Origin of the sequence: Acidimangrovimonas sediminis, assembly GCF_002871005.1 — a bacterium.
Classification (GTDB): domain Bacteria; phylum Pseudomonadota; class Alphaproteobacteria; order Rhodobacterales; family Rhodobacteraceae; genus Acidimangrovimonas; species Acidimangrovimonas sediminis.
Window position 1 is genome coordinate 167409 of sequence record NZ_PHSN01000014.1, and the last position, 57350, is coordinate 224758.

The 57350-nt window shown below is 68.0% G+C and carries 50 protein-coding genes (2 of these 50 cut by a window edge); 34 read left to right on the forward strand and 16 right to left on the reverse strand.

Annotation, left to right across the window (positions count from 1 at the left end; genetic code table 11):
* From CVV76_RS14375 to CVV76_RS14390, 4 genes are all read left to right on the forward strand, one after another.
* Positions 1-997, forward strand: partial view of an AMP-binding protein gene (locus tag CVV76_RS14375; protein ID WP_158243157.1) — the final stretch only. The gene continues 1691 nt to the left of window position 1, outside the view; the window shows 997 of its 2688 coding nt (coding positions 1692-2688); its start codon lies off the left edge, out of view; it ends in the stop codon at positions 995-997.
* A 26-nt stretch (positions 998-1023) separates the two neighbouring features.
* Positions 1024-2163 carry a C4-dicarboxylate TRAP transporter substrate-binding protein gene (locus CVV76_RS14380; RefSeq protein WP_158243158.1) on the forward strand — a complete coding sequence of 380 codons (1140 nt, stop codon included), beginning with the start codon at positions 1024-1026 and terminating at the stop codon, positions 2161-2163.
* Positions 2164-2259: 96 nt separating this feature from the next.
* On the forward strand, positions 2260-2799 hold the full coding sequence (locus CVV76_RS14385) for a TRAP transporter small permease (RefSeq protein ID WP_102225354.1): 540 nt from the start codon (positions 2260-2262) through the stop codon (positions 2797-2799).
* Complete coding sequence (locus CVV76_RS14390; protein ID WP_102225355.1) at positions 2792-4099, forward strand: TRAP transporter large permease; 1308 nt, start codon at positions 2792-2794, stop codon at positions 4097-4099. The genes CVV76_RS14385 and CVV76_RS14390 overlap by 8 nt, the downstream gene beginning before the upstream one ends.
* Before the next feature lie 39 nt (positions 4100-4138).
* Here the strand turns inward: CVV76_RS14390 and CVV76_RS14395 are convergent, their stop codons facing one another.
* From CVV76_RS14395 to CVV76_RS14405, 3 genes are read right to left on the reverse strand one after another with little or no spacing between them, the layout of a single operon-like run.
* Complete coding sequence (locus CVV76_RS14395; protein ID WP_102225356.1) at positions 4139-5335, reverse strand: acetyl-CoA C-acyltransferase; 1197 nt, start codon at positions 5333-5335, stop codon at positions 4139-4141.
* 10 nt (positions 5336-5345) lie between these two features.
* Positions 5346-6278 (reverse strand): SDR family NAD(P)-dependent oxidoreductase, encoded by a 933-nt coding sequence (locus tag CVV76_RS14400; RefSeq protein ID WP_102225357.1) that lies wholly within the window; start codon positions 6276-6278, stop codon positions 5346-5348.
* Entirely contained in the window at positions 6278-6736 is a 459-nt protein-coding gene (locus tag CVV76_RS14405) for a MaoC family dehydratase (protein ID WP_102225358.1), read from the reverse strand. Before CVV76_RS14405 ends, CVV76_RS14400 begins: the two co-directional genes overlap by 1 nt.
* Before the next feature lie 154 nt (positions 6737-6890).
* On the opposite strand from CVV76_RS14405, the gene CVV76_RS14410 reads away from it, so the two are divergent.
* From CVV76_RS14410 to CVV76_RS14445, 8 genes are all read left to right on the forward strand, one after another.
* On the forward strand, positions 6891-8072 hold the full coding sequence (locus tag CVV76_RS14410) for a TetR/AcrR family transcriptional regulator (RefSeq protein ID WP_102225359.1): 1182 nt from the start codon (positions 6891-6893) through the stop codon (positions 8070-8072).
* Positions 8073-8176: 104 nt separating this feature from the next.
* A complete protein-coding gene (locus tag CVV76_RS14415) occupies positions 8177-9100 on the forward strand; it encodes a LysR family transcriptional regulator (protein WP_102225360.1) in 924 nt (307 codons plus the stop codon).
* Positions 9101-9483: 383 nt separating this feature from the next.
* On the forward strand, positions 9484-10659 hold the full coding sequence (locus tag CVV76_RS14420; RefSeq protein ID WP_158243159.1) for a CaiB/BaiF CoA transferase family protein: 1176 nt from the start codon (positions 9484-9486) through the stop codon (positions 10657-10659).
* Between the two features lie 106 nt (positions 10660-10765).
* Positions 10766-12292, forward strand: coding sequence for an ABC transporter substrate-binding protein (locus tag CVV76_RS14425; protein WP_146010298.1), 1527 nt, complete (start codon positions 10766-10768; stop codon positions 12290-12292).
* 10 nt (positions 12293-12302) lie between these two features.
* Positions 12303-13247, forward strand: coding sequence for an ABC transporter permease (locus CVV76_RS14430; RefSeq protein ID WP_102225363.1), 945 nt, complete (start codon positions 12303-12305; stop codon positions 13245-13247).
* Positions 13244-15187: a dipeptide/oligopeptide/nickel ABC transporter permease/ATP-binding protein gene (locus CVV76_RS14435; RefSeq protein ID WP_102225364.1), complete on the forward strand. Its 1944-nt coding sequence runs from the start codon at positions 13244-13246 to the stop codon at positions 15185-15187. Before CVV76_RS14430 ends, CVV76_RS14435 begins: the two co-directional genes overlap by 4 nt.
* Positions 15184-16215 carry an ABC transporter ATP-binding protein gene (locus CVV76_RS14440; protein WP_102225365.1) on the forward strand — a complete coding sequence of 344 codons (1032 nt, stop codon included), beginning with the start codon at positions 15184-15186 and terminating at the stop codon, positions 16213-16215. The genes CVV76_RS14435 and CVV76_RS14440 overlap by 4 nt, the downstream gene beginning before the upstream one ends.
* Positions 16212-17162 carry an alpha/beta hydrolase family protein gene (locus tag CVV76_RS14445; protein WP_102225366.1) on the forward strand — a complete coding sequence of 317 codons (951 nt, stop codon included), beginning with the start codon at positions 16212-16214 and terminating at the stop codon, positions 17160-17162. The genes CVV76_RS14440 and CVV76_RS14445 overlap by 4 nt, the downstream gene beginning before the upstream one ends.
* Before the next feature lie 175 nt (positions 17163-17337).
* On the opposite strand, the gene CVV76_RS14450 is transcribed toward CVV76_RS14445, so the two are convergent.
* On the reverse strand, positions 17338-18228 hold the full coding sequence (locus CVV76_RS14450; RefSeq protein ID WP_102225367.1) for an SDR family oxidoreductase: 891 nt from the start codon (positions 18226-18228) through the stop codon (positions 17338-17340).
* A gap of 307 nt (positions 18229-18535) precedes the next feature.
* Here CVV76_RS14450 and CVV76_RS14455 point away from each other — a divergent pair, with 307 nt between their 5' ends.
* Positions 18536-19483 carry an AraC family transcriptional regulator gene (locus CVV76_RS14455; protein ID WP_102225368.1) on the forward strand — a complete coding sequence of 316 codons (948 nt, stop codon included), beginning with the start codon at positions 18536-18538 and terminating at the stop codon, positions 19481-19483.
* Between the two features lie 24 nt (positions 19484-19507).
* Positions 19508-20029, forward strand: coding sequence for a DUF2867 domain-containing protein (locus CVV76_RS14460; RefSeq protein ID WP_102225369.1), 522 nt, complete (start codon positions 19508-19510; stop codon positions 20027-20029).
* Between the two features lie 271 nt (positions 20030-20300).
* Here the strand turns inward: CVV76_RS14460 and CVV76_RS14465 are convergent, their stop codons facing one another.
* The 3 genes from CVV76_RS14465 to CVV76_RS14475 are packed head-to-tail and all read right to left on the reverse strand — an operon-like array spanning position 20301 to position 23188.
* Positions 20301-21125 (reverse strand): ATP-binding cassette domain-containing protein, encoded by an 825-nt coding sequence (locus CVV76_RS14465; protein ID WP_102225370.1) that lies wholly within the window; start codon positions 21123-21125, stop codon positions 20301-20303.
* Positions 21126-21131: 6 nt separating this feature from the next.
* Positions 21132-22226, reverse strand: a complete 1095-nt coding sequence (locus tag CVV76_RS14470) for a FecCD family ABC transporter permease (RefSeq protein WP_102225371.1) — start codon at positions 22224-22226, stop codon at positions 21132-21134.
* On the reverse strand, positions 22223-23188 hold the full coding sequence (locus CVV76_RS14475; protein WP_102225372.1) for a heme/hemin ABC transporter substrate-binding protein: 966 nt from the start codon (positions 23186-23188) through the stop codon (positions 22223-22225). Before CVV76_RS14475 ends, CVV76_RS14470 begins: the two co-directional genes overlap by 4 nt.
* A gap of 378 nt (positions 23189-23566) precedes the next feature.
* Between CVV76_RS14475 and CVV76_RS14480 the strand changes: the two genes are divergently transcribed.
* Complete coding sequence (locus CVV76_RS14480; RefSeq protein WP_102225435.1) at positions 23567-24184, forward strand: biliverdin-producing heme oxygenase; 618 nt, start codon at positions 23567-23569, stop codon at positions 24182-24184.
* A 137-nt stretch (positions 24185-24321) separates the two neighbouring features.
* On the opposite strand, the gene CVV76_RS14485 is transcribed toward CVV76_RS14480, so the two are convergent.
* On the reverse strand, positions 24322-26397 hold the full coding sequence (locus tag CVV76_RS14485; RefSeq protein WP_158243160.1) for a TonB-dependent receptor domain-containing protein: 2076 nt from the start codon (positions 26395-26397) through the stop codon (positions 24322-24324).
* A 664-nt stretch (positions 26398-27061) separates the two neighbouring features.
* Here CVV76_RS14485 and efeO point away from each other — a divergent pair.
* The 3 genes from efeO (at position 27062) to CVV76_RS14500 (ending at position 31549) form a co-directional block, all read left to right on the forward strand.
* A complete protein-coding gene (efeO, locus tag CVV76_RS14490; protein WP_199178612.1) occupies positions 27062-28279 on the forward strand; it encodes an iron uptake system protein EfeO in 1218 nt (405 codons plus the stop codon).
* A gap of 328 nt (positions 28280-28607) precedes the next feature.
* The gene (gene efeU / locus CVV76_RS14495; RefSeq protein ID WP_102225375.1) at positions 28608-30209 is read left to right on the forward strand and encodes an iron uptake transporter permease EfeU; all 1602 of its coding nucleotides are present in this window, start codon (positions 28608-28610) and stop codon (positions 30207-30209) included.
* Between the two features lie 53 nt (positions 30210-30262).
* Entirely contained in the window at positions 30263-31549 is a 1287-nt protein-coding gene (locus CVV76_RS14500; protein ID WP_102225376.1) for a Dyp-type peroxidase, read from the forward strand.
* Between the two features lie 259 nt (positions 31550-31808).
* Here the strand turns inward: CVV76_RS14500 and CVV76_RS14505 are convergent, their stop codons facing one another.
* The gene (locus CVV76_RS14505; protein WP_102225377.1) at positions 31809-33446 is read right to left on the reverse strand and encodes a hydantoinase/oxoprolinase family protein; all 1638 of its coding nucleotides are present in this window, start codon (positions 33444-33446) and stop codon (positions 31809-31811) included.
* On the reverse strand, positions 33334-33837 hold the full coding sequence (locus CVV76_RS25680) for a hydantoinase/oxoprolinase N-terminal domain-containing protein (RefSeq protein WP_102225378.1): 504 nt from the start codon (positions 33835-33837) through the stop codon (positions 33334-33336). The genes CVV76_RS14505 and CVV76_RS25680 overlap by 113 nt, the downstream gene beginning before the upstream one ends.
* 43 nt (positions 33838-33880) lie before the next feature.
* On the opposite strand from CVV76_RS25680, the gene CVV76_RS14515 reads away from it, so the two are divergent.
* The 9 genes from CVV76_RS14515 (at position 33881) to CVV76_RS14555 (ending at position 40601) form a co-directional block, all read left to right on the forward strand.
* Complete coding sequence (locus CVV76_RS14515) at positions 33881-34375, forward strand: hypothetical protein (protein WP_102225436.1); 495 nt, start codon at positions 33881-33883, stop codon at positions 34373-34375.
* 311 nt (positions 34376-34686) lie between these two features.
* Complete coding sequence (locus CVV76_RS14520; RefSeq protein WP_102225379.1) at positions 34687-35538, forward strand: transporter substrate-binding domain-containing protein; 852 nt, start codon at positions 34687-34689, stop codon at positions 35536-35538.
* Positions 35539-35633: 95 nt separating this feature from the next.
* Positions 35634-36290, forward strand: coding sequence for a DUF1989 domain-containing protein (locus CVV76_RS14525; protein ID WP_102225380.1), 657 nt, complete (start codon positions 35634-35636; stop codon positions 36288-36290).
* Positions 36281-36910: a DUF1989 domain-containing protein gene (locus tag CVV76_RS14530; RefSeq protein WP_102225381.1), complete on the forward strand. Its 630-nt coding sequence runs from the start codon at positions 36281-36283 to the stop codon at positions 36908-36910. Before CVV76_RS14525 ends, CVV76_RS14530 begins: the two co-directional genes overlap by 10 nt.
* Positions 36911-36912: 2 nt before the next feature.
* On the forward strand, positions 36913-37575 hold the full coding sequence (locus CVV76_RS14535; RefSeq protein ID WP_102225382.1) for an amino acid ABC transporter permease: 663 nt from the start codon (positions 36913-36915) through the stop codon (positions 37573-37575).
* Positions 37572-38264 carry an amino acid ABC transporter permease gene (locus tag CVV76_RS14540; protein WP_102225383.1) on the forward strand — a complete coding sequence of 231 codons (693 nt, stop codon included), beginning with the start codon at positions 37572-37574 and terminating at the stop codon, positions 38262-38264. The genes CVV76_RS14535 and CVV76_RS14540 overlap by 4 nt, the downstream gene beginning before the upstream one ends.
* Entirely contained in the window at positions 38261-39070 is an 810-nt protein-coding gene (locus CVV76_RS14545) for an amino acid ABC transporter ATP-binding protein (protein WP_102225384.1), read from the forward strand. The genes CVV76_RS14540 and CVV76_RS14545 overlap by 4 nt, the downstream gene beginning before the upstream one ends.
* 11 nt (positions 39071-39081) lie before the next feature.
* Positions 39082-39750 carry a DUF1989 domain-containing protein gene (locus CVV76_RS14550; RefSeq protein WP_199178613.1) on the forward strand — a complete coding sequence of 223 codons (669 nt, stop codon included), beginning with the start codon at positions 39082-39084 and terminating at the stop codon, positions 39748-39750.
* On the forward strand, positions 39747-40601 hold the full coding sequence (locus tag CVV76_RS14555) for a MurR/RpiR family transcriptional regulator (RefSeq protein ID WP_158243161.1): 855 nt from the start codon (positions 39747-39749) through the stop codon (positions 40599-40601). Before CVV76_RS14550 ends, CVV76_RS14555 begins: the two co-directional genes overlap by 4 nt.
* A gap of 220 nt (positions 40602-40821) precedes the next feature.
* Here CVV76_RS14555 and CVV76_RS14560 read toward each other — a convergent pair whose 3' ends face one another.
* From CVV76_RS14560 to CVV76_RS14570, 3 genes are read right to left on the reverse strand one after another with little or no spacing between them, the layout of a single operon-like run.
* On the reverse strand, positions 40822-42102 hold the full coding sequence (locus tag CVV76_RS14560; protein ID WP_102225386.1) for an NAD(P)/FAD-dependent oxidoreductase: 1281 nt from the start codon (positions 42100-42102) through the stop codon (positions 40822-40824).
* Positions 42099-42842: an N-formylglutamate amidohydrolase gene (locus CVV76_RS14565; protein WP_102225387.1), complete on the reverse strand. Its 744-nt coding sequence runs from the start codon at positions 42840-42842 to the stop codon at positions 42099-42101. The genes CVV76_RS14560 and CVV76_RS14565 overlap by 4 nt, the downstream gene beginning before the upstream one ends.
* Positions 42839-43696, reverse strand: a complete 858-nt coding sequence (locus tag CVV76_RS14570) for a MurR/RpiR family transcriptional regulator (RefSeq protein WP_233192952.1) — start codon at positions 43694-43696, stop codon at positions 42839-42841. Before CVV76_RS14570 ends, CVV76_RS14565 begins: the two co-directional genes overlap by 4 nt.
* A gap of 169 nt (positions 43697-43865) precedes the next feature.
* Between CVV76_RS14570 and CVV76_RS14575 the strand changes: the two genes are divergently transcribed.
* Positions 43866-45566, forward strand: a complete 1701-nt coding sequence (locus tag CVV76_RS14575; protein ID WP_102225388.1) for a peptide ABC transporter substrate-binding protein — start codon at positions 43866-43868, stop codon at positions 45564-45566.
* Between the two features lie 583 nt (positions 45567-46149).
* Here the strand turns inward: CVV76_RS14575 and CVV76_RS14580 are convergent.
* The 3 genes from CVV76_RS14580 to CVV76_RS14590 are packed head-to-tail and all read right to left on the reverse strand — an operon-like array spanning position 46150 to position 50550.
* A complete protein-coding gene (locus CVV76_RS14580) occupies positions 46150-48444 on the reverse strand; it encodes a molybdopterin-dependent oxidoreductase (RefSeq protein ID WP_102225389.1) in 2295 nt (764 codons plus the stop codon).
* Between the two features lie 51 nt (positions 48445-48495).
* Positions 48496-49827 carry an NAD(P)/FAD-dependent oxidoreductase gene (locus CVV76_RS14585; RefSeq protein ID WP_102225390.1) on the reverse strand — a complete coding sequence of 444 codons (1332 nt, stop codon included), beginning with the start codon at positions 49825-49827 and terminating at the stop codon, positions 48496-48498.
* 33 nt (positions 49828-49860) lie between these two features.
* Positions 49861-50550 carry an FCD domain-containing protein gene (locus CVV76_RS14590; protein ID WP_199178614.1) on the reverse strand — a complete coding sequence of 230 codons (690 nt, stop codon included), beginning with the start codon at positions 50548-50550 and terminating at the stop codon, positions 49861-49863.
* Positions 50551-50725: 175 nt separating this feature from the next.
* Between CVV76_RS14590 and CVV76_RS14595 the strand changes: the two genes are divergently transcribed.
* The 6 genes in view from CVV76_RS14595 to CVV76_RS14620 are tightly spaced (at most 23 nt apart) and all read left to right on the forward strand, a layout consistent with a single transcriptional unit that may run on beyond the window.
* Positions 50726-52219: an ABC transporter substrate-binding protein gene (locus CVV76_RS14595; protein WP_102225392.1), complete on the forward strand. Its 1494-nt coding sequence runs from the start codon at positions 50726-50728 to the stop codon at positions 52217-52219.
* A 23-nt stretch (positions 52220-52242) separates the two neighbouring features.
* Positions 52243-53058 (forward strand): ABC transporter permease, encoded by an 816-nt coding sequence (locus CVV76_RS14600; RefSeq protein WP_199178615.1) that lies wholly within the window; start codon positions 52243-52245, stop codon positions 53056-53058.
* A gap of 3 nt (positions 53059-53061) precedes the next feature.
* Entirely contained in the window at positions 53062-53976 is a 915-nt protein-coding gene (locus tag CVV76_RS14605) for an ABC transporter permease (RefSeq protein ID WP_102225394.1), read from the forward strand.
* On the forward strand, positions 53973-55316 hold the full coding sequence (locus tag CVV76_RS14610) for a M20 family metallopeptidase (RefSeq protein WP_102225395.1): 1344 nt from the start codon (positions 53973-53975) through the stop codon (positions 55314-55316). Before CVV76_RS14605 ends, CVV76_RS14610 begins: the two co-directional genes overlap by 4 nt.
* A 21-nt stretch (positions 55317-55337) precedes the next feature.
* Positions 55338-56333: a 1-aminocyclopropane-1-carboxylate deaminase/D-cysteine desulfhydrase gene (locus CVV76_RS14615; protein ID WP_102225396.1), complete on the forward strand. Its 996-nt coding sequence runs from the start codon at positions 55338-55340 to the stop codon at positions 56331-56333.
* A gap of 3 nt (positions 56334-56336) precedes the next feature.
* A protein-coding gene (locus tag CVV76_RS14620; RefSeq protein ID WP_102225397.1) for a hydantoinase/oxoprolinase family protein crosses the window boundary here: on the forward strand, positions 56337-57350 show its 5' end (the start). Its footprint extends 1017 nt past the window's final position; 1014 of the gene's 2031 nt are visible here — the first part of the coding sequence; its start codon is at positions 56337-56339; its stop codon lies off the right edge, out of view.

Consider the following 57350-nt stretch of genomic DNA (forward strand, 5'->3'; position numbering starts at 1 on the left):
CCTCGAAGTGGCAGAGCATTGCGGGCCGGACGCCACCCTCGATGTCGTCGTCAGCACCGATGCACAGCGGCGCACGGTGGTGGATGCCATCGTCTCGGGTGCCGAACCCGCGTCCCTTGCGGCATTGTCAGAGGTGCTCGCCCCGCTTCCACAGACCTATCGCGTCGATGCGGCCTGCGTCGGGCTGGAGGTTGCGGGGGGCGTGGCGCTGGTCACGCTCGACCGTCCGGAAAGCCTCAATTCCGCGTCGCGGGCGCTGATGCGGTCGCTGGAGATCCGGCTGCGAGAGGTTGCCGCGCTGCCGGACCTCAGGGCGGTGATCATGACCGGGTCGGGGCGTGCGTTCTGCGCCGGGGGTGACCTGATCGAATTCGACGAGGCGCGGGCGGCGGACGGCAGTGCGCTGATCGACACGCTGGCCTACAACCAGCGCGTCATCTCTATGATTGAGGACCTGCCGGTGCCGGTGATCGGCGCGGCGAACGGCGTCGCGGTTGCCGGCGGGCTGGAGATGCTCCTGTGCTGCGACATGGTGCTGGCCGCCGAGGGGGCACGGTTGGGCGACGGCCACGCCAAATACGGCATCGTTCCGGCCGGTGGTGCCACGCTGCGGCTGGCCGAGCGCATCGGGCGTGCGCGGGCGGCCCAGCTCTTCTTCACCGCGGGGATGATCGATGCCCGCACCGCCTGCGACTGGGGGCTGGTGAACGAGGTGCTGCCCCCCGATCGGCTGATGCCCCGCGCGCGCGAGATCGCGGCACAGATCGCCGCCTGCAGCCCCGAGGTCATTGGCCGCATCAAGCGGCTGACCGCCCCCGCCGCCGCGGCAGAACCGCGGGCGCTGCGCCTGCGCGCGGAGATCGATGAATTCACGGCCCATCTCGGCGGCGCCGACCTTGCCGAGGGCCTGACAGCATTCCGTGAAAAGCGGACCCCGCGCTTTGCACCGCGGGAGGAGAACCATCCGGTCCGGCCGCCGAAGGCCGAGGTCGAATGATGGGACAACGGGAGGAGGAACCCCAGATGAAGAAGGCAATCCGGCGCATGCTTTGCGTCACCGCGCTGACCGCGCTCGCCGCAGGCGCAGCGTCCGCCGATACCCTCAGCTATGCCAGCGGCTGGCCGTCAAGCTCGGCCGCGACGGGCGCGTTCGAGAGCTATGCCAAGGTGATCGACGCGGCCACGGATGGCAAGCTGAAGATGAAGGTGTACTCGCTCAGCCTGCTCAACTTCGCCGAGGCGAATTCCGGGCTGAAGGAGGGCATGGCCGACGCCGCGACCATCCTGACCCCCTATTTCGCGGCCGAGTTTCCCCGCCTCAACATGATGGCCGAGGCCACCCCGATGATGGAGCTCGACGGCTTCGCCTCGCCGAAGTCGTTCATGGCCTTCGCAGGGGCGATGTCGGAATTCGTCATGTTGCACTGCCCGGCTTGCCAGAAGGAAGTGGCCGGCCAGAACCAGGTTTTCATGGGGGCGGCCGTCACCACCTCGTACATCCTGCAATGCATGAAGCCCGCGGCGACGATGGACGATCTGAAGGGCCTGAGGATCCGCACCGCCGGGCCGTACTGGTCGCGCTGGGTCAAGGCGATGGCCGCGGTGCCGGTGACGATCTCGGTCAACGAGACCTTCGAGGCGCTGACTCAGGGCGTTCTCGACTGCACCGCCAGCAACCCGACCGACATGAAGAACTTCCGCTTCATCGAGGCCGTGAAGTACGTCGTGCCGGGGGTGCCGGGCGGACAGTTCCCGCTGCCGACGATGTTCAATCGCGACCGCTGGACCGGGCTGAGCGAGACCGAGCGCGCGGCGGTGATGAAGGCCGGCGCCACCCTCTTCGCCGACATGAACTTCGTCTACTACAACGACGGCATCGCCGCGATGAAGGAGGCGAAGAGCCGTGGCATCAAGGCCGAGACGCCCTCGGCCGATCTGGCCGCCAAGAACCAGGCCTTCATCGACAAGGACCTGAAGGCAGTGGCCGGAAGCTACAAGGAAAAGTACGGCCTGGATGACAGCGACGAGATGCTGACCTCGCTGCGCGGCCTCGTGAAGAAGTGGAGCGGCCTTGTCGACGGGGTGCAGAGCCCCGATGCGCTGGCCAAGGTCTACTGGGACGAGATCTATTCCAAGGTCGACGTGAAGACCTACGGAAGCTGAGACGGCCCCGGGGCCTGCCGCCGTCCTGCCGGGCGGCGCGGGCCCCCTTTGCCCGCCTTTGCCCTCGTACCCCTCGTACCCCGGACAGGGATCCCCATGTCGTTCATAAGCAAAACCGTCGACGCGGTGCTGCGGCTCCTGTCGCTGATAGGGACGCTTTGCGTCGTGCTGATGATGCTGCACGTCACCGCCGACGTCGTGATGCGCTATGCGTTCAACCGCCCGCTGCCCGGGACGCTGAACATCGTCTCGCGCTATTACATGGTCATCATCGTCTTCCTCTCGCTGGCCGTGGCCGAGCGGCAGGACGCGCATATCAGCGTCGAGATCGTCTATGACCTGCTGCCCTCCGGTCTCCGGCGTCTGCTGGCCCCGCTGTCTTGGCTGCTCACGGCCGCCGTCTTTGCCGCGGTGGCGATCCGCACCGGCCAGGTCGCCTGGACCAAGACGCTGATCCGCGCCTCGGTGGACGAGGGCACCTCCGCCATCCCGATCTGGCAAAGCTACTGGCCCGTGGCCATCGGCTCGGCCGTCTTCGCGCTGTTCTGCGCCTACCGCCTTGTGCTGGCGCTGATCGGCCGGGCCGATCCCGGCGCGGTGAAACACGACGATCCCCTGGAGCAAATGAATGAGTGATGTCGCCATCGGCCTTTCGGGGCTTGGAGTGCTCTTCGTGCTGATCATGCTGCGTTTCCCGATCGCGGTCGCGCTGATCGGCGTGTCCTTTGTCGGGCTCTGGCTGATGCGCGGCTGGGGCGTCGCCTGGGGATCGCTCGGCGTCATTCCCTATGAATTCACGGCAAGCTGGGTGCTCAGCTCGATCCCGATGTTCCTTTTCCTCGGCTTCGTCAGCTTTCACACCGAGCTGACCAAGGGCCTGTTTCACGCCGCCCGGGTCTGGACCGCATCCCTGCCCGGGGGGCTGGCGATTGCCTCGGTCTTCGGCTCGGCGGGCTTTGCCGCGGTCTCGGGCTCGTCGCTTGCCTGCTCGGCGGCGATGGGGCGGATCGCGATCCCCGAGATGATCAAGCACAAGTACCACCCGGAGCTGGCAACTGGCACCGTCGCCGTGGCCGGAACCATCGGCGCGATGATACCGCCCTCGATCATCCTGATCCTTTACGGCGTGATCGCCCAGCAATCGGTCGCCAAGCTGTTCCTGGGTGGCATCTCGGCCGGGATCATCACCGCGATCGGCTATGTCCTGGTCGTGCTGATCCGAACCCGGCTGAACCCGTCGCTCGCGCCCGTGCGCGACGAGCGGCTGTCCTTCTCCGACCGGCTGCGCGCGCTGAAGGACACCTGGCCGATCCTGCTGGTGATGATCGGCATCTTCGGCGGGCTTTTCGGCGGCATCTTCACACCGACCGAGGCCGGGGCCGTGGGCGCCTTCCTTGCCTGTCTCATCGCGCTGGTCCGGGGCGACCTGACGCTGGCGCGCCTCACACTTGCCGCGCGCGAGACGCTGACTGCGACCGCCACGCTGATCGTGATCGCCGTGGGGGCAAGCCTGCTGACCCGCTTCCTCGTGCTTTCGGGCGCGGGCGACTACCTGTCCGAGACGATCCTTGCGCTCAGGGCAAGCCCGGCGGTCCTGATGCTGGGCATCGTCATCGTCTACCTGATCCTCGGGATGTTCCTCGAACCGATCGGCTGCATGCTTCTGACGCTGCCGATCATCCTGCCGGTGGTCGATCAGGCGGGGTGGAGCCTTCTGTGGTTCGGCGTCGTGCTGTGCAAGCTTCTGGAGATCGGGATGATCACACCACCGATCGGGATGAACGTCTTCGTCATCAAGGGCGTCGTCGGCGACCTGGTGAAGACCGGCGCGATCTTTCGCGGGGTGCTGTGGTTCCTGGTGATGGACCTGTTCGTCGTCCTGGCACTGTCGATCTGGCCGCAGATCATCCTTGCCCTTCCCGCGTGGTTCGGCTGAGGCGCCCCCGGGCGGGGCATCCCCCGCCCGGTGTGCAGCTCAGAGCACCTCGAACAGCCCGGCGGCGCCCATGCCGCCACCCACGCACATGGTGCAGACAACGTATTTGACGCCGCGCCGCCGCCCCTCGATCAGCGCATGGCCAACCATGCGCGCGCCCGACATGCCATAGGGATGCCCGATGGAAATCGCCCCGCCGTTCACGTTCAGGCGCTCCTCCGGGATCCCCAGCGCGCGCTGGGACGCCAGCACCTGCGAGGCGAAGGCCTCGTTGAGCTCCCACAGACCGATATCATCGACGTTCAGCCCGTGCGCCTTCAGCAGCTTCGGCACGGCAGGCACCGGGCCGATCCCCATCTCGTCGGGCTCGCATCCCGCGACGGCGATGCCGAGGTAACGCCCCAGCGGCGCAAGCCCCCGGCGCGCGGCCTCCGCCTCTTCCATCACGACCGAAGCCGAGGCCCCGTCCGACAGCTGACTGGCATTGCCTGCGGTGATGAACCGCCCCTCGGCCAGCACCTGCCCGTTGGCGAAAACCGGCTTCAGCGCGGCAAGATCCGCAGCGGTGGTGCCGGGCCTGTTGCCCTCATCCCGCATCAGCGTCACCGTCTCGTCGCTGACCGCCCCCGTGGCACGGTCAACGAGTTTCTTCACCGTCTCAAGCCGCACGATCTCATCATCGAAGCGCCCGGCCTCCTGCGCCGCGGCGGTCAGCCGTTGCGATCGCGCGGCGTAGGCATCCTGATCCTCGCGCGAGACATTATAACGCTCGGCCACGTTCTCGGCCGTCTCCAGCATCGACATGTAGAGCGCGGGCTTGTGCGCGACGATCCAAGGGTCGCGGTCGCGGCGGTGTTCGGGTGTCTGGACAAAGCTGATGCTTTCCACCCCGCCGCCGACCACCACATCCATGCCGTCGGCGATCACCTGCTTCGCGGCGATGGCAATCGCCATCATCCCCGAGGCGCATTGCCGGTCGACCGACATCCCGGCGACGCTGACCGGCAGCCCGGCGCGGATCGCCGCCTGCCGGCCGATGTTGTAATCGGTGAACCCCTGCTGCATCGCCGCGCCGACGATGCAATCTTCGACCTCCGCGCCCTCCAGACCGGCGCGGGCGACCGCCTGGCACACGGCGTGACCGATGAGCTCCTGCGGCGGGGTGGCGTTGAAGGCCCCGCGATAAGCCTTGGCAATCGGGGTCCGGGCGGTCGAGACGATGACGGCACTGCGCATGTCGGGCTCCTCACTCTTTCCAGGTAACGGCCAGGTTGCGCGCCGCAGCCGCCATGGCAACATAGCGCCGCGTCTGCGAGAAGGCATCGGCGATGACGTGCTGCCCCCGCGGGTCGCGGATCCGGTCCATCGCGGCAAAAACCGCTTCGGGGGTCAGCTCGGCATCGTCAAGGGCGACGCCCTCCGTCTCGTACACCTTGATCTCGGCAAAGCAGCCGGCGCCGGCGCCCAGCACCATGCCGGTGGGGGCATCCTCAGCCACCAGCGCCAGGAGGCCCGGCGTGATCGTCTCGGGCCCCAGCAGCGACGTGACCTCCTCGGCCAGCAGGCCTTCGGTCATCCGCGTGGCGGCGGTGGGGGCAAGCGTGTTCACCCGGATGTCGGCCCGCGCCCCCTCCTTCGCCAGGACGTTCATCAGACCGAAGACCCCGGCCTTGGCGGCGCCATAGTTCGACTGCCCGAAATTGCCGTACATCCCCGAGGCGGAGGTCGTCATCGCGATCCGCCCGTAGCCTGCGGCCACCATGTAGGGCCAGACCGCGCGGGTGCAGTTGACGCTGCCGAACAGATGCACCTCGACCACGGCGCGGAAATCCTCGGGCGTCATCTTGGCGAAGGTCTTGTCGCGCAGGATGCCCGCGTTGTTCACGAGGACATCGACCGAGCCGAAGGTGTCCATCGCCTCGGCCACCATCGCCTCGACCTCGGCCGCGTCGGCAACATTGGCGCCATTCGCGATGGCCCGCCCGCCCGCGGCCTCGATCTCGGCCACCACTGCCCGGGCCGCGTCCGAGGTTTCACGCCCCCCCTGGGTCGAGACGCCGAGGTCATTGACCACGACGTTCGCACCGCGGGCGGCCAGCCCCAGCGCGTGGCTCCGCCCCAGCCCGGCGCCGGCGCCGGTCACGATGGCCGTGCGTCCGTCGAAACGTATCGTGTTCATCAGTTCTCTCCGAAATAGCCGCGCGTGATCCATTCGGCGACCAGCGCGGGTTTCTCCGATCCCTCGATCTCCACCGTCACCTCGTGGACGGTATCGACGGCGCCCGGCCCCTGCGGGATCACCCCGGCCAGCGCAAAGATGGCCCGGACCCGCGCGCCGGACGGCACCGGCGCGACGAAGCGGACCCGGTTGAAGCCATAGTTCACGACCCGCGTCTCGCCGTCGAAGACGAGCCGGCAATCCGCCAGCATCGCCGACAGCAGCGAAAGCGTCAGGAAGCCGTGCGCGATGGTACCCCCGAACGGCGTCTGCCGCGCCCGGTCGGAATCGACATGAATGAATTGTCGGTCCTCGGTGAGATCGGCGAAGGCGTCGATCCGCCCCTGATCGACCGGAAACCACCGCGACGGGCCTGCCACGCTGCCGATCGGCGTGGCAATCCTGCTCTGTATATCCATTCCGGATCCCTCGTCCGATTACGATCTTGAATCGGTACAAAACACAAAATTGACGCGAAGACGAGGAAAAGTTTCCAATTGGCCGCCCGCAAGATAAGAGAACAGGCACCGGGATTGGCGCACCGCATGCGCCGAAGCAACGAGGCAAGGGCCAATGCAGGAGCGCGCGAAGAGGACACGCCTGAAGATCCTGGACGGCGCGCTCGCGGTGATTGCGCACGAAGGGCTTGCCGGGGTGACGCACAGGGCGGTGGCCGAGGCGGGCGGCGTCAGCCTTGCGGCCACGACCCGGCACTTCGCCACCAAGGAAGACCTTGTCGCCGCACTTTCCGAACGCCTCCGCGAAGATTACCTCGGCAATTTCCATGCGCTGGAGGCGCGCTTGCAGTCGGGTGCGGCGCCGGGGGTTCGCTCGCTTGAAGATCTGGCGCTGAAGGTGGCGCGCAACGCCCTGACCACCGGGCGGGACCGCGCGCTGGTCTGGTGCGAACTGATGTTGCAGGGCGGGCGCAGCGCCGAGGGCCGTCACGAGGCCCGGACCTGGTACACGAGGATCGACGAGGTCTGGGAGACCATCGGCCGCGCGCTGCCCCTCTCACCGAACGGGATGAGCGCGGCCATGGCCGTGGATCTGACTGTCGGGCTTCAGGTCCTGCTGCATCCTCTACGCGCGAGCAGGGATGATTTATCTCGCCTTTTCAAGGGTGAATGTGATGCGCTGTCGCTTGCGGCGCAGCCATCGGCCCGGGTGTCAGGCGATGCGCCCGGCCCGGATGCCACCCCTGGCCAGATCGTCGAGGCGACCATTTCCCTGCTGGTGCGCGAGGGGCCGCAAGGCGTCAGCTACCGGGCGGTCGCCGAGGCCGCGCACCTCTCGCGCAGCGCGCCCGCCTATCACTTCGCGTCGCGGGACGCGCTGCTCGAGACGGCGCAGGCCGCGCTGTTCCGGCGCGCGAAGGCGCGTTATCGCACCGCGCTCCGTGCCTTCGACCTGTCCGAGGGGGACCTCGCCCATCTTGGCGATCTGACCAGCGCCGTCTTCTTCGGCGAGGCGATGCTGCACCATGAGGAGAACCTCGCCTTCTATGCCCTCTGGGTGCGCGCCGCCGAGAACCCGGCGCTTCGCCCCGCCGTCACCGGCGCCCTCGCGGATCAGCAGCGCGCCTGGGCCGCGACCTTGCGGCGCGCGCGCGGATCGCAGCCCCCCGCCCGCGCCCCGCTTTTCATGGAGGCACTTTTCGTCGGCAAGCTGATCCGCGCCATCGCAGCGGGGCGCGAGATCGGACTCATGGCCCATGCGCGGGCGCATTTCGATGCGATCGCTCGCCGCCCCTGATCGGTACGAATCGCCAAAACAACAGCCTTCGCTTGCAAGCACCGCGCGATCTGGTCAAGGTTGCGCGGTGATGTAGGCTGAGGCGGGCATGGGAGGGCCGCGCAATGGACCTGAAGCAGATCCGGTATTTCGTGGGGGCCTGCGAGGAGGGCTCTTTCAGCGCGGCCGCTGAGCGCCTGCATTGCACCGCGTCCGGGGTGAGCCAGCAGATGAGCGCGCTGGAGGACCGGCTGAAGACCCGGCTGTTCGAACGCACGCGGCGCGGCGTCGTGCCCAATGCGGCGGGGCGGATGTTCTACGACAGGTGCCTGGTCATCCTCCGCTCCGTCGCCGAGGCGGAAATCGAGCTCGACGACTTCCATTCCGGACAGAGCGGCTCGGTCTCGGCGGGCTTCGTGCCGGGGCTTGCGAAATCGGTGCTTCCGCAGGTTCTGGCCCGTTTCACACGGGAGTTTCCCCGTGTCGACATCAACATCGGAACCGGAAGCGCCGACAGCCTGCTTGAGCAGCTCGCGGCGGGAGAGCTGGATTTCTATGTCGGCCAGTTCGCCGGTTCGCAGATCGGCCTCAAGGTCATGCCTCTCGGCCGCTTTCCGGTCGCGCTGATCTCGGGCCGGCGCCTCGGGATGACCCCGATGCGCCCCCTTCGGCTCGGCCAGGTCGCGCCGCTGAAGCTGTCGCTGCCAAGCGCGGTGCGCAGCCTGCGCCCGCAGATCGAAAGCGCGATCGCGGCGGGGGAGATCGCGGTGGAGAGGACCCTGACGATCGCGGAACTGACGGCGGTTCTGGAATTCATCGCCCAGACCGACTGGTCCACGATCCTGCCCTTCTGGGTCGGGCTGAAAGAGATCGACAACCGCCTGATCACGGTCAATCCCATCGTCGCCCCGTCGATGAGCCTGGACCTTGCCATGGTTCACACGCTGCGCCAGCCGCTGTCCCGCCCCGCACAGCTGTTCTTCGAGCGGTTCCACGAAGAGCTTGCGCGGAGCGAGGACGATTGGCTGCGCCTGACGGCACAGCCGTAAGGGTGCCTGCAAGCAAGCATTGGAAGACATGAAGGTTGCTGATTTCCCTATGTTTCAGGGGCCCGGCGTGTCCGGGGAGCGGGGGCCATGCTGACGAGGCGCTGCCGCGGTCCACGGGAAGCAAGGAAGGGGAAGACGCCGAGAGGTCGGATGATCGGCTCCACCGCGCGGCCTGACGCTGGACCGGGCACCTGCCCGGCCGCCCCGCCTCGGCCAGCAGGGTGGCCGACTGGTGGCCGGTATGGGGCTCCCGGTGGCCCCAGTCGAGCCTTCAGGAAACGTGAAGGCTGCGATTAGGAAACATAACTAACGGTAACAGCAAGACCCCGCCTATGGTCAATCGCAACAGGCCGGAACGCTCTGTCGGGATTGAGGAGGAGACGATGCTGCCGCTCGAAGGATACAGAGTGCTGGATCTGACGCATGTGCTGGCGGGGCCCTGCGCAACCCACCATCTGAGGTGCCTTGGCGCCGAGGTCATCAAGGTCGAACGCCCGGGCGGCGGCGACCCGATGCGCGCGCTCGACCTGCAACCGGAAGCCGAAGGCGTGCCGCCCGGGTTCCGCGCCCTCAACGTCGGCAAAAGATCCATCGTGGTCGACCTCGCCACCGAGGAGGGCCGCGATACCCTTCTGCGCCTCGCGGCCGACTGCCACGTCTTCGTCGAGAACTTCCGCCCCGGCGTGGTGCGCCGGTTCGGGCTTGGCCCCGAGGACATACGCGCAGTCAGGCCGGACATCGTCTACTGCTCGATCTCGGGCTGGGGCCAGCAGGGGCCGAACGCCGCGCGCGGGGCCTACGACCACGTCGTGCAGGCGGCGACCGGAATGATGGCCCTGCAGGGCAGCGAAGGCGAGGCGCCGACCAAGGTGGGTTTTCCCGTCATCGACATCGCGACCGGGATGAGCGCGGCCGAGGGCATCCTCGCTGCGCTGATGCGGCGCCTGCGCGGCGATGCGGAACCGATCACGCTGGATGTCTCGATGGCGGATTGCGCCTTGTCGCTGATGGCGGGCCAGGTCGCCAGCACGGTGGCGACCGGTCGGGCGCCTCGCCGCGTCGGCAACCGGGGTTTCGTGGGCAGCCCGGGGGCCGAGACCTTCGCCACGTCGGATGGGCATATCTCGGTTGCGGCCAACACGATGGGCCAGTTCGCGGCGCTTTGCCGCCTGCTCGGCCGACCCGATCTTTCTGCCCCGCCCTACCTGCCCGCCGGGCTGCCGAAGGGCGCGTTCCTTGCCGATACGGCGACCGATAGGCTGCGCGGCGAACTGATCGGCGCCTTCGCCGAAATGCGGGCTGCCGAACTGGAGGACGCCCTGAGCGCCGCTGGTGTGCCTGCCGCGCGCGTGCGCGACCTGGGCGAGTTCCTTGCCCACGACTATCCCGGCACCCCGGGGATCGCGGTCGCCGAGGATCCGGTTGCGCTGGGTCCCGCCTTCCGCTGGTCGGGTGCGCCCTGGGCCGCAGGTGGCCCGGCGCCTCGGCTTGGCGAGGGCGGCGCACCGCTGGACGCCCGCCGCCCGCCGTCAGCAGGGGTGAGATCGACCGCCGGCTGAACCGGCGTTTCCCGGGCCGGGAGGAGGGCCGGGAAGGGCCGCGAAAGCCATCGCGGCAAAAGCTGCGCCCGACGGCGCAAGGAGAGGGAGGAGAACAGCTTTGTCTTTGAGGTATCACACGCGCGTGCTCATGGCCGCGCTCGGGCTGGCGCTTGGGGCGGGGCTGACCGTCGCTCCGTCGGACGCGCGCGCCGAAGCGGGGGTGTTTCGCTTTGCCGAGGAGGTCAAGCTTGTCACGCTCGACCCGCAGGTCCACACCGGAGGCGGCATCTCGTATCTGCGGCCGGTCTACGAGACCCTGTTCACGCTTTCGCCGAAGGACGAGGTGCGGCCGTTCCTCGCCACCGCCATCAAGCAGGACGGGTTGAAGGTCACCCTCACGCTGCGCAAGGGCGTCAGCTTCTCGGACGGAACGCCCTTCGACGCGGCGGCAGTGGTGGCCAATATCGAACGGGGGATCCAGAAGGGCGTGCTTGCCGCGCTCAAGCCGGTCGCAGGCGCCGCGGCCAATCCCGACGGTACAGTCAGCATCACGCTCAAGAAGCCCGACCCCTCACTTGCGCGCGACCTGACCTCCGAAGCGGGGATGATGATCAGCCCCAGGGCGCTCAAGGATCCCGCGCTCGACCGCAACCCGGTGGGCACCGGGCCCTACGTCTACGACAAGGCGGCGTCGCGCGAGGGGGTGGTGCGGGTCTATACCCCGAACCCGCATTACTGGGCGCCCAAGGAGATCGGGCTGAAGAAGCTCGAGATCTTCGAGCTGCCAGACGACACCGCGCGGCTCAACGCGCTGAAGACAGGCCAGATCGACATGGGGATCTGGCTGGCCAATCCGCAGGCCGCGATCCTTGACCGGACGCCGGGACTGAAGCTGTTGCGCAATTCGGGCGGCTACACCTATCACCTGATCATCCAGGACCGCGACGGCAAAAAGGTGCCCGCCTTTGCCGACAAGCGCGTGCGGCAGGCGATGAACTATGCGATCAACCGCCCCGCCTACAGCCGGGCGATCGATTTCGGCCTGTCGGTGCCGGCGTTCCAGCCCTTCCCCAAGGGCAGCTGGGTGCATGATCCGAAGCTCGAGAACCGCTACAAGTTCGACCTCGAGAAAGCGAAGGCCCTGATGAAGGCGGCAGGCTATGCCAAGGGCTTCAGCTTCGACATGCCGTCGATCCCGATCTTCCAGTCGCGGCTGGAGGCGATCGCGGGCTTCCTGCGCGACATCGACATCACCATGAACATCGTGCCGGTGGAGCCGGGCACCCTGGCGCGGCGCAGCATGACCACCGACTTTCCGGCGGCGAACCTGGTCTGGAACAGCCAGACCGATCCTTCCTATCTCGGGAGCTGGTACGTCGCGCCGGATGCCTCGTTCAACCCCTACCACGTGACGCCCGACGCCGCACTGGAGACCCTTCTTCAGGACGGCGTCCAGTCCAGCGATCCGAAGGTGCGCGTGCCGGTCTACCACAAGCTGATGGAGGCACTGGAGGATCAATCCTACCTGATCTACGTCACCTCGACGCCGCTGCTCTTCGGGGTGACGCAGGCGGTTGCCGACAATCCGACGGTGAAGCTGCGGCCGGGCGAGGACACACCGTTCTTCCGCGGCATCCGGATGGACAAGTAGGGCGGCCGCAATGCTCAGGTTGATCGTGCAGCGCGTGCTGGCGCTGGTGCCGCTTCTGTTCCTCGTCTCGGTGCTGACCTTCTCGTTCACCTCGCTCCTGCCGGGAGATCCGGCCGACCTGATCGTCGGCCAGCAGGGCACGCCCGAGCAATACGCGCTGGTGCGCCACCGCCTGGGCCTCGACCAGCCGCTGGTGGAACGCTACGCGCATTGGGTCGAACATGCGGCGCGGGGCGATCTGGGAACCTCGTTCTTCAACAGCGTGAAGGTTTCGGACGCGGTGATGCAGCGGCTGCCGGTCACCGCCTCGCTCACGGCGGTGGCGGCGCTGATCGCCATCGCCGTCGGGCTGGCCGCCGGCATCGCCGCAGCTCTCAGGCCCGGGTCCGCGGTCGACCGGATCGCCACCCTGGGCGCGACCTTCGGCCAGGCGATCCCGAACTTCTGGTTCGGGCTGCTGCTCGCCGCGATCTTCGCGGTGGGGCTGCGCTGGTTCCCCGCCACCGGCTTCACGCCGATTTCCACCTCGGTCGGCGGCTGGCTTGCCAGCGTGGCCCTGCCGGCGATCGCACTCGGCTTCGCGTCGAGTGCAGCAATCGCGCGGCAGGTGCGATCGGCGATGGTTGGCGTGTTGCAGCAGGATTACATCCGCGCGGCCCGTGCGCAGGGCCTTTCATCGCGCAGGGTGATCTTTCGCCACGCGCTGAAGAACGCGCTGGTGCCCGTGGTGGCGGTGCTGTCGTTCCAGATCACCGTGCTTCTCGGCGGCGCGCTGATCGTCGAGCAGGTCTTCGCGATCAACGGGCTCGGCACGCTGGCGATCACCGCCGTGCGGCAGCAGGACATCCCGATGATCCAGGGCATCGTGCTGGTCATGGTGGCCATCGTGGTCGTCGTCCAGCTTGCGACCGACCTGCTTTACGGCTTCCTCAATCCCAAGGCCCGCCCGTCATGACCGAGACCGCCGCTTCCGCCCCGAAGACCGTTGCCCGCCGCCCGGCACGGCGTCGCAGGGCCTCTGCCGCCCGGCTTATCGTCTATCCGGCGCTGGGGGTGCTGGCGCTCCTTGTTTTCTTCGCGGTCTTCGCCGACTGGATCACCCCCTACGACCCGCTCAAACAAAGCCTGATGGAGGCCCTTCAGGGGCCGTCCATGCATCATTGGCTGGGGACGGACGACCTGGGCCGCGACGTGCTCAGCCGGCTGATCGTGGGGTGCCGCATCGCGATCATCGCGGCGGCCGAGGCCACCTCGATCGCGATCCTCCTCGGCGTGCCGCTGGGCCTTTTCGTCGGCTACCGCGGCGGCTGGTGGGACTGGTCGGTGATGCGGCTGGTCGAGGCGATCATGTCGATCCCGGGCATCATGGTGGCGATCGTCATCATCGCCATCCTCGGCCCCGGCCTGCACCGCGCGATGATCGCGCTCGGCATCCTGTTCTCCACCTCGTTCCTGCGGCTTGCCCGCGGCGTCGTGCTGAGCGAACGAGAAGAGGTCTATGTCCGCTCGGCCCGGGTGGTCGGCACCGGCGACGCGCGGATCCTGATCCGCCATATCTTTCCCAACGTCGCCCCTCCGCTGATCGTGCAGGCGACGCTGACCGTGGGCGCCGTGCTGCTGGCCGAAGCGGGGCTGAGCTTCATCGGGATCGGCGTGCAGCCGCCCAATGCCAGCTGGGGCACGATGCTGAACACGGCCGCCTCGTACATGCAGCTCGACTGGTTCTTGGCGATCCCGCCCGGGGTTGCACTGGTGTTGACCGTTCTGTCGATCAACCTGCTCGGCGACGTGCTGCGCGACCGGATCGGTCGTGGCATCGCCGTGCCCGCCGCACGACCCAAGGCCCCGAAACGCCCGCCGAAGACGGCGCCCGCAGCCGGCGCGCCGGGACGGCGGCCCAGCCCGGTGCCCGCGCCGGATGCGGTGCTCGATGTTGCGGGCCTCGACGTCGTCGTGACCGCCGGGGCAGGCGATGAGGTTCCGGTGCTGAGCGACCTCGGGTTCTCCGTGCGGAAAGGTGAGACGCTGGGCCTTGTCGGCGAATCCGGCAGCGGCAAGACGATCACCGGCCTCGCGATCCTCAGGCTGATCGGGACGACGGGGCGCATCACCCGCGGCCGGATCACACTCAACGGTCGTGACATCTCGGACCTGAGCGAACGCCAGATGCGCGAGGTGCGCGGCAAGGAGATCGCCGTCGTGTTCCAGGACCCGACCACCAGCCTCAACCCCGCCTTCACCGTGGGCGAGCAGATCGCCGAGATCCTGCGCACCCGCGCAGGCCTGTCGCGCCGGGCCGCCATGGCCCGCGCGGTCGAACTGATCGGCCGCGTCGGCATCCCGAACCCGGCGGAACGTGCCCGGGCCTATCCGCACGAATTGTCGGGCGGGATGGCGCAACGGATTGCCATCGCCCGGGCGCTGAGCTGTAATCCCTCCGTACTGATCGCGGACGAGCCGACGACGGCGCTGGACGTGACGGTGCAACAGGAGATCCTCGACCTCTTCCGCGACCTTCAGGAAGAGTTCGGCATGGCGATCATCTTCGTTACCCACGACCTCGCCGTGGCGGCCGACATCTGCGACCGCATCGCCGTGATGTATGCCGGCGAAATCGTCGAGGAAGCGCCGGTCGACACGCTCTTTTCCGCCCCGCGCCACCCCTACACGGCGGGCCTTCTGGCCGCCTCGCCCCATGGCGCGACCCGTAATCCGCCGCTGCCGACGATCCCCGGAACGGTGCCCCGCCCCGGTGCCTGGCCGGAGGGCTGCCGCTTCGCCCCGCGCTGTCCGCACGCGGCCCCGGCCTGTGACGCCGCCATTCCCCTCGGCGACGGGGGCCACCGGGTGCGCTGCATCCGCGCAGACACGCTCGACCTGAGGAGATCCGCATGACCGACGCCCCGCTTCTCGAGCTGCGTGACCTGAGGGTCAGCTATCGCAAACGCGCGGGCCTCGGGTTGCGCACCACCTCCTTCGACGCGGTGAAGGGCGCGACGCTGACGATCCGCCCGGGCGAGACGCTGGGCCTTGTGGGCGAGTCCGGCTCGGGGAAGTCCTCGATCGCCAATACCGTGCTCGGGCTGATCGCCCCGGCCGCAGGCACGATGCGGTTCCGTGGTACCGACCTCGCGGCGCTGAAGGCGCGCTATCCCTCCGGCCTGCGCAAGGACATTCAGGCGGTGTTCCAGGACCCGTTCTCCTCACTGAACCCCGCGATGACGGTCGAGGACATCGTGACCGAGCCCCTGCGGGTTCACACGAACATGACCCGGGCCGAGCGCCGGGCACGGGCGGTAGACCTGCTGGCAATGGTGTCGCTTTCCGAAGAGCACCTGAACCGCCATCCGCACCAGTTCTCGGGCGGGCAGCGGCAGCGGATCGCGATCGCCTCGGCGCTGGCGCTGGAGCCGAAGCTGGTCGTGCTGGACGAGCCGGTCAGCGCGCTCGACGTCTCCACCCAGAACCAGATCATCAATCTGCTCTACGACAGGCGCGACGCGCTCGGCATCGCCTACCTGCTGATCGCGCACGACCTTGCGCTGGTTCACCACATCTCGGACCGGATCGCGGTGATGTACCTCGGTCATATCGTCGAGGAGGGACCAGCCGACCGGGTCTATACCGCCCCCGCCCATCCCTATACCCGCGCGCTGCTCGATGCGGTGCCCGATCTGGACCCGGCGCAGCAACGCGCGCGCCGTGCCCGCCGCCGCCAGCTTGCGCCGCAGGGGACCCAGCGCCATGCCGAAACGGGCTGTCCCTATTCCAACCGCTGCGCACAGGTGATGCCGCGCTGCCGGTCGGACGCGCCCCCCGCCTATGCCGTGCCGGGGGGCGGCACCGCGCATTGCTTCCTTCTCGACCCGGGCGCAAACGGGGCAGGCCATGCCTCCGACCGAAAGGAGCCCGCGCTGCCATGACCCTGCCGCTCTATGATCCCGCGCCGCAGCGACCTGTCGCCAGCAACACCGCGCTGACGGTCCCCGACCTGCCCGAGGGGATGCACTTCCCGCTCGTCTGCCGCTGGCCCGAGGGCGACGCACCGAAGGGTTACGCGATCTTCTGCCACGGCCTTGGCGCAAGCGGGCGCGACTATGCCAAGCTATCGGAACGCTGGGCACGCGGGGGCTACCTTGTCATCCACCCGACCTTCGCCGACTCGGTCGAGGCGGTCGTCGCAGCCGATCCGGCGCTTGCCCCCGGCGCCGATCTCGAACGCTGGACGGAAGACCCGCGCCTGCGCCAGCGTCTCTACGAGGCCCTGCACAGCGCCCCCTACTGGGTCGACAGGATCCGTATCGTCCGTGGCGTGCTCGACCGGCTGGAAACGATCGTCGCAGCCACGTGCGGGCCACAGGCGGCCCCGCTGCGCGGCGCGATCGCCGGGCATTCCTTTGGCGCCTATACCGCGCAGCTTCTCGCAGGGGCCGAGGTCGACCTGCCCGGCGAAGGACCCGCGCAATTCCGTGAGGGCCGCTTCTCGGCGGCAATCCTGCTCAGCGCGCAGGGCCGCGACCAGCAGGGCCTGCGCGCCGGGTCCTGGGACGGAATAGAGGGGCCGATGCTCAACGTCACCGGCACCCGTGATGGCGGCGCCAAGGGGCAGGACTGGCACTGGAAGACGGAGCCCTACGACCTTGCCCCGCCGGGCGACAAGTACCTGGCCGTGCTCGAGGGCGCAGATCACTTCCTTGGCGGCATAGCCCGGCCCAACCAGAGCCCGGCGCCCGCGCAAGGTGCCGCCGTCCGCGCCCTGACCCTTGCCTTTCTCGACACCTACCTTGCCGATGAGGCCGAGGCGAAAGCCTGGCTCGCCTCGGCCGACGACCAGATGGGGGAATGCGGCCTGATCTTCGCCCGGAAATAGGCGGTGCAGTCCCCGGAGCGCCGCACGGGATACGCGCGGCTCGCCCGCGCGCCCCGTCGGCTCCGATCACCGAACGTGGCGGGTGCCTCCGATGGAGGACTGGGCGCGCGCTTCCGATCGGACCGATCACGAAAACACGCATGATGCCCTCCTGTCGCGTGCCGCGGCCGGGCGATCAGCCGGCCAAGTACGCGGGGTCCGCCAGATCGGCGAGCAGCCCGCGTTCCGTCGGATGCCAGCCCAGGGTTTCGCGGGTCTGCGCGCTGCTGGTCGGCGCATCGAGGCCCACGAAGGGCGCGAACCAGCCGAACTGCGCCTGTGCCTCTTCGGCCGCCACCCCCTTGACCGGCAGATCGAGCTGGCGCCCGATCACCCCCGCAATGTCCTTCAGCATGACACCTTCTTCCGCAACCGCATGAAAGGGGCCCGCCTCGGGCCGGTCAAGCACCATCAGGAACAGGCGCGCGGCATCCCGGCGGTGCACCGCGGGCCAGCGGTTCTGGCCGTCACCGATGTAGGCCGAGACGCCCTTGTCCCGGGCGATCCCCGCCAGGCGCGGCACGAAGCCATGATCCCCCACGCCGTGCACGGAGGGCGCAAGCCGGACCGCGCAGGCCCGGATGCCCCGCGCCCGCAGATCCTCCACCACCGCCTCGGAGGCGCGCGGGAAGCTGTCGGTCACCGGCGGCGCAGCATCTTCTTCCGTCGCCAGACGCCCCGGCGCCAGCAGCGCCACGCCCGAGGTCACGATCAGCGGCTTGTCGGTGTCCTCGAGCGCCGCACCAAGCGTCGCGATCGCGGCCTTGTCCGCCGCGCAATTCTCGGCGAAGCGCGACCAGTCGTGGTTGAAGGCCGTGTGGATCACCGCATCGGCCCTGACCGCCGCCGCATGCAGCACCTCAAGATCCTCCACCGCGCCACGCACGACGGAGGCCCCCGCCGCCGCCAGCGCCCCGGCGCTCTTCTCCGATCGGGCGAGGCCTGTCACCCCATGCCCGGCAGCGATCAATTCCTCGACCACGGCTGATCCGACCCAGCCTGTGGCCCCTGTCACGAAAACACGCATTGCAGATCTCCTTTGGCAATGCACCAAAGATAAAGGCCCGATTTGGGACGAATAACCTTTCTGGGTCCGTATTTGGTATTCATTCGTTCAGATCTGCAGAAGCGTCGCCTGCTGCGATGCCTCGGCTCTACGTCGCGCCTTCCCGTACCGGATCAGCGTCAGCCCGGAAGACCGGCACGACCACCTTCAGGGGCAATCGCGCGCCCCGCCCGGGCGATTCAGCCGACGGATGGCAGACGCGACCCTGGAAACGGGACGGCGGAGAACTATGGTCCAAACCAAGTATCCATTCGTTCAGGGCAGGGATATGGATCCGCTCTCCGACATTCTCTCGCTGCTCAGGCTGCGCAGCTATGTGTCCGGCGGGCTCGATGCCGGTGGCGCGTTCGCCATACAGTTCGACCGGCACGACGGGATCAAGTTTCACGCCGTGGTCGCCGGGACCTGCTGGGTCTCGCTCGAGGACGCGGCCGATCCGGTTCAGATCCACGCGGGTGAATGCTTTCTGCTGCCGCATGGCAAGGCCTTCCGGATCTCGAGCGATCCCATGGTCACGCCGGTCGACCTGCGGCAGATCCTGCCGCCCAGGCCGGACGGGCGGATCATGACCTACAACGGCGGCGGAGACTTCCTGAGCATCGGCGGATACTTCTCCTTGGCCGAGGGTCAGGCGGATCTGCTCTTGGAGACGCTCCCCTCGCTGCTACACATCCGGGATGCGGCCGATGGCGAGATGTTGCGCTGGTGCGTCGAACGACTGCGCAAGGAGATGTCCGACGCCCTGCCCGGCGATTTCGTGGTGGCGCAACAACTGGCCATGATGATCCTCGTGCAGGCGCTGCGTTCGCATCAAGCCCGCAGGCCCGAGGCGGCGACCGGCTGGTTGTTTGCGCTTGCCAACCCACGCTTGCGCGACGCGATCAGCGCGATGCACCGCGCCCCCGGCCACCGCTGGACGGTCGAAACCCTCGCCGCCGAGGCCGCCATGTCGCGCACGGCCTTTGCCCTGCTCTTCAAGCAGGTCGCCGGGGTCTCGCCGATGGCCTATCTGACACGGTGGCGCATGCTGAAGGCCGCCGAAAAGCTGACCGCCTCGCGCCAGTCACTGGCCGAGATCAGTTCCGCCCTGGGTTACGAGTCGGAGAAATCCTTCAGCGCGACCTTCAAGCGCATCATGCTTCGCTCGCCCCGCCAGTATGGTCGCGAGGTCGGGGAATGCGCGTCTCCCCCGGCCACGGCCTTGCCGACCCTCTGACGCGCCAATGCAAGGAGACCACCCATGGGAACGCGGATCCGCCAGGTCCCCTGCCCGACCGACAGCGCGATCTCCGGCTGGCTGCCCGGCGCCGATCTTGCCGATGCCTTCGCCGTCGATCTGACCAGTGCGGATGCGGCGCGCGGCATCGAGGCACTGGCCCGCAGCACCCTCGGCCACCCCGCGCCCTGGATCCGCCTGCTTCTGTCGGTCAGGAACACCGCGATGCGCCCGTTCGGCGTCAAAACCTCGGCGCAGCTACAGCAACAGGCCGAGAGCGCTGGGGCGGAACATATCGACTTCTTCCGGGTCATCGAGAAATCCGGGTCGGAGATGGTGCTGGGCGAGGACGATCGCCACCTCGATTTCCGCGCCTCGCTGCTGCTGCGACCCGCTCGCGACGGCGCGGGGTCGGAACTGGTCGCGACGACCGTGGTGCGGTGCCACAACCTCACCGGGAGGGCCTATTTGTTCGCGATCGCACCCTTTCATCGGCAGGTGATCCGCTCCAATCTCACCGCCGCCGCCGGGCGCGGCTGGAGGTGAGGCGCGCCGCCGCCTGCGACAGCCGGCACCCAGTCGGGCGGCCCGGCGGGGGACTGCGGCCGTCGGGTCACTTTCCGAATCCACGCGCATGGAGCGCGCGCACTCACACACCCCGGCTCACCAGCATCCGGCGAGGCGCCGTCAAATCCGAGGATCCTGATCGAGCGAACCTTTGAGGAGACCGCGAGCAGGGAAACGGCCCCTGCCGCCAGCATGGCTTCTCCTTGCTCAGGACTTCGGGAAAGGCGCCGCCACCAGAGACCACCAGACATCAGGACGCGCAGAGGGCAGGCAAGATGACGCGCCGGTCGCCGCCTGCGCCGTTGTCCCCTTCTCCGGTCACCACCCGCACCGTCAGCGGCAGGCCGTAGGCACGCGTCAGCCGGTCGGCGGTGAGGATCTCCCCCGCGGAGCCGCTCGCACTTATTTCGCCCTCTTCCATGAGGACAAGCCGGTCGGCATAGCGGGCGGCGATGTTCAGGTCGTGAAGGATCACCACGACGCAGCCACCGGCCCGCGCGAAGGCCCGTGCGATCTCCATCACCAGGACCTGGTGGCGGATGTCGAGGCTGGCGATCGGCTCGTCGAGCAGCAGGTAGCGCGCGCCCTCCGGCCCCGTCGCCGACCCGAGCTGGCACAGCACCCGGGCCAAATGCACGCGCTGCACCTCTCCGCCCGACAGCTCGGTCACCAGCCGCCCGCCGAACCCCTCCAGATCGACGGCCGCAAGGGCGCTTTCCGGTCCGGTCCAGGGCGGCACGGCCCGGCCCGCCGTCGGGGCTTCGCTGCCAAGGCGGACGACCTCATGCGCGGTGTAGGAAAACCCCTCCGGCGTGAACTGGGCCAGGACGGCGCGGCGGGTCGCCAGCGCCCGCGCCCCCAGGCGCTGCACTGCCACACCGTCAAGCAGGACCTTGCCCTCATCCGCCGCGCGTTCGCCCGAAAGCAGCCGCAGCATCGTGGTCTTGCCCGCGCCGTTCGGCCCGATCACCACGTTCACGGTGCCCGGGGCAAAACCCGCGCTCAGCCGGCGCACCAATGCGCGGCCCCCAAGGCGCCCTCCGGCGCGGCAGGTGGCATTCCTCAGTTCCAGCATCCGCCCCTAGCCTCCGATCCCGCCGCGCCGCCGCAGCAGAAGCCACAGGAAGAACGGCGCGCCCACCGCCGCCGTGACGATCCCGATCGGCAATTCCGCGGGGGCGACCACGCTGCGCGCCACCATGTCCGCCAGCACCAGCAGCAGCGCCCCGAGCAGAGCCGAGGCCGGCAGCAGGCCGCGGTGATCCGGTCCGATCACCAGCCGCAGAAGGTGCGGCACGACCAGACCGACGAAACCGATCATCCCGCTTGCCGCCACCGCCGCCCCGGTCGACAGCGCCACCAGCACGATCACCCGCCGCTTCAGCCGTTGCACGTCCACCCCCAGGTGATAGGCCTGCGCCTCGCCCAGCGTCACCGCGTTCATCCCGCGCGCAAAGAACGGCGCCGCCACGACCACGGACAGCGTGGCCAGCCCGCAGACTGCCATCGTCCCCCAGGTCGCGCCCCCCAGCCCGCCCATCGACCAGAAGGTGAAGTCGCGCAGCTGGGTATCGTTCGCCTTGTAGATCAGCAGCCCGGACAGGGCGCCCGCCGCCGCCCCGATGGCGATCCCGCCCAGGAGCAGCGTCGCGACCGAGGTCTGTCCGCGCCGCGTCGCGATGGCGTAGAGCAGCAGCGTGTTGACCAGCGCCCCGCCGAAGGCCGCCAGCGGCAGCGCATAGATCTGCAGCAGCGCCTCGGGCAGCGACAGGACGGCGGTGCCCAGCACGATCGTCGCAATCGCCGCCAGCGCGGCGCCAGCCGAAACGCCGATCAAGCCCGGATCGGCCAAGGGGTTACGGAACAGCCCCTGCATCAGAGCGCCCGACGTCGCCAGCCCGGCACCGACCGCCAGCCCCAAGAGCAGCCTTGGCAGGCGGATCTGCCAGATCACCAGGCTGTCGGCGGAGACCGACGCCTGCGGACCCGCACGCAGGACCTCCAGCACCCGCCACGGCGACAGGCCCAGCGGTCCGGTCCCCAGTGCCAGCAGTGCCACCAGCACAAGGCCGCAGGCCAGCGCGATCAGCGCCAGCCGCGCCCTGTCGCGCCGGTCCCCTGCCGCGGGCCGGGGTCGCGCCGGGCGGGGCGGGGCGCCTGTGACGCTGAGGGTCATGGCCGGGCGGCCACGGTCTTTGTGTCCGTCTTGGCCGCGTCGCCGGCAGCAATCCCGCGTCCGGGATAAAGCCTTGCGGCAAGGTCGCGTGCGGCATCGGCGGTGCGCGGGCCAAAGCCCAGCAGATAGAGGCCATCCATGCGGATCAGCGCATGATGTCGCCCGGCCGGCGTGGCCACCAGCGCGGGCGAGGCCAGCACCTGCGCATCCGGCACCGTCGGCCCCGCATGCGACATCATCAGGATCACGTCAGGCTTCATCGCCACCGCGGCCTCGGCCGAGACGGTCTTGTAGCCGGAGACTGACGCGAAGGCATTGATCCCGCCCGCAAGCCGGATGATCGCATCGCCGCCCGTGCCCGCCCCCGCCGCGACCGGGCGGCCGCCGCTCATCGACAGGACGAACAGCACCCGCTTGCGATCGCCGATCCCCGCCAGCCGGGTCTGCAGCCGGGTCAGGCTGGCGGTCACCGCAGCGGCCATGCGCCGCCCGCGTTCCGGCGCGCCGACCGCATCGGCGACCAACGTGATCTTGCGCGCGATGGCGGCCGGGTCGTGCCCCGCCGGAACCTCCACCAGCGGCACGCCCGCCGCCTTCAGAACCGACACCGCGGCGGGCGGGCCCGCGCCTTCCTCCATCAGGATGAGGTCCGGACGCACCGACAGCACCCCCTCGGGCGAGAGGCTGCGCATGTAGCCCACGCTTGCCTTGTCCTTCGCCGCTGCGGGATAGGTGCTGGTCGTATCGACCGCCGCGATGCGGTCCGCCGCCCCGAGCGCATAGAGGATCTCGGTCGTGGCGCCGCCGATCGACACGATCCGGCGGGCGGGGTCGGCCGCCTGCGCGCCCTGCGCGGCAAGTACCAGCGCCCCCATGAACGACAAGGCAAGCACCACCCTGCCGGCCAGTCGCCGGGCATGCGATATCCTTCCGCGCGGGGCGGTTCCGTTATGGTCGATCATCGTGTGAGTCCATCAGATTAATTCCTGACTATATTACTCAGGAATCAACCGGACACAAGCGCCGAGACCGGGCAGCGATGGGAAAAGCGGCCTCGGGCAATGCCTTTGCGGACGAATTCGCCTTGCGCTCGGCCCCCGGGCTGGTGCACCTTCCGGCCCAGCCAATTCCAGCCATTCCCCGACACTCCCGACCGCGACACAGGGCCCGGCAGATGCCCCCCCCTTTTGCGCGGACCGGCATCATGCGGCACGGCAGGCACGCGCCCGAAAGGGCCCACCACCCCGACGCTGGACAGGGCCGGAACCGGACAGGGTGCGCGGGCAAACCCTACACTGCGGCCGGCGGCCCCGTCTCCGGCCCTTTCGAGAGATCCGATGATGACCCCAGACACCCCGTCCCTTCAGGCCACCCCTCGGGGCACCGACGCCCTGCCCCCCCGGTCCGCCCGGCTGCGCGAGGCGACCCATGACAGGCACGCCCTGCTCGACGCCGCGATCATGGCGGCCAGACCTTTCGAGAACACCGCGAACTACAGCCGCTTCCTCAAGGTCCAGAACCGCTTTCACCACGATGTCAGCCCGCTCTACGCCGATCCCGACGTGGCGGCGGTGATCGCGGATCTGGAACATCTCTCGCGCCTCGGGGCCGTGTGCGACGACATGAGGGACCTTGGCGTGGCCGATGACTCCCCGCACGAGGCCCCGGCGGCGCAGGGGCTGGCCCTGCCCGAGGCGCTTGGCTGGCTTTACGTCGTCGAGGGATCGAACCTCGGGGCGGCCTTCCTGCTGAAGGCGGCACGCGGGATCGGGCTGTCGGAAGACCATGGCGCGCGCCACCTTGCCGGGGCGCCGGAAGGCCGCGCGGAACACTGGCGCACGTTCAAGGGTGCCCTGGATGCCGTCCCGCTTTCGCCGACGGAAGAGGCCCGCGCCGTGGACGCGGCACACGCGGCCTTCGCACGTGTCCAGACGCTGGTGGATCGCTACATGGCCTGACGGACGGACGCCCCGGGCCGCGGCCATGGCGGCGGCGAGAGGGATGGCTCAACCGGGCGGCCCGACACATGCAAGGGGGCGGCGATATCCTCGCCGCCCCCGTTTCGTTTTCAGGATGGTCGAAGGTTTCCGCCGGCTCAGAAGGTCTTCGAGAAGGTGATCTTGAACGTTCTCCCGGCCTCGGGGAAGGACGGGCCGGTGGTCGTGTATTGCAGCACGTATTGCTTGTCGAAGACGTTATCGATGCCGAAGTCCGTCCGCAGACCTTCCAGCGGGCCGCTCTTGAACGTGTAGCTGGCGGCAAGGTCGTTCACGCCCCAGCCGGGCTGGTGCAGGCCGTCGAGGGTCTGGCCCGCGCCGGCGCGAAGGGTCCAGCTGACATCCCAGCCCGTGCGTTCCCACCGCTTGCCGAGGGTCAGGGCCAGCTGGTTCATCAGCGCGTATTCGTACTGCTTCCAGTCTGTGCTGTCGTTGCGGTACTTGTCGTCGAACGTCATGGTCAGCGCGGCCCGGCTGTAGAGACCCGAGGCAAGGCCGTAGTTCACCTGCCCCTCCAGCCCCGATGTCGACATCGTCTCGTAGCTGGTGCTGGGATAGGCGGTGTTGTCCCAGATGTCGGTCTTGAACAGCCCGAGAGAGGCCTGCATCCGGTCGTCGGATGCCATCAGGTCGCCGCCCTCGTAGCGCAGGCCGGTTTCCCAGTTGCGCGTCTTGAAGACCTTGTCACCCCAGTAGACACCATCGGCATTCGCATAGCCGGCAAAATCCGGCAGCGTCAGCCCCTCGGAATAGGTGAACGAGGCATAGGCGGTGAAGCCGCGACCCAACCCCTTGTCGACACCCACCCCCAGGCTGCGGGCGGTGGTATCCATGTCGGGCAGGGCGGTGCCGCTGGTGCTGGTCAGGTCGTAGAGGTTCTGCCGCTCGATCCGCCCGCCGACGGAGACATTCAGGTCATGCGCCATCGCCATCTGGTCGATCGCGAACAGGCCGAGGCGGTTGTATTTTCCCGCCCCCGCCACGCCGGTCATGATGCCATCGTGGTTCTGGTGCGACCATTCCAGCCCGGCGCGCAGGGTGTGGCTGATGCCGCCGGTCTGGAACCGCGCGGTGTTTTTGGCCTGCACCGTGTCGGTATAGACCTGATAGGTCCCCGCGAAAGCCGAGGAGATCCGCGACAGCCCGACGATGTCATAGCTCTGGTGCGAGCGGCTGGCCTTCAGCGTGAAGTCGATCAGCGGGTTGTCGGCCGGCTTGTAGCTGTAGGCGAGGCTGACGACATGGCCGTCGCGCGTGCGGTTCACGTTGCCGAAGACGGTCAGCGGCGAGGCCGTCGAATAGGGCACGTTCTGCTGCACACTGCGCGACTTGTCATAGGTCAGAACGATCGCCTGATCATGCGCCGCGCCAAAACGGTAGCGCGCCTTGAGCAGGATCGAAGGCACGTTGTACCCGCCCAGGTCGATCGTGTTTCCGTCGCCATCCGTCTTGTTGCCGGAATAGCTGCGCGCGTAGTTGGCGAGGAAGTCGAAGGAATCGTTCGGCTGCCAGGCAAGCGTGGTCGAGGTCTTCCAGCCCGACCCGTTGGAGCTTGCCCCTGCCACCTGACGCAGCTTGAACCCATGCTGCCCGCCCGTCAGGTCGGCGCCGTTGATCGTGTCCATCGCGATCGTGCCGCCGACGATACCACCGCCGTATTCCAGCGATGCCAGCGGCCCCTTGAGCACGCTGACCGACTTCAGCAGCGACGGATCGACGATCTGCCCGGCGGAGTTCCGGTATAAGTTGCCGCCCGCGATGGAAGTGCCGTCGAGGGCGAATACCACTTGCTGGGAATCCGGCATCGCCGAGTTGCCGCCGAAGTTGCGGATGGTGACGGTGGAGGTGAGCAAGTCGTCCCCTCGGGCGATGTTCACCCCGGGCACGTTGGCCACGGCCTTGGCCACGGTGCCGGCCTGGGAATGGGCAAGCGCGTCGGCGCCGATCGTGCTGGCCGCAGCGGTGCCCGCAGGCGTCGTGTCCTTGGGCCTGGTGACAGTGATCGGGGCCAGGCTGGTCTCCGTGGCATCTTTGCCCGAGGTTTCGGATGTGGTGGCTGAGGCGGCGGCGGAAGCGGCCGTACTGTCCTGCGCCACGACGGGCAGGGCCAGCCCGGGCGACATCAAAACGCCCAAAGCCGTGGTCGCAGCAAGCCGGCGACGGGTATACGTCATGGTCTCTCCTGACCGAGAGGTGTCTCTCTGACAATGTGAAGGGTGCTTGCTGGCAAAACGCTTGCTCGAGGGCGGCGCGTGAGGGGCCTTCCGGCCGGTCGCGTCCTGCGATCGGGCCGCGTGGGTCGAATCGCCTCGTACCGTTCGCTTACAAAGGGACATTCCACCGGCGCCAGCGCGAAAATCGCCCCAGCGCGTCGGCCGCACACGCCGTTGCAAATATGTCGCAAGACATACCCGTTGCATGCTCCCCCTGCCGCATCCGTTGCAGAGCGGTGTGACACCGGTGCCCGGGCCGCCCTTGGGATGAAGGTTCACCCGCGCGGCACCGGGATGCGAAGCGTCGAATTTTACTCTGCCACTTCAAACCGTTACATGGGCATGACCCAGCACCCTCGACAGCCTGCCCCGCGTATTCCGGCGGCGCTCCTGTGGCACATTGGCGTCGCGTTCCGGCACCGCCCGGCCGGACACGCAGCCGTCCTCCCCACCCCGTTTGCGCCGGCATTTCGCAGCGGACCGGTCACCCAAAGGTGATCTTCCGCGGGCGCATTATTCTTGAGCAAAATACTAGGGAATATATTCAGACCAGCGAAGAGGCGCGAAGGTCTTGGCGTCTCGAGGCCTGGACGTCTCCGGGCCGCCCGGACAAAAGGATATGCTCATGTTCCCCTCTGGTTTGCCCAATTCCCGCAAGATGTCGTGCGGTCTTGCCGCCCTGATCGCGCTGTCGCAGGCACCGATGGCGCTGGCCGCCGGCAGCGCCGCGCCGGTCAGCAACGGGGTTTCGAAGGTCGCGATCACGCTGACCGGCAAGGATGGCGGAACCTGCGAACTGGACCATGACAGCGCCAAGGCCGGGCCTATCACCTTCACGGTCACCAACAAGACCGCGACCGCGATCACCGAGGTCGAACTGCAGAGCGACAACCGCATCCTCGGCGAAAAGGAAAACCTCGCGCCCGGGCTTCCGGCCGTCAGTTTCACCCTGACGCTGGGCGGCGGCAAGTATCAGCTTTACTGCCCCGGCGCGTCGAAGGAGATGGTCGCCTTCACCGTGACCGGGAAGGCCGCGGCCAGCCCCAGCGGCACCACCGCGGAACTGCTTCAGAAAGGGGCGGACGGCTATGCCAAGTATGTCGACGGCGTGGTCGATGCGATGGTGACCGCAGTCGACCGGCTGAAATCCGACATCGACGCGGGCGACCTGAAGGCGGCGCGGGCCGAATATCCGCGGGCCCGGCCCTTCTACGAACGGATTGAATCCGACGTCGACGGCTTCATCCTTCCCGGCTTCAAGGCGACGGACAATGCCGGCAACCTCGACTATCTGATCGACATGCGGGCCTCGAACCTCGACCCCAAGGTCGGTTGGCACGGCTTCCACGCGATCGAACGCGACCTGTTCGAAAAGGGCAAGATCACCGACCAGACCAAGGCCACCGCGGCGGAGCTTTCCAAGAACGTGCACCGATTGGACAAGCTGGCGAAGGGGCTCACCTACCGTCCCGAGGACCTGGCGAACGGCGCGGCCGACCTTCTGGAAGAGGTCCAGACCACCAAGATCACCGGCGAGGAAGAGGCCTTCAGCCACTATGACCTCGTCGACTTCGCGGGCAACGTCGAGGGGGCGCAGCAGGCCTTTGCCTATCTTGAGCCGGGTCTGAAGAAGATCGACCCCGCGCTGACCAAGCAGATCGCGGACCGGTTCGCACAGGTGAGCAAACTGCTCGACAGCTACCGCGACAAGGCCGAACCTGGCGGGTACCGGCTTTACACGGCCAAGGTCAAGGCCGCCGACGCCGCCAAGCTCAGCCGCGCGGTCCAGTCGCTGCAGGAGCCCCTGTCCTCGATCGCCGAAAAGGTTGCGACCGCAGACTGAGGCCCCTGGGCAGGGGCATCGACACCCGTCTGATGCCCCTGCCATGCCCCGCCCGCCATGCCCGATCGCCCGCCCTATGCCAGGGATGCCCCCGGGACGACGCCGGGCTGGCCGCGTCGGTCCACGGCCTCGTGAACTGCGACCACGCGGAGTTGACCGGCGCGGCATGGCCTATTGTTGAGAAAACTGATCAACAATAGGCCATCCGGGGCCCCCGAAGCGATGCCCTTCCCGGAGAAAGAGCCGTGCCATGACCCAGATCCCACCTCCCTGCCCCTTCACCCTGCGCCTGCTGACCGCAGGCCCGGCCCGGCGCGGGTGACCGGCGATGCTGGCAACCCTTGTCATCGGCCTGCGCGAAGGGCTTGAGGCGGCGCTGATCGTCGGCATCATCGCCGCGTTCCTGCGCCGCAACGGACGCGACCTGACGGCGATGTGGATCGGCGTGGCGCTGGCGGTGCTGCTTTCGGTCGTGGTCGGCGTCACGCTGGAGCTGGTGGAACGCGCCTTGCCCCAGTCGGACCAGGAGGCGATGGAGACGGTGATCGGCGCCGTCGCGATCTTCTTCGTGACCGGCATGATCGCCTGGATGAACACCCATGCCCGCGACATGAAGCGCGAGCTGGAGGCCGAGGCGGCAGCGGCACTCGGCCGGCGCGGGGCCTCGGCCCTAGCCCTGATGGCCTTTCTGGCGGTGCTGAAGGAGGGGTTCGAGACCTCGGTCTTCCTGCTGGCCACCTTCTCCGCCGCGCAATCGGCAGCCCTTGCCGCCGCCGGCGCGGTGATCGGCATCCTTATGGCGGTGCTGATCGGCTGGGGGATCTACCTTGGCGGGGTCAAGCTGAACCTCGGCAAGTTCTTCCGCGTCACCGGTGGCTTCCTGATCCTCGTGGCGGCGGGGCTGGTCGTGACCTGCCTGCGCACCGCGCACGAGGCCGGCTGGCTGAACGCCGGACAGCAGGCGACGGTGAACCTCTCGTGGCTGGTGGCCCCGGGCACGGTGCGTTCGGCCCTGCTGACGGGCGTGCTTGGCATCCCCGCCGACCCGCGGCTGATCGAGGTTCTGGGCTGGTGCGCCTATCTCATCCCTGTCGCGCTCTGGATCTACTGGCCGCAGCACAGCCGCCCCTCGGCACGCGGCGCGGCGCGACTGAAGCTTGGGCTGGCCGCGGGGCTGGGCGTTGCCGCGCTGGCGTTGGCCATGCTCTTTCCCGCACCCCGAGTGCGCCTTCCGGCCGCGGTGCCAGTGCAATCGGCGGGCAAGGACGCCGGCAACATCAGCCTTGCGCAGGGCCAGACCGAGGGGGATGCCCGGCTCCGCCTGCCCGGCGGCACTGGCAGCACGAGGCTGCCCGCGACCTCGGCCCGGAGCCGTGATTATTCCGGCATCCCCGCAGTGCTGTGGCAGGTAAAGGGCCAGAGGACCCTGACCGACAAGCCCGCGACCCTGACCCTCGACCAGGTCATGGCGCTGTCGGGCGGGCGCATCCCGATCGGCCTCAACCCGGCGGAAAACCCGGGTCCCTTCGACGCGCACTGGACCGAGACACGCCGCCTGACGGTCTGGGAGGCCGGCGGCCACCTGCTTGACGCGCAGTCGCGCAGCCGGGTCATCCTTGCACTCAGCGGCAGCGGTCTGGCCAGCCCGCGCATCCTTCGGCCGCGTGCGGCGGCCGCGTCTGACTGGAAGGTCGATCCGGCCTATGTCAGCGCGGCCGAGGACGCACTGCATGCCACCCGCCGCGCCGCACAGGAACGCCATTTCTGGGCTGGCGTGCTGCCGGTGCTGATGGCCCTGTTCGCCCTGATCCTTGCCACGCTGGGGCTGCGCGCGCTGCTTCGCCTGCACTCCGGCACCGGCACGGGATCTGGCAGCGGCCCGAGCAGGGGCACCGGCGCCGAAGGCCGCGGCTATCGCCACGCCACCTGACCCCGGGCTACCTGCCCGCCCGCCCCGGCCCTGACTTTTCAAGAGGTTCCCCCATGTCATCCGATCCCGAACATGCCCCGAATGCGCGCCTGTCCCGGCGCGGGCTGCTGATGGGGGCCGCGGCCGGCGGTGCCGGGCTGGCGATGACCGGCCCGGCGGGCGCTGCCAGCACCATGGGAACGGCAGACGGCAAGGCCATGCACTCCCCCTCGGTGGTGGGCGATCATGGCCTGCAATACGACTTCTACGGGAAGGGGCCACAGGCAGGCATCATGACCCCGCCGCAGCGCTATGTCTTCTTCATGACCTTCGACCTGACCTCGTCGGTGCCACGGGACCTTCAGGTGCTGCTGGCGCGCTGGTCGGCCGCGATCGCGCAGATGACGAAGGGCGAGACGATCGGACAGGTCGAACCCTCCCGTCCCAACGCCGCGGGCTTCGATACCGGCGAGGCGCTGGGGCTCGGCTCCGCCGGCCTGACCGTGACCGTGGGCATGGGCCCGGGCGTGTTCTCGGAAGCGCGGGGCCTGCAGGACCACCGCCCGCCCCTGCTGCGCCCGCTGAAGCACCTGCCGAGCGACGCGCTGAAACCCGAGCTGACCGGCGGCGACCTGTCGCTTCAGGCCTGCGCCGACGATCCGCAGGTGGCCTATCACGCGGTGCGCGACCTTGCGCGGATCGCCAAGGACACGGGCGCCGCCGCGACGCGCTGGACGGTAATGGGCTTTGGCCGCGCCTCGGCGGGCAAGGACCAGCAGACGCCGCGCAACCTTCTGGGGTTCAAGGACGGCACCCGCAACGTGCGCGGCGCCGAGGCCTTCGACCGTCACGTCTGGGTGCAGGGCGGCGCCGACTGGCAGCGCCACGGCACCTATCAGGTGGTGCGCAAGATCCAGATGCATATCGAGAACTGGGACACCGACCGGATCAGCGACCAGAACGCGGTCTTCGGGCGGCACAAGCTGTCGGGGGCACCGCTGACCGGCACGCAGGAATTCGACACGCCCGACTTTGCCCGCCGCGGCCCCGACGGCGCGCCGGTGATCCCCGCGACCGCGCACATCCGTCTGGCCGCGCACGAGAACAACGGCGGGGTGCAGATCCTGCGCCGTCCGTTCAACTATACCGACGGGATCAACCAGTTCGGCCTGCTCGACGCCGGCCTCCTGTTCATCTCGTACCAGAGCGATCCGGCGCATTTCGAGATGCTGCAAACCAAGCTGGGCGAAGCCGATGCGCTGAACGAATACATCTCGCACATCGGGTCGGGGCTGTTCTTCGTGCCGCCCGCCCCCGAGGAGGGGTCGTACATCGGCGAGGCGATGTTCCGGTCGGCGTGACCGGGCTCTACGTGGCCCCGTAGGGCCGTGAGAGAGCAGAGGCCACCCGGGGACCGGAGGACCTGGCCGCCGCCGTCACCCCGATTTCAGGAGGCAGACGAAGGGGGCGCCCTCCAGGGACACCCCGAGATTTGACCGCAGAGTTCGGGCCCGGCGTTCGTGTAGCGGAAGGGGGGAAGCCGGAACGGATCCGGCGGTTTTCCCGGTGCCATCCCCTCCTCCGGTGTCGCCCATTCAACGGTGCCGGTGATCTGACCGGTCAGTCCTCCCGCAGGACGAGGTTGCCGAACGCGTCCACCGTGGCTGTCTGGCCCGGCAGGATATAGGTCGTGGCATCCAGCTGTTCGACGATCGCAGGCCCCGGGAGGCGCATGCCCGCCCGCAGGTCGCGGCGGTCGTAGACCGGGCAGTCAAGCCATTGCCCCGCCGCATGAACCCTTTGCCTCCCCGTCGGCTCTGGCGTGCTGCCACCGGCAGGCGCCGCGTGGCGGTCGGACGGCTGCCCCAGATGCCCGCGCGCGGAAACCCGGGCAAAGACCAGTTCGACCGGAACCTCGGGCTGATCGAAGGTGTAAAGTTGCCGGTGGGCTGCGTGAAACCCCTCGATCGCCTCGGTCAGAGCCTCGGGCGAGACGTCACGGCCCGGCCACGGCACCGTCAGCTCGAACCCCTGATGCTGATAGCGCATCCCGACGGTCCAGAGGACGCTGCGCCCCTCGGCGGGGATCGACTCGGCATCAAGCCAGCCCTCGGCCCTGGCATCGAGATTGTCGAAGACGGCGGAAAGCCGGTCAAGATCGTAATCCGGGGCGCGCAGGATACAGGTGCGGGTGAAGTCGTTCTTCAGGTCGGAATGCAACAGGCCCATGCTCGACAGCACGCCCGCCTCCGGCGCGATGAGGGCTGCGCGCAGCCCGAGAAGCCGCAACAGGAACCCGCCGTGCAAGGGCCCCGCGCCGCCGAAAGGCACCAGCGCGAAATCGGCCGGGTCGTGGCCGCGTTCGACCGATACGACGCGGATCGCCCCCACCATGTTGTTGTTCGCGATGTCGACAATGCCGCTTGCGGCCTCGAGCACCGTCAGGCCGAGGGGCTCGGCAACGTGGGTGGCGATCGCCTGCTCCGCCGCGGCGCGGTCGAGCTCCATTTCCCCCATCAGAAGGCGCGTGGTCAGGTGCCCGAGAACCAGATGCGCATCGGTGAGGGTGGGTTCCGTCCCGCCGCGGCCATAGCAGACGGGGCCCGGAACGGCGCCGGCGCTGGCCGGGCCCACGGTCAGAACGCCCCCGACCACGCGCGCGATGGAACCGCCCCCCGCGCCGATGGTGTGAATGTCGATCATCGGCAGGCCCAGCGGCCATTCCCCGACCCGCCCCTCGATGGTCAGGGCCGGCTCGGCGCCGTCGATCAGACAGATATCGGCCGAAGTTCCCCCGACGTCGAAGCCGATCAGCTTGTCCTCGCCCGCCTGTCGACCGACCACCGCGGCGCCCACCACCCCCGCGGCCGGCCCGGACAATGCGGTCTGGATCGGCTGGTTGCGGATCGTCGCGGCACTGGTGGCACCGCCGTTGGACTGCATCAGCAGCAGACGCCCGGGAATGCCCTCCGCCTCCAGCCGGTCTTCCAGCCGCGTCACGTAGCCCGAGACCTTGGGCATCACGTAGGCATTGAGCCGCGCGGCCATGCTGCGCTCGAACTCGCGGAAGGCCGGCAGCACCTCGGACGACAGCGAGATCATCGCCTCGGGATATTCCTCGGCGATCAGCGCGCGCGTGCGCTGCTCATGCACCGGATCGGCATAGGAATGCAGATAGCAGACCGCGATCGCCGGGATGCCCTGCCTGCGGATCTCGGCCACCGCGCGCCGCACCGCCGCCTCGTCCAGCGGCTGCAATTCGCGCCCCTCGTGGTCCTATCCGGCCGTCGATCTCGTAGATGCGCTCGGGGGGGACCGGTCGCTCGGGCTTCACCCAGGCGTAGATATTGCCGGTGCGCGGAATGTCGTGCCGGCCGATCTCGATCACGTGGCGAAAGCCGGTGGTCGTCAGCAGGGCACATTCCGCGCCACGCCCTTCGAGGATCGCGTTGGTGGCGACGGTCGTACCGTGAAGGACGTGGCTGACATCCTGCGCGGCAAGCCCTGCCTCATCCAGGATGCGGCGCCCCCCCGGTGAGGAACCCCTGCGACGGGTCCTCGGGCGTCGAGGGGGTCTTGGCCTTGTGGAACAGGCAGCCCTCGCGGACCGGCGCTTGCACTCCCGTGCTGTTTCGCGGGATACCGCCATGGAACGGCTTTCTCCGGGAAGCCACCGACATGCGAAAGCCGAGATGCCCCCGACCGACCGCCTCGAGACCGACTGCTCCAGCTGCGCCGCGCTTTGCTGCGTGATGCTGGCCTTCGACAAGGGCAAGGATTTCGCCTTCGACAAGAACCCCGGAGAGCCGTGCAGGAACCTCTCGGGGCACAGCTGCACGATCCACGACAGCCTGACGCCCAAGGGGTTTCCCGGCTGCGTCGCCTATGATTGCCTCGGCGCCGGCAACCGCGTGGTTCAGGAGGTTTTCGGCGGTCAGTCCTGGCAGCAGGAACCGCGCCTCATTCCGGTGATGATGGAAGCCTTCTCGGCGATGCGCGAGGTTCACAAGCGGATCGACTACCTCCGCGCGGCGGAGATGCTGCCGCTGACACCCCGCGACGAACAGAAGCGCCGGAACTTCCTCGACCACCTCGAGCAACATCGCTGGAGCGGGCCCGAGCTCAACGAATTCGAGTTCGGCCTGGCGCTGGAGATCGACATCTTCTTTCATGAAATCGGCAAGTAGCCGGCCGAGATCACCCGCCGGGCCCTGAGCTGCCAGCGTGGTCCCGGCCGACAGGTCTTTCAAACCACCCCGTGGCGCGATCGGCGGAAACGCCCGGCCGGGCGCCTGACGTCATCCCGTGGCGATCGCCCGGGTCGCGCCGAAGTTTCGTCGGAAATTTAGACGTCAGCAAGGAATCCCCAGCAAAGGCCGCCCATATATTGGGCACAATATGAAATCATCATTTCTTTTGCATAATTTCATGAAATTTTAATTTCATCGCCAAACCAGACCCCGTACACCCCGGTCAACGTCAGAAAGGACAGTTGATCATGGCTCTCACCCCGCCTCGTTCCCTCCGCTCGATCGTCACGGCATCCCTCGTGGCGATGGCGTCCCTGAGCGGGGTCGCAAACGCCGACACGCTTGCCGACATGAAAGCGCGCGGCACGATGATCGTCGGCCTCGACCCGACCTTCGCGCCCTATGAATACACAGACGCAAGCGGCAACATCACCGGCTACGACCCTGCCCTGCTCCGGGCGATCGCCAAGGACCTCGGCCTCAAGGTCGAGTTCCGCAAGATGGCGTTCAGCGGCATCATCCCGGGGCTTGTCGCCGGGTCGTTCGACTTCACCGCGACCGCCCTCAACGTCACAGCAGAGCGCGCCAAGCGCATCTCGTTCACGATCCCGGTCAGCAAGACCGTCAACGCCGTCCTGCGCCGCGTTGGCGATACCAAGGTGAACGGCGACAAGCCGGGCTCGCTGGCGGGCCTGACGGCGGCGGTCAAGCAGACCAGCACGCCCGAGCGCGTGGTGCAGGAAGTCAGCGGCAAGCTGACCGCCGATGGCAAGGCCGCGATCAAGATCCTCAGCGTCGACACCACGGACCAGACCGTCACCGCCCTGGGCACCAAGCGCGCCGATTTCATCGTCGACGACATGAGCGTGCTGGCAAAGGTGATGGCGGAACGTCCCGGCATGTTCGAAGTGGCCGGATCGCTCGGCAAGCCCGCCTACATCTCGTGGGGGGTGCGCAAGAACGACAAGGCGCTGCTCGACACCCTCGACGCCGAACTGGTCAAGTTGAAGAAGAACGGCACGATGGCAAAGCTGCAAAAGCAGTATCTCGGCGTCACCTACACGCTCCCAGAAACCGACTTCATCCCCGCCAACAAGTAAGACCGGCCGTCAAGTAAGACCGGCCGACAAGCAAGACTGGCCGACAAGCAAGACCGCAAGAAAGGCAGGCAAGCGCAAGCTTGCCTGAAGATCCCATGTGCAATCATACCCACCCCGCGGGCGCGACCAACGAAGTCGTCCCCGGCGGCTTCGGACGCGGGTTCGAGGCGAAGGCCGGACAATACATCACCATCGTGGATCTGCACGGTGAACAGGCCGGCGATTTCGTGGCACTGTCCCTTGCCGATCTCGACGAGGTCCTGTCGCCCACCCATACCCGGCGCACCAACCGCTCGATCTACTTCCGCAAGGGCGACTGCCTGATCTCGTCGGAGAACAGGCCTATGTTCGAGGTGGTCGAGGATACCGTCGGCATCCATGACGCGAACGTCCCGGCCTGCGACCCGACCCGCTACGCGGTGGACTTCGGCGTGCCCGGCCACCGCAACTGCCTGGAAAACATGTACGAGCCGCTGAAACGCTACGGCATCGACATCCTGCAGGTGCCGGAGCCGTTCAACTTCTTCCAGAACGGGCCGGTGTCCGAGGACGGAAAGATGGGCGTCACGGACCCGATCAGCCGGGCCGGCGACTACCTCGTGCTCAAGGCGCTGATGGATGTCGCCTGCGCCCTGTCGCCCTGCCCGCAGGACATCATTCCCGGCAACGGCCTCGTCGTGACCGACATGCGCTATGTGGTGACCGACAGCGCCCCGACTGCCCATGACCTGGAGGCGTTCAAATGCCGCTGATGATGATCACCCCGACCGACGCCGATCTTCCGCCCGAGAGCGCGGTCGTCATCCCCCATGGCACGGTTGCGGCCATCCCCGTGAAACAGGGGCAGCTGATGACGATCACCGATATCGAGGGCGGGCGCCCGGTTCAGCTTTATGCCTATACCGACGCCTCGACCGACGAGTTCCTGTCGCCCCATCATACCCGCGTGTTCTCGAACTCCTACCGGCTGAACCAGGGGATGCGGATGGTGACGAACCGCCGCCGGCCGCTGATGGTTCTGGGCAAGGACACGGGCCGCAAGCACGATCTGCTGATGCCGGGGGCGACGCGTTCCGGCCTGGCCGAGGTCGGCCTGGCATCCGAAGCCTGCGAGCGCGAGGCGTTTCGCGCGGCCGTCGCCGAGGCGGGGCTGGAGCCTGCGAAATTTCCCGACCCCATCAACCTGTTCCTCGATGTCTCGATCGACACCACGGGGGCGATCGCGCCGCATGACCTCAGCCATCCCGCGGGTACCCACGTGACCTGCCGGGTGGTGATCGACTGCCTGTTGTTCGTCGGCGCCTGCGCGTCGGATCTTCCGATCCGGCAGAACGCGGGGCCGGTGAAGGTCGAAATCCGCAACCAGCTCTGAAGATGTCCGAACTCTCCAACCTTCTGCCGGCATTGCCCGAACTTGCCAGGGGCTTCGCGATCACCATCGCCCTGAGCCTCTGCGCCATGGTGGTCAGCTGGGTGGTTGGGGCAATCGTCCTGGTGGTGCGGCTGTCGCCGGTCGCACCGCTGCGGATCCTCGCGACGATCTTCATCAGCTTCATGCGCGGCACCCCCGCGCTGGTGCAGCTTTTCCTGATCTTCTTCACCCTGCCGATGATCGGCATAAAGGTGCCCCCTTTCGTGGCCGCCTCGATCACGCTCGGGCTCAACTCCAGCGCCTATGTCGCCGAGATCCTGCGCGGCGGCCTGGGGTCGCTGCACCCCGGTCAGGCAGAGGCGGCCGAGGCGCTCGGCATGCGGAGCTGGCGCATCTGGACCCGCGTCCTGCTGCCGCAGGCCGTCCGCGTCAGCCTGCCGTCGATCACCAACGAACTGACGCTTCTGGTCAAGACGACCCCCCTCGCCTCGGTCGTGGCGGTGACGGAACTGTCCTTTGCCGGGCAGATCATCATCGCGCGGACCTTCCAGCCCACCGCCGTGCTGCTGAGCATCGCCGCGGCCTTCCTGGTCCTGAACCTCATCCTGACCTCGCTGGCCGGACTTCTGGAAAGGCGCTTCGACATCGCCGGAGATCGCCGATGAACTTCTCCCACGATCTGATGACCTACGCCGTGCCGGTGCTGACCAAGGGGGCGCTGTCCACGCTGAAGCTGGGGCTGCTTATCTCCGTCGCGTCGCTGGTCTTCGGTGTCATTCTCAGCTTCGGGCTTGCCGCGCCGAACCGGGTGCTGCGCAGGCTGTCGCGCGGGCTGATCGCCGCGATGCGGGGCATCCCGCCCCTCATCCTGATCCTGATCGCCTTCTACGTCCTGCCCGATCTCGGGGTGATGCTGTCGCCGATCGCGGCCGGGTGCGGCGCGCTGATCGTCTATTTCTCCGCCTATGTCGCCGTGGCGGTCCGTGGCGCGCTTGACGCGGTGCCGGCCGGACAGATCGAGGCGGCGCTGAGCATCGGCATGACCTCTCGCGCACGGATGCTGCGCGTCATCGTGCCCCTTGCCTGGCCGATCCTGCTGCCGGCCCTCTGCGGCCTGCTGATCGGCCTCTTCAAGGAAACCGCCCTTCTGTCGATCATCTCCGTGCCGGAACTGACCTTCGAAACCAAGCAGGCGGTGGCGCGCACCTACGCCCCGTTCGAGATCTACGCGATGGCCGCCCTGCTTTACTGGGCGTGGTCGGCGCTTCTCGAAACGCTGTCGCGCAAGCTTGAAGCCATCGCCAATCGACACAAGAACCCCGGCACCCGGCGGCGCCAAGGAGCATCGTCATGACGATTCCCGCCCTGCGCACCGAGGCGCTGCGCAAATCCTTCAACGGGGTCGAGGTGCTGCACGGCATCGACCTGAGCATAATGCCGGGAGAAACCGTCTGCATCGTGGGCGCGTCCGGCTCCGGCAAATCCACCTTCCTGCGCTGCCTGAACTGGCTGTCGCCGGCGTCCAGCGGCCATGTCTACCTCAACGGCGAGCTGATCGGCGTGCGCGAGACCGCCGGCGGCAGCGTCGTGCCCCTGGCGCACAAGCAGTTGCAGGAGCAACGCCAGCGGATCGGCATGGTGTTCCAGTCCTTCAACCTCTGGCCCCACCGCACCGCCCTCGAGAATGTCATGGAGGGCCCGCGCATCGTCCTGAACCAACCCGGGGCACAGGCCCGCGCCACGGCCGAACGGCTGCTGGAACGGGTGGGCCTGGCCGAGCGTCGCGATTTCTATCCCGCGCAGCTTTCCGGCGGCCAGCAGCAGCGCGTCGCCATTGCCCGCGCCCTGGCGATGAAACCCGAGGTGATCCTCTTCGACGAGCCCACAAGCGCGCTCGACCCGGAGCTGGTGGGCGAAGTTCTGGCAGTGATGAAGGAACTCGCATCCGAAGACACGACGATGGTCGTCGTGACCCATGAGATCGGTTTCGCCGTCGAGGTCGCCGACCGGCTGATCCTGATGGACGGCGGCCAGATCATCGAGGACGCCCCGCCCCGCCAATTCATCGAGGCCCCGCGCGAGGAACGCTCGCGCCGGTTCCTCGATCAGGTCCTCAGCCGCGGCCTCGCGCCGGTGCACACCATCCACACTTCAGAATAGGAGCCAGGCCCTTGGCACTGACAACGATCCCCGCCCGCCACGGAAAGGCGCTGCGCCTGCGGCGCAACCAGGCCGTCAAGCTGGTCAACGTTCACGGAACGCAGGTCGTCGACTGCTGGGCCTGGAATGCCGCCGACATGCACGAACACATGTCGATGGAGGCGACCCGCGTCTGGAACCAGCGCCTCAACCCCGAGGTCGGCGACAGCTTCGTCACCAATTTCCGCAACCCTATCCTGACCCTCGTCGAAGACACCTCGCCCGGCGTCCATGACACCTTCATGGCGGCCTGCGACTGCCAGCGGTACGCGCGGCTGGGCGTGACCGAATACCATCGGAACTGTCTCGACAACATGTACGAGGCGGTGCGCGACCTCGGGCTTGAGCCTGCGCAGCCCATCCTGGCGTCTTTCAACGTTTTCATGAACATCGCCGTACAAGCCGACGGGCGCACCCTCGCCACCAAACCCACGGTGACCCGCCCGGGCGATTACATCACCCTCAAGGCCGAGATGGATTGCGTCGTTGCATTCTCCGCCTGTCCGCAGGACATTGTCTCGATCCAGGGGCAGGGCGACAACACGCCGAAGGACGCCGCGTTCGAGGTGCTCGACAGCGGTTTCCCGGATCTTCCGCCCTCGTCGACCTGGGTGCCGGTTACGAAGGGTCCGCAAGGTTGAATACACCCCCAGTCGCGTCGCTCGAAGATCGCATCCGTGCGAGCTTTTCTGACCTTCCGCCCAATGAGCAACGGCTGGCCGAGACCATCCTGAGCTTTCCGGGCGACATGGCCAGCTATTCGGCGGCCGAACTGGCAAAGCTGGCCAACGTATCACCCGCGACGGCCAGCCGCTTCTTCAAGCGCATCGGCTACAAGAGCTTTGCCGAGGCACGCCAGGATGTGCGCGCGGCGCAACGCTGGGGCGTGCCGTTCTACATGCAGACCCGCCAGGCCGAGGGCCGCGGTGTGCTCGAGACCCTGCGCCAGCATCTGGATTTCGAGACCGCGAACCTCAACCACACCTTCCAGCAGATGAGCGAGGAGGACCTTCTCGGTGCCGTCTCCGCGCTGGAGGGGGCGGCGCGCATCAAGTGCCTCGGTTTCCGCACCAGCGCCATGGTCGCGGGTTACGCCGCATGGCTGTTGGCGCAACTGCGCGGGAACGTCAGCGTCATCGGCAAGGGAAGCGACACCCTGTCAGAGCATCTTGTGGCGCTCGGCCCCGGCGACCTGGTGCTGGCGGTGGGCCTGCGCCGCCGGCTTCCCGTGTTCGCCCGTTCGCTGAAGGCCGCCCGCGAGCGTGGAGCGAAGGTGCTTCTGATCACCGAACCCACCGCCCAGAGCGCGGTTCAGCACGCCGATATCGTGCTGCGCGTCGATGTCCGCAGCGCGTCTTTGTTCGACAGCGACGCGACGGCCTACAGCCTGGTTCATCTGGTAAGTATCCTGCTGGCCTCACGCCTTGGAAAGGCGGGACGGGACAGGATGCGTGCGATCTCGGACCTTCATACCGAACTCGGGGAATTCTAGCGGCCAGCGCACGGGGGCAAGGCAGAGAAAACGCTGGCGTCGGACGGTCCGGCTTTCGGGAGGCGGGCGCCTTGTCGGCGAAACCTGAGATCTCTGCGGCAGGGGCTGAGTGCGTCAGGTCCACACGTTGCTGCCTTCGGGATTGATCGGACACAAGCGCGGACCGGTCCGCGGTTCAGCGTGCGACCAGCTTGTCCACTACCGTGTCCGTTGCACCGGCTCAGTCAGGGTGCTGGCGCGCCCTGCGGTCCTTCAGCTTGTTCAGGGGGCCGCGGAAGGTCTGGACGGTCAGCCCGATCAGGTGCCGGGCATAGATCCGGCGGGGGCGCGACTGGGGCCAGCTTCGCGCGCCTTCCTCCGGCGCGGCAAGGGTTCGTGCGAACGCCTCGCCCAGGGCGGCCGAGGTGGGCACGCCGCGCCCGGTGTAGCCGGTCAGCGCCCACAATCCGTCGTCGAGGGACAGGATCCCCGGGCGCTTCGTCGGCGCCGCGGCGATGGTGCCGCGCCACATGTGTTCCCACCGCAGCCCCTCCAGCACCGGGTAGAGCCCGGCAAGCCGACGGGTCATGAAGGCGCCGGTATAGGCGAAGTCCCGGCCCCGACGGGCCTCGACCAGGCCGCCGGTGATGATCCGGCCCGCGGCATCGACGCGAAAGAACATCGGGTCGTTGTGGGTGTCGCCAAAGTTCATCCCCGAAGGCATCACCTGCGCGCGCTGTTCGGGTGTCAGGGGGGCGCTGGCCACGGCGTAGGAGGACAGCGGCACGAAGCTGCGGACCACGCCTTGCGGGGCACCGTGGCCGGAATAGGCGTTGGTCGCGAAGCCGGCGACCGGTGCCGCGATCTCGCCCGCGGGGGTGCTGAGGCGCCATTGCCCGTCGCGGCGGCTGATCCCGGTCACCGGAGAGGCGGTGAAGATCTCGACCCCGGCGGCCCGCGCCGCCGCCGCAAGGCCACGCACATAGGCCAGCGGATTGACGTGGCCGCCATCCGAATGGACCCAGCCACCGAGGAAACGGTCGTTCCCGGTCGCTTCGGCCACGGCGTCGCGGCCGAGAAAGGCCCCCGACTTGCCCCAGCCGGCATAGAGCTTGTGCTGGGCCCGCATCCGTTCCAGCCCCGCCGCGTTGTGGGCGGCGGCCAGCGTGCCTTTCTGCACCGGCTCGCAGGCGATGCCGTGACGCGCGATCATGTCGAAGACCCGGCGCCCGGCATTCAGCAGCAGGTCGAACCCCTCCGGCGGCAGGATCCGGGGATCGAGATAGCCGAAGACGGGGATGCACTGGCCGTGGTTGCGCCCCGATCCGCCACTGCCGATCTCCGCGGCCTCCACCACCGCGACGCGCAGGCCGCGTTCGGCAAGCGACAGCGCCGCGATCAGCCCGGTGAAGCCCGCGCCGACGATCGCCACATCGACCCGCCGCGCACCGTCCAGCGGCACGGTCGGGGGCGCGGGCGGCGCGCTCAGGATGTAGGGCGGTTCGGTCGGGTCTAAGGTCATGCCTGCACCCCGTCGCAGGCCAGCGCCTGCAATGCCCCGGAAAGCCGATCCGCCCAGGCCTCCTGCCCTTCCGCAGTCTCCAACAGATCGTTGGAGACCTCGAAGCCACAGGCAGGCAGGCCCGACCCGAAGGTGTGCCGGTCGAGCGTGTAGGCGCCGTCACGCCCGGAATAGGGGGCGTTGTCACCCAGCGTCAGGCTGCTTTCCCGGCCCAGATGCGACAGCAGCGCACGGGACATGCGCGCATCATCGTGCCAGATCGTGCCACCGTCCCAGGGCCGGCGCGCCCCGTCGAAGACCCGGGTGCAGCTGTGCAGCGCAAAGAAGATCGGGGCGGCGTGGCGGGCCGTCACCCGCGCCAGCATCCGCCCCACGGCCTCCTGATACGGCCAGAACACCTGTTCCTGCCGCGCCAGCCGGTGTTCCGGAGCCAGGGCGGCATTGCCGGCAATCTGCTGCCCCTCGACCTGCATGAGGATCGAGCGCGGGTCGTCGATCCAGCGGTTCACGTCGATCACCAGACGACTGACCGGACACAGCACCATCGGCACGTCAAGGCGCGCGGCGATGCGATGCGCCAGCGCGGTCACGCCAAGGTCGCAGTAATGGTGCGTGTCGCACCATTCCGGCGCCAGCCCGAGGGAGCCGAGCGCGGCCGGCGCCTCGGTGCCGGCGTGATCGACCACGATCAGCCCGGGAAAGCGGCCTTCGGGATTGAGGAGGATCGGGGCGGGGATCATGCGTCGTCATCCTTTCGGGCACCAAGGCCGCGCAGCTCTTCGATCCGGGCGAAGCGGTCGCGCACCTCTTCGCGGCGCAGCTCGACCACGGCGGCGATCAGCGCCTCGATCTGCGCGGTGGGCACCACGCGCGACCCGAAGGGCGAGGCCGAGGCGTCCGGCGAGGTCAGGATCGCGTCGGCATGTTCCGCGATCGGCGAGCGCCAGATATCGGTCATGAGGCAAAGCTTCGCCCCCGACCGCTTGGCCTCGGCCGCGAAGGTCAGAAGCTCCTCCTGGTAACGGCGGTAGTCGAACACGACGATCAGATCGCGCGCCCCGATGTCCAGAAGGATGTCGTAGGCGAACCCAAGCTGTTGCTGCAGCAGCGTCACCCCCGGGCGGATCTGTCCAAGGTGGGTCGCCAGCCGCTGCGCAAGGTTCTGGCTATAGCGCCCGCCCAGCACCTTCACGTTCATCCGTGGATCGGCCAGCAGCCGGGCGATCGCGTCGAATTCCTGCGGCACGGTCTGGTCCGCCGCGGTGCGCAGCGCGTCGGCCTGCATCAGAAGCGTGCGGCGATAGACATGATCCGCGCCCTCCTCGGCGGGGTCGCGGGTCATCTGCTGCAGGGGCGAGCCAAGCCTGCGCTCGACGTCCTGCAAGACCTCGGCCTGGAAATCGGCGAAGCGGGCAAAGCCCAGCTTGGCCACGAAGCGCAGCACCGTAGGCGCGCTGACCTTGGCCCGCAGCGCGATCGCCTCGACCGTGCCAAGCGCAGCCGTGGGATAGGCACCGATCAGCGCGGCGGCAACCTTGCGCTCGGCCGCCGAGACCGCGCCGGCCTTGATCCTGCTCGTCAGGCTTTCCGTCATGAATTGTATTCTTTGTTACTTATTGACTCGTTTATCATCATATGTACCATCTATTACATAAGCGTCGCCACAACGAAAGAGCCAAAGCGACCGCCACCGCACCTCCAGCCCGCGCCCCGGACAGCGATGGACGCGCAGGGAAAGAACCAATGCAACAGGGACCAGACCGATGAAACCTCTCCTCCTTCTCGCAAGCGCCGCCTTGGCGGCCGCGCCGCTCGCCGCGATGGCCGCACGTGGCAGCGACGGCGACGTCAAGGTGCTGTACTGGCAGGCCGCCTCGACGCTGAACCCCTATCTGTCGGGCATCGGCAAGGAGGTGGACGCCGCCGCCCCGGTACTGGAACCGCTTGCGCGGTTCGACAATAGCGGCAAGCTGGTGCCGTGGCTGGCCGAAAGCATCCCGACGGTGGAAAATGGCGGCATCGCCAAGGACCTGATGCACGTGACCTGGGTGCTGAAGAAGGGGATCCTTTGGTCGGACGGCACACCGCTGACGGCGCATGACGTTGTCTTCACCTGGAAATACTGCACCGCCCCGGGCGCGGGCTGCGCCTCCTCGGACATGTTCGAAGGGATCAAGGACGTGGTGGCGAAGGACGACCGCACGGTCGAGATCAGCTACGACAAGCCCAAGCCTTACCCCTATACCGCCTTCGTCAGCTCGGAATCGCCCATCCTTCAGGAAAGGCAGTTCAAGGATTGCCTCGGCGCCAAGATCGTCTCGTGCACGGCGCAGAACTTTCACCCGATCGGCACCGGCCCCTTCGTCGTCGACGAGTTCAAGCCGAACGACGTGATTACCTATTCCGCGAACCCGCATTTCCGCGACCCGAACAAGCCCGCCTTCGCGCACCTGACGATAAAGGGCGGCGGCAACCCGAACACTTCGGCGCTCGCGGTATTGAAAACCGGCGAGTTCGACTTTGGCTGGAACCTGCAACTTCCGCCCAAGCTGCTGAAATCCATGGAGACCGGCGGCAAGGGCGAGGTGGTGACCGACTTCGCGACCGGGGTGGAGTTCCTGTTCCTGAACCAGACCAACCCCGACCCGTCGCTGGGCGACAAGCGGTCGACGGTGGCGGGCGGCCCGCATCCGTTCCTGACAGACCCGCGCGTGGGCCAGGCGCTGTCGCTGGCGATCGACCGCAAGAAGATGGCAACCATCCTTTATGGCGATGCGGGCAAACCCGGCTGCAACGTCATTCCGGCGCCCGACATGTACCGCTCCAGCGCCAACGACGCCTGCGTCGACCAGAACATCGCGAAGGCGAAGCAACTGCTGGACGCGGCGGGGTGGAAGCCCGGTCCCGACGGCATCCGCGAGAAGGACGGCAAGAAGCTTTCGATCCTGTTCCAGACCTCGACCAACTCGGTCCGGCAGTCCGAGCAGGCGATGATCAAGCAGTGGTGGCATGAGATCGGCGTCGCGACGACCCTGCGCAACATCAACGCCTCGGTGTTCTTCGGCGGTGACGTGGGCAGCCCCGACACCCGGCAGAAGTTCTACGCCGATGTCGAGATGTACACCGACAACACCAAGGGCGAGGATCCGGAAAGCTATCTGGCGAAATGGACCTGCAAGCAGATCCCCGGGCCCAAGACCCAATGGCAGGGCAACGACATCCAGCGCTTCTGCTCCAAGGACTACGACAAGCTGTCGGCGGAGCTGTCGCAGGCGGCCTCGTTGAAGACGCGGGGGGACATCGTGAAGCAGATGAACGACCTGCTGGTGCAGTCCTACACGATCATCCCTCTGGTCCACCGGGGCGACGTTTCCGGCAAGTCGAAGACCCTGGCCGGGGTCAAGATGAACGGCTGGGACAGCACGCTGTGGAACGTCATGAACTGGCACCGGGTGAAGGGCTGACGCATCGTGGCTGCGGCCGGCCAAAGGGACGGCCGCATCTCCGCTCAGTCCGCTCTGGATACAGATCTCCTCGGTGGGGATCGGGGGCGATGATGAACCAGCGGCCGTGACGTGCGGTCTTGGATCACGGCTTCGCCAGGCGTGATCCGGGCTATCGGGCAGCGCCGGTTCGAAGAACCGTCAGCCGGCGCCGGGTTCGTTCGGGACCGGCCCGGGACCGGGCGGGCCACCTGCGAGCCTTGCGCGACGACCGCGTGAAGATGCGCAGATGTCCATGGCGCCGGAATGAGCTGGTCCCCGGACCTCGCGGAGAAGACGGGCGTTGGTCAGGCACTGGCCGGAGGGCAGGGCCAATCGCGAAAGCCCCTTCCCGGTGCGACCTCCGTCGCACCTCAGAAGGGTCGCAAGCTCCGGCATCGACGGGACGTCGGCGGCGACATCGACCCGATCGCGCTTGCCGCTGATGGGCCGTATTTGCATCGGCCCCGGCCAGGTTCACCTCGGGACCCGGGCAAGCGGAACAGGTCAACGTGACAACACCGCCTGCTTCGACAAAAGCGGCGCCTGCCGCTCAACAGCTATTTCAGCGATCCGTCAGATCGAACTCCGGCAGACGGAATGGGTCGGCGCCCGCGGCCTCCGCATCCAGCTTCCTTACGTCGACGAGACAGGATTGCGCGCCGCAGCCCTGGCTCAGCCCCGATGCCCCGCGATCCGCAGTCAGCGCGTTCGGATTGCCGTGCCGTTCGTGGCCGGTCGCCGGATCCGGGTCATACCACGCCCCGGTCGACAGCTTCACGACGCCCGGCATCACCTCGGGCGTCACCCGCACGATAGAGACACACAGCCCCCGTCCGTTCCAGATCTCGACCGCGTCGCCATGCTGCAGCCCGCGCGCACTGGCGTCCTGGGGATGCATCGACACCGGCTCCCGCCCGGCGATCTTGCCCGCGACGCTGTGGGGCGAGGCATCAAGCTGGCTGTGCAGCCGCCGGACCGGCTGGTCCGAGATCAGATGTAGCGGAAATTCCTGCGCGCGAGGCCCCGACAACGCCTCGTCCGGGGCAAACCACGCAGGATGCCCCTTGCAATCGGCCAAGCCGAAGCCGTCGATCCGGTCGGAGAAGATCTCGATCCGACCCGAGGGCGTGGGAAGCGGCGCGCCCTCCGGGTCGGCGCGGAACGCTTGCAGCATCACGCGCCGCTCGTCCCGGTCGGAAAGATCGAGAATACCCTCCTGAAGGAATGCATCATACTCCGGCATCGCGATGCCCTGGGCCTGCCAGCGGCGGCGGGTCTCGTCGTAGAGATGGCGCAGCCACTCGGCGCTGCTGCGCCCCTCGGCAAAGGCATCTTCCACCCCCATGACGCGGGCGACGCGGCGGAAGATCTCGTGATCGTCCAGCGCCCCGGCCAGCGGCGGCTGCACCTGGCGAGAGGCAACGAGCACCCCTTCCAGCGTGGCATAGGAAAGATCCTCGCGCTCCAGCGGCGTGGTCGCGGGAAGGACGATATCCGCGCGCCGCGCGGTGGGCGTCCAGAACGGCTCGTTCACGATGATCGTCTCGGGCTTCTGCCAGGCCCGCTCCAGCCGCCCGAGGTCCTGATGATGGTGGAACGGGTTGCCTCCTGCCCACCAGACCAGCCGGATATCGGGATAGGTCAGCCGCGCCCCGTCATAGGTGAACGCCGCGCCCGGGTTCAGCAGCATGTCGGCAATCCTCGCCACCGGGATGAAGTCGGCAACGGGGTTCACCCCCTGCGACAGCGTCGGCCCGGACAGGGCGACATGCGGGCTGCCGATGGAGTTCTCCGCCCCGTATCCAAGCCCGAAGCCACCGCCCGGCAGGCCGATCTGCCCGAGGATCGCGGCAAGGACGATGGTCATCCAGAACGGCTGTTCCCCGTGCTCGGCCCTTTGCAGGGCCCAGGCGCAGTTGATCATGGTCCGATGCGCAGTCATTTCCTGCGCCAGCGTGCGGATCCGCGCGGCCGGCACGCCGCTGATCTCCGCGGCCCAATCCGCGGTCTTGGCGCAGCCGTCGGTCGCGCCCTGCAGATAGGGCAGGAAGCGGTCCCACCCGGTACAACACCGGGACAGGAATTCGCGATCCTCGGCCCCTGCCGCGACGATCTCGTGGGCCAGCGCCAGCATGACGGCCGTGTCGGTGCCCGGGCGGATCGGGATCCACTCCACCGGCCCGCCGGTGTCGAGGTTGTCGGCCACCGGCGAGAAGTTCACGAACCGCGTGCCGGAGGCTGCCATGTTGCGCAGCCCCTCACGGCAGCGGTGGCGCGCCGCACCGCCCGACGCCACCTGCGTGTTCTTGGCGGGTACGCCGCCGAAGCTCACGAACAGCGTGCAGTGATCGGCCAGCACGTCCCACGAGGTATGCTGCTTGAACAGGTCCGTGAGCGGCGCGACGACATGGGGCAGCAGCGTGTGCCCCGCCCCAAGCGAATAGCTTGTCTTGTGCGCGACAAAGCCCCCGACACAGTTGAGAAAGCGCTTCAGCTGGCTTTGCGCATGGTGAAAACGCCCGGCGGAGGCCCAGCCATAGGACCCGCCGAAGATCGCGCGGTTGCCGTGCGTGGCACGCACCCGGGTCAGTTCGGCGGCGACATGGCCGACCGCCTCGTCCCACGACACCTCGACGAAGGAATCGCGCCCGCGCAAGTCGCCGCGCCCGCCCGGCCCGCCCTCCAGCCACGACCGCCGGATCGCGGGGCGGCGAACGCGCAGCGCGGCCAGCTCCGGCGCCATCTGGTGCAGGCCGATGGGCGAGGCGTCGGGATCCTTGCGGAAGGGGCGAAGCTTCGGCGCATTGTCGGATCCGTGGATCTCGTAGATGCCCCAGTGCGCCGCGGAATATCGCATGCCCGTGTCCTTCTGTCGTTCGTCGCGGTTTCCCGGGCCGTCGCCCGGCTGTCAGAATCCGGCGATCATCCTGTTCTTCGACCCGTCGGAAAAGCGTGAAAAGCGGAAGGGCGCCGGATCGACGCAAGGCGTTTCGCCGGTGACGATCTGCGCCATCAGCCGCCCTGCCCCGGGCCCGATCCCGAAGCCGTGGCCGGAAAATCCGGTCGCGATGTGGAACCCCGGGGCCGCGTCGGCGGCCGAGATCACCGGAACTGCATCGGGCGTCACGTCCATGCAGCCGGCCCAGACCTGCGCAATCCGCGCGCCCTCGAGCGCGGGAAAGCGCTTGCGGGCATGGGCGAACGCCGTTTCCGCGATGCGCCGTACCGGCTTCGGGTCGAGCGTGCGGTGGTATTCGAACGGGCTGGTATCGGACAGGGCCCAGCGGCGGGGCCGCGCGATCTGATGCAGCATCTCGGCCTCGAGACGGAACCGGAGCGAGCGCCACTCCGCCCCCAGCGCATGCAGGTAGGCAGGCGCAAGGCGAAAGCTGTCGGGCACGATGTCGACGGTATTGTAGGTGCCCGACGCGATGGTGACCCCCCCGTCCATCCGCCGGCGCAACGAGAATTCCCCGGTCCAGAGGGCCTGCTCCGGCCCGCCCGCTACCGGCGTCGTCCGAAGCGCCGTGTTGATCACCCCGAGTTGCGGCAGCTCCAGCCCGGCGTTCCCGGCAAACAGCCGCGACCACATGCCCCCAGCCAGCACGACGCTGCCGCAGGCGATCGGGCCGCGCTCCGTCACCACGCCGCAGACGGCGCCCGCGGCGGTCTCGATCCCGCGCACGGCGCAATCGGCCAGCAGGACGCCGCCCAGTTCCTGGAACTTCGCCACGATCGCGCGGGCGGCCAGTTGCGGTTCGGCCCGGCCATCGTCGGCGGTATAGAGCGCGCCGCGCGCGGCCACGCCGTTCCCCGGCATGAGGCGATCGAACTCGGCCCGGTCGACCATCCTGCTCTCGATCTCGTAGGGGCGCAGTTCCTCGTTCCAGCGCTCGTAGCGGGCGTAAACCTCGTCGTCCTTGCAGGCGAAGAGGATCCCGGAACGGCGGTAGCCCGTCTCATGTCCGGTACGCGCGTTCAGCCCGGGCCAGAGACGCGTTGCCACGGCCATCAGCGGAATTTCCCGCGGATCGCGCCGCGAGATCCGCACCCAGCCCCAGTTGCGCGAGCTCTGCTCCTGCGAGACGCCCCCCTTGTCGCACAGTGCGACGCGCAGACCGCGCTCGGCCAGTTCCAGCGCCGTCGAGGCGCCGATGATCCCTGCGCCGATGATGACGGCATCGACACGTGGCGGCAGGGTTTCTTCGCCCAGCAACGGGGCAACGCGGGGTCCGGGCATCTCGGGATCTGCTTTCAGGAATGGGGGAACAGGTCAGCTTGCAGAGGCGGTGGCCGCCTCCATCGCCCGCATCGCGCGAAGCACCACGTCGGAGCCGTCCTCGATCGCGTGACAGATGGCAAGGTTCGCTGCCTCGCCATCCGCCGCCTCGAGCGCCTTGATCAGGTCCTCGTAGTTGCGGTGGCCGGTGAAATCGTTGTGATGCTGCGGGAAGAGATAGTTGAACCCCGGGCCCGACTTCAGCCAGAGCGTCTCTATCACCTGCTGCAGGTGGGGCATCTTGGCACATTCGTAAAGTGCGAAGCGGAACTGCCGGTTGCAGCGCAGCGCGTGGTGCGGGTCGTCCTTGCCGCGGGCGGCAATGTACTCGGCCAGCAGCACGCGCATCTGCGCGATCTCGGGCGCGGTGATCTTCTGCGCCGCCTCGCGCGCGGCCAGCCCCTCCACCGCCTTGCGGATCTGCGCCAGTTCGATCAGCTCGCCCTCGGTCAGCCGGGGCACGCGGAAGGACTGGGCGGGCTCGGCCCGCAGCGCGCCCGAGGCCACCAGCCGCACCAGCGCCTCGCGTACCGGGGTGATCGAGGTGCCCAGCGTCTCGGCCAGATCGCGCGTCACAAGCCGCGTGCCCGGCTCCAGCCGCCCCTCGATCAGCGCATCGCGCAGTTCCCCCTCGACCTGCTCAACAAGACTGCGGCGTTGTGTCGTCTGTATCCCGAAGCTCACGCTCTCACTCCCCTCCCACCACGTTCGCGCACCACGATCAGCATAATGCACGGGGCGCGGCAATGCGCCTTGACCGGAAAAATATATGATATATCGTCCAAGGACCAGCAAAAGATGACCGGCACCAAGAATGCAGAAATCCGCACACACCCCGGCTCGCAACAGGGATAAGATCATGAAAGTTTCCGCAGCCTTCGCCCTAACCGTCGCCCTTGTGGCGACCGCCCCCGCCGCCTGGTCGCAGGAGGCCAAGGACCAGCTCGTGATCGCGCGCGCCGCCGGCACGACGGCAATGGATCCGGGCTTTCTGCGCGAATCGGCGACCATCGTCGACAACATCTTCGACACGATGGTCGAGCGCGATTCCCAGATGAAGCTTGAGCCGGGCCTTGCCCTGTCCTGGAAATCGATCAACCCGACGACCTGGGAATTCAAGCTGCGCCCGGGGGTGAAGTTCACCGACGGCGAGCCGGTCAATGCCGAGGCGGTCAAGTTCAGCCTCGACCGCGTGCTGAACCCCGACAACCACGCGCCGACGATCTCGTACATCCGCACCATTTCCAAGGTGGAAGTGGTCGATCCCATGACGGTGCGCATCACCACCAGCGGCCCCGATCCGCTGCTGCCGACCCGGATGAGCCGCTATCCGGCCTATATCGTTCCGCCGAAATATCTGAAGGAACACGGCCGCGACTATTTCGCCAGCCATCCGGTCGGTTCGGGCCCCTACGAGCTTGAGAAATTCGTGCCCGGCCAGTCGGTCGAGCTGAAGGCGAACGACGATTACTGGCGCGGCGCACCGTCGATCAAGACCGTCACCTTCAAGACCATCCCCGACGCGACCGCACGGACCACCGCGCTGCTGAACGGCGAGGCCGACATCATCGAGGATCTTCCCGTCAACCTCGTGCCGATGGTCCAGGCAAGCCCGAACGATCAGGTCGTCGACGTCAAGAACGGCGGGCTGACGATCTACCTGGGCCTCGTCATGTCGCAAAAGCCGCTGGACAACCTGAAGGTCCGGCAGGCGCTGAACATGGCGATCGACCGCAAGACCATCGTCAACGACATCCTGCACGGGATGGCCACGGTCTCGGGCACGCAGGTCGGCAAGTTCGACTTCGGTTACACCGATATCCCGGCACCGAAATACGACCCGGCCGCGGCCAAGAAGCTGCTGGCCGAAGCGGGCTATCCGAACGGCTTCACGATCACGCTGGAATCGACCCACCGCTATCTGAACGACGATGCCGTCGCGACCGCCATCGCGCAGATGTTCGGAGACATCGGGGTGAAGGTGAAGCAGAAGGTCCTCGACTGGTCGGTCTATCTGCAGGAAGTGCCGCGCAAGGGGCCGATCTTCATGCTGGGCTGGGGCTCGACCCAGACGCTGGACGCCGACGCCGCGATCTACCCGATCATGCACAGCGGCGAGCCCTACTCCACCGCCTCGATCCCCGAGCTTGACAAGCTGCTCGACAAGAGCCGCAAGATCGTCGACCCGTCCAAGCGCGCCGAGGTGCTCAAGCAGGTGCAGGAACTGGCCGCCAAGGACGTTCCGCTGATCACCCTCTACCAGCAGGACGCGGTCTACGGGAAGGCGAAGGACGTCGTGTTCTCCGGCCGCGCCGACGCCCGGATCCCGGTCTACACCATCAAGAAGCAATGATCCGACGCCGCGGAAACATCCTGATGCAGGCGGACCTCATCGTCGCCTGCATCCTCCTCGTGGTGGCCTTCGGCACCTGCATCTTGGTGCCGCTGTTCTGGCCGCTCGATCCGGTGCGCGGGGTCTTCTCCGCCACCTTCAAGCCGCCGATGAGCTTCGCCGGAGGGCATCTGCATCCGCTGGGCACCGATCAGCTCGGGCGTGACCTGCTGGCCCGGCTGGGGCTGGGCACGGCGATCTCGCTCGGTATCGTCTTCGTGGCCTCGGTGATCTCGGCGGTGCTGGGCACCGTGCTGGGCATGATCGCGGGCTATTTCGGCGGCTGGGTCGATGCGCTGATCATGCGCCTCGTCGACATGCAGCTGGCCATTCCCTTCATCCTGCTGATCCTGCTGATCGTGGCGGTGATCGGGCCGTCGCTGATGAACCTGATCGTGGTGCTGGGCATCACCGGCTGGGCGATCTACGCCCGGGTGGCCCGCGCCCGCACGCTGGAAGTGCGCGAGCTGGAATACATCGAATCCGCCCGCGCCATCGGGCAGCGCAAGCTGTTCATCCTGTTCCGCCACGTGCTGCCGAACATCCTGGTGCCGCAGACCGTGCTGCTGACGCTCGACCTGCCCCGCCTGATCATCCTCGAGGCCTCGGTGGGCTTTCTGGGGCTTGGCGTGCAACCGCCCACGCCCACCCTCGGCGGGCTGATCGGCGAAGGCCGCAGCTTCATGCTCATCGCCAACTGGCTGGTGCTGTACCCCGGGCTGATGATCGCCGCGCTGGTGATCGCCTGCAACCTGCTGGGCGACTGGCTGGTGCGGCGCAACGACCTGCGGGAGCTTTGACCCGTGCTGCGCTATCTTCTCATCCGCGCGGGCCAGGGCCTTCTTGTCCTCTTCGGGGTCTCCGCCATCGTCTTCTTCTCGCTGTTCCTCACCGGCGACCCGGCGGCGGTGATGATGCCGCCCGACGCGACCACGGCCGAGATCGCCTCGTTCCGCCACGCCATGGGCTTCGACCAGCCGATCTGGATCCAGTACCTGCGCTTTCTGGGCCATGCGCTGACCGGTCATTTCGGTGACTCGCTGCGCTACCAGCAGCCCGCCCTGTCGCTGCTTCTGCAACGCATCCCCGCGACTGCACTGCTGGCGCTGACCGCGCTGGCGTGGAGTTCGCTGTTCGGCTTTGTCTTCGGCATCATCGCGGCGCTGCGCCAGAACTCGGCGCTGGATCTCACCATCCGGGTGGTATCGCTGCTGGGCCAGGCCGTGCCGGTGTTCTGGCTGGGCCTCCTGATGATCATCGTCTTCTCGCTGCGCCACCACTGGCTGCCGTCAAGCGGGATGGGCACGGCGGCCCAGCTGGTGATGCCCTCGCTGTCCTTGGGCGCCTATTACTTCGCCGCGATCACGCGCCTTGTCCGCGCAAGCCTGATCGAGGCGCTGGGGCAGGATTACGTCCGCACGGCCCGCGCCAAGGGGCTGAGCGAATGGCGCATCACCGTGCGCCACGCGCTGCGCAACGCGCTGATCCCCGTGGTCACGGTGCAGGGGATGTACTTCGCATCGCTCATGGGCGGCGCGCTGATCACCGAGATCATCTTTGCCTGGCCCGGCGTCGGGCGGCTGGCGGTCGAGGCGATCCAGACGCGTGACTTCACCGTGGTGCAGGCGACGGTGCTGTTCTCGGCGCTGCTCTTCGTCGTGGTGAACTTCCTCGTCGACATCGCCTACGTCTGGCTGAACCCGAGGATCCGGCTGTGAGCCCCGATTACGCCGCGCTGGTCGAGGGGATGCGCCGGCTCACGCTCGACTGGTGCGCGATCCCCTCGCATGCCGGAAACCCGGAGGCACTTGCCCGCCAGGCCGAGGCGCTGCGCCACTGGCTGGTGACGGAGCTGGGCGCGACCATCGTCACGATGGAAGGCGAGGCGGGCGCGCCGCCGGTGATCCACGCAAGGCTCGACCTTGGCGCGGCGCGGACCGTGGTCCTCTACAACATGTACGACGTGATGCCGGCCACGGATGCGGGCTGGACCCGCCCGCCCTTCACGGGGGGCGAGGCTGCGCTGCCCGGGATCGCCCGCGCGCTGGTGGCGCGGGGGGCCGAGAACAACAAGGGCCCGATGGCCGGGATGCTGGTCGTCCTGAAGGCGCTGCGCGACGCGGGCCAGCTGCGCTGCAACGTCGAGATCCTCCTCGACGGGCAGGAAGAGACGGGAAGCGGTGGGCTGCGCGCCTACCTCGCCCGGCCCGACTGCCCGCTGCGCCCCGCGGCTGCCGCGCTGTTCCCGTCGTTCTGCGAATATGGCGGCGGGCCGGTGCGGATGTATCTTGGTTTTTCCGGCATCGCGCGGGGGCATGTCGTGGCACGGCACGGCGACTGGGGCGGGCCGGCAAACCCGATCCATTCCAGCAACGCCCCCTGGATCGCCAACCCCGCAAGCCGGCTGGTCGCGGCCCTCTCGCGCTTCGGCCAGAACCCCACCGGCGAGATCGGCACGATCGCCTTTCCGTCCGATGCCGCGACCATCCTCTCGGATCTGGCGCGGGGCTTCGACCCCGCGGCCGAGCTGCGCTTTCGAAACACCCGCAGGTTCACGCTTGAAGGCGACGCCGAGACGCTGCTGCGCCACGTGCTGACCACGGCGACGGCCACGCTTTCCAGCCTGTCGACGGATCCGCCGGATGCCGAGGGCGTCATCCCCACCGCGGCCCGCGCGCGATTTGCCCTGCGCACGCCGCCCGGGCTGGACCCGCGCGCGCTGCTGGACGACTACGCGATGGACCTGAAGGCCGAGGGCCTGGAGGGCGTGACCATCGCCGTCGACGATGCCTACCCCGGCCACCGCTTCCCGCCCACCGCCCCCGGCGTGGCCGAGCTGCGCCACGCCTACGAGATCGCCCCCGCGGCGCCGCAGATCTGGCCCTGGGCGATCGGCGCCGCGCCCGCCTATGCCTTTGCCCCCCATGCCGAAAGCTTCCTGATCGCCGGTCTCGGCCGCGGCGGGAATGCGCATGGCCCCGACGAATTTCTCGACCTCGACACCTGCGAACGCTTCCTCGCCTCCCTCGGCCGCTGGCTGATCGCGATGGGCGCATGACTTCCCCTGAAAGGACCCAAGATGAAGCTTGATGACATCCCCCGCGTCTCCCTCGGTTTCGCCCCCACGCCGGTCGAGGCACTGCCCAAGCTGGGCGGGGAGCTCGGCGTCTCGCTGTCGATCAAGCGCGACGACTTCACCGGCTTCGGCGGCGGCGGCAACAAGGTGCGCAAGCTGGAATTCCTGATGGCCGACGCGGTGGCGCAGGGTGTGAAAGTGCTGATCACCACCGGCGGCCACCAGTCGAACCATGCCCGCATGGTCGCGGCCGCGGCGCGCAAGTTCGGCATGCACCCGGTCCTCGTGCTGCGCGGCAACCCGCCCACGCAGTACCAGGGCAACCTGCTGCTCGACCGGCTGTTCGGGGCGGAGCTGGAATTCCTCGATCCCGACGCGTATTTCGACCTGATCGGCCCGCGGATGCAGGCCCATGCCGATGCCGCCGAGGCGCGGGGCGAAAAGGCCTATATCATCCCCGTCGGCGGCGCCACGCCGCTGGGTGCGCTTGGCTACGTCGCCGCCGCGCGCGAGCTGGCCCAGCAATATGACGAAGCCGGCCGCAAGGCGCCGGATTACATCGTGCTGCCGGTGGGGTCGGGCGGCACGCTCGCAGGCCTCACCATCGGCGTCAGCCACTACTGGCCCGACACCAAGATCATCGGCGTCGCCGTTTCGGGCAGCGCCGTGCCCTTCCCCGAGCGTATCGCGCCGATGTCCAACGCGGCGGCCAAGCTGATCGCGGTGGACCGCGAATGGGCGCCCGAGGAGATCCGCGTCGAGACCGGCCATGTCGGCCCCGCCTATGGCGTCCCGAGCGAGGCGGGCAACGCCGCCATCCACCGCGCCGCACGGGCCGAGGGCCTGCTGCTCGATCCGGTCTATACCGGCAAGGCGATGGGCGGGCTGATCGACCTTGTCGAGACCGGCGAGATCGAGAAGGGCTCGGACGTGCTGTTCCTGCATTGCGGCGGGTCCCCGGCGCTCTTCCCCTTCGCCGACGTGCTGGCCGGAGCCTGACCCGTGCCCTCGTACCGGATCGGATGCGATGTCGGCGGCACCTTCACCGACCTTTGCGTGGTGGAGGCTGCCAGCGGCGACTCGGTCTTCGTGAAGATCCCCACGACCGTGGGGCATCAGGCGACCGCCGTTCTGGAGGCCACGCGCCTCGCGCTTGACGAGGCGGCGCTCGACAGCGGTCAGGTCGGCTCCTTCGCGCATGGCACGACGGTGGCGACGAACGCGCTGATCGAGCGCAAGGGGGCGAAGACGGCCTTCATCGTCACCGAGGGCTTCCGCGATCTGATGCAGATCGCGCGGCAGACCCGTCCGGACCTGTACGATGCCCATGCCAGACGCGCGGCGCCGCTGGCGCCCCGCGACCTCAGCTTCGAACTGCCCGAGCGGATCGACGCCGAGGGCCGGGTGGTGCGCCCGCTGGACGAGGACGCGCTGGAAGAGATCGCCAGGGCGCTGAAGGCGGAAGCAGTGCAATCCGTCGCGGTCGTGCTGCTGCATTCCTACGCCAACCCGGTTCATGAGCGGCAGGCGGGCGAGATCCTCGCGCGGTTGCTGCCGGGGGTGGATATCTCGCTCTCGGTCGATGTCCTGCCGCAGCCGGGCGAATTCGAGCGCGCCTCGACCACACTGATCAACGCCTATGTCATGCCGCCGCTGCGCAGCTATCTGGAACGCCTCAGCGAGGGCCTGGCCGAGGCGGGCTTTGCCGAGCCGCCGGCGATCATGCAATCGAACGGCGGGCTGATGAGCGCGGCCGTCGCGGGGGCCGCGAAAAGCGTGCACACTTGCCTGTCCGGCCCCGCCGCGGGCCTTTCGGGTGCGCGCGCCTTCGCGGCGGCGGCACAATACGCCAACGTCGTCACCGTCGACATGGGCGGCACCAGCTTCGACATCGGGCTGATCCGCGACGGCAAGGTCGTGACCCGCCACGAGGGCGAGATCGAGGGCCTGCCGGTCCGCGTGCCGATGTTCGACATCATCACGCTTGGCGCGGGCGGCGGCTCGATTGCCGGGGTC

Excerpts from the sequence above, each read along its gene's own strand:
- CVV76_RS14380 (WP_158243158.1), top strand. The coding sequence starts at position 1,024 with ATGAAGAAGGCAATCCGGCGCATGCTTTGCGTCACCGCGCTGACCGCG.
- CVV76_RS14385 (WP_102225354.1), top strand. The coding sequence starts at position 2,260 with ATGTCGTTCATAAGCAAAACCGTCGACGCGGTGCTGCGGCTCCTGTCG.
- CVV76_RS14390 (WP_102225355.1), top strand. The coding sequence starts at position 2,792 with ATGAGTGATGTCGCCATCGGCCTTTCGGGGCTTGGAGTGCTCTTCGTG.
- CVV76_RS14395 (WP_102225356.1), bottom strand. The coding sequence starts at position 5,335 with ATGCGCAGTGCCGTCATCGTCTCGACCGCCCGGACCCCGATTGCCAAG.
- CVV76_RS14400 (WP_102225357.1), bottom strand. The coding sequence starts at position 6,278 with ATGAACACGATACGTTTCGACGGACGCACGGCCATCGTGACCGGCGCC.
- CVV76_RS14405 (WP_102225358.1), bottom strand. The coding sequence starts at position 6,736 with ATGGATATACAGAGCAGGATTGCCACGCCGATCGGCAGCGTGGCAGGC.
- CVV76_RS14410 (WP_102225359.1), top strand. The coding sequence starts at position 6,891 with ATGCAGGAGCGCGCGAAGAGGACACGCCTGAAGATCCTGGACGGCGCG.
- CVV76_RS14415 (WP_102225360.1), top strand. The coding sequence starts at position 8,177 with ATGGACCTGAAGCAGATCCGGTATTTCGTGGGGGCCTGCGAGGAGGGC.
- CVV76_RS14420 (WP_158243159.1), top strand. The coding sequence starts at position 9,484 with ATGCTGCCGCTCGAAGGATACAGAGTGCTGGATCTGACGCATGTGCTG.
- CVV76_RS14430 (WP_102225363.1), top strand. The coding sequence starts at position 12,303 with ATGCTCAGGTTGATCGTGCAGCGCGTGCTGGCGCTGGTGCCGCTTCTG.
- CVV76_RS14435 (WP_102225364.1), top strand. The coding sequence starts at position 13,244 with ATGACCGAGACCGCCGCTTCCGCCCCGAAGACCGTTGCCCGCCGCCCG.
- CVV76_RS14440 (WP_102225365.1), top strand. The coding sequence starts at position 15,184 with ATGACCGACGCCCCGCTTCTCGAGCTGCGTGACCTGAGGGTCAGCTAT.
- CVV76_RS14445 (WP_102225366.1), top strand. The coding sequence starts at position 16,212 with ATGACCCTGCCGCTCTATGATCCCGCGCCGCAGCGACCTGTCGCCAGC.
- CVV76_RS14450 (WP_102225367.1), bottom strand. The coding sequence starts at position 18,228 with ATGCGTGTTTTCGTGACAGGGGCCACAGGCTGGGTCGGATCAGCCGTG.
- CVV76_RS14455 (WP_102225368.1), top strand. The coding sequence starts at position 18,536 with ATGGATCCGCTCTCCGACATTCTCTCGCTGCTCAGGCTGCGCAGCTAT.
- CVV76_RS14460 (WP_102225369.1), top strand. The coding sequence starts at position 19,508 with ATGGGAACGCGGATCCGCCAGGTCCCCTGCCCGACCGACAGCGCGATC.
- CVV76_RS14465 (WP_102225370.1), bottom strand. The coding sequence starts at position 21,125 with ATGCTGGAACTGAGGAATGCCACCTGCCGCGCCGGAGGGCGCCTTGGG.
- CVV76_RS14470 (WP_102225371.1), bottom strand. The coding sequence starts at position 22,226 with ATGACCCTCAGCGTCACAGGCGCCCCGCCCCGCCCGGCGCGACCCCGG.
- CVV76_RS14475 (WP_102225372.1), bottom strand. The coding sequence starts at position 23,188 with ATGATCGACCATAACGGAACCGCCCCGCGCGGAAGGATATCGCATGCC.
- CVV76_RS14480 (WP_102225435.1), top strand. The coding sequence starts at position 23,567 with ATGACCCCAGACACCCCGTCCCTTCAGGCCACCCCTCGGGGCACCGAC.
- CVV76_RS14485 (WP_158243160.1), bottom strand. The coding sequence starts at position 26,397 with ATGACGTATACCCGTCGCCGGCTTGCTGCGACCACGGCTTTGGGCGTT.
- efeO (WP_199178612.1), top strand. The coding sequence starts at position 27,062 with ATGTTCCCCTCTGGTTTGCCCAATTCCCGCAAGATGTCGTGCGGTCTT.
- efeU (WP_102225375.1), top strand. The coding sequence starts at position 28,608 with ATGCTGGCAACCCTTGTCATCGGCCTGCGCGAAGGGCTTGAGGCGGCG.
- CVV76_RS14500 (WP_102225376.1), top strand. The coding sequence starts at position 30,263 with ATGTCATCCGATCCCGAACATGCCCCGAATGCGCGCCTGTCCCGGCGC.
- CVV76_RS25680 (WP_102225378.1), bottom strand. The coding sequence starts at position 33,837 with ATGGCGGTATCCCGCGAAACAGCACGGGAGTGCAAGCGCCGGTCCGCG.
- CVV76_RS14515 (WP_102225436.1), top strand. The coding sequence starts at position 33,881 with ATGCCCCCGACCGACCGCCTCGAGACCGACTGCTCCAGCTGCGCCGCG.
- CVV76_RS14520 (WP_102225379.1), top strand. The coding sequence starts at position 34,687 with ATGGCTCTCACCCCGCCTCGTTCCCTCCGCTCGATCGTCACGGCATCC.
- CVV76_RS14525 (WP_102225380.1), top strand. The coding sequence starts at position 35,634 with ATGTGCAATCATACCCACCCCGCGGGCGCGACCAACGAAGTCGTCCCC.
- CVV76_RS14530 (WP_102225381.1), top strand. The coding sequence starts at position 36,281 with ATGCCGCTGATGATGATCACCCCGACCGACGCCGATCTTCCGCCCGAG.
- CVV76_RS14535 (WP_102225382.1), top strand. The coding sequence starts at position 36,913 with ATGTCCGAACTCTCCAACCTTCTGCCGGCATTGCCCGAACTTGCCAGG.
- CVV76_RS14540 (WP_102225383.1), top strand. The coding sequence starts at position 37,572 with ATGAACTTCTCCCACGATCTGATGACCTACGCCGTGCCGGTGCTGACC.
- CVV76_RS14545 (WP_102225384.1), top strand. The coding sequence starts at position 38,261 with ATGACGATTCCCGCCCTGCGCACCGAGGCGCTGCGCAAATCCTTCAAC.
- CVV76_RS14560 (WP_102225386.1), bottom strand. The coding sequence starts at position 42,102 with ATGACCTTAGACCCGACCGAACCGCCCTACATCCTGAGCGCGCCGCCC.
- CVV76_RS14565 (WP_102225387.1), bottom strand. The coding sequence starts at position 42,842 with ATGATCCCCGCCCCGATCCTCCTCAATCCCGAAGGCCGCTTTCCCGGG.
- CVV76_RS14570 (WP_233192952.1), bottom strand. The coding sequence starts at position 43,696 with ATGACGGAAAGCCTGACGAGCAGGATCAAGGCCGGCGCGGTCTCGGCG.
- CVV76_RS14575 (WP_102225388.1), top strand. The coding sequence starts at position 43,866 with ATGAAACCTCTCCTCCTTCTCGCAAGCGCCGCCTTGGCGGCCGCGCCG.
- CVV76_RS14580 (WP_102225389.1), bottom strand. The coding sequence starts at position 48,444 with ATGCGATATTCCGCGGCGCACTGGGGCATCTACGAGATCCACGGATCC.
- CVV76_RS14585 (WP_102225390.1), bottom strand. The coding sequence starts at position 49,827 with ATGCCCGGACCCCGCGTTGCCCCGTTGCTGGGCGAAGAAACCCTGCCG.
- CVV76_RS14595 (WP_102225392.1), top strand. The coding sequence starts at position 50,726 with ATGAAAGTTTCCGCAGCCTTCGCCCTAACCGTCGCCCTTGTGGCGACC.
- CVV76_RS14600 (WP_199178615.1), top strand. The coding sequence starts at position 52,243 with ATGCAGGCGGACCTCATCGTCGCCTGCATCCTCCTCGTGGTGGCCTTC.
- CVV76_RS14615 (WP_102225396.1), top strand. The coding sequence starts at position 55,338 with ATGAAGCTTGATGACATCCCCCGCGTCTCCCTCGGTTTCGCCCCCACG.